At 37.2% G+C, this 57,671-nt stretch carries 59 protein-coding genes (2 of these 59 running past the window's edge); 6 read left to right on the top strand and 53 right to left on the bottom strand.

Annotation, left to right across the window (positions count from 1 at the left end):
- A protein-coding gene (locus NYE61_RS03045) for an NfeD family protein (RefSeq protein ID WP_095307016.1) crosses the window boundary here: on the bottom strand, positions 1-431 show its 5' portion. The gene continues 199 nt to the left of window position 1, outside the view; 431 of the gene's 630 nt are visible here — the first part of the coding sequence; it begins with the start codon at positions 429-431; its stop codon lies off the left edge, out of view.
- A 71-nt stretch (positions 432-502) separates the two neighbouring features.
- On the opposite strand from NYE61_RS03045, the gene NYE61_RS03050 reads away from it, so the two are divergent.
- Positions 503-829: a hypothetical protein gene (locus tag NYE61_RS03050; protein WP_095307017.1), complete on the top strand. Its 327-nt coding sequence runs from the start codon at positions 503-505 to the stop codon at positions 827-829.
- 376 nt (positions 830-1,205) lie between these two features.
- Here the strand turns inward: NYE61_RS03050 and NYE61_RS03055 are convergent, their stop codons facing one another.
- On the bottom strand, positions 1,206-1,580 hold the full coding sequence (locus tag NYE61_RS03055; RefSeq protein WP_095307018.1) for a hypothetical protein: 375 nt from the start codon (positions 1,578-1,580) through the stop codon (positions 1,206-1,208).
- A 277-nt stretch (positions 1,581-1,857) separates the two neighbouring features.
- On the opposite strand from NYE61_RS03055, the gene NYE61_RS03060 reads away from it, so the two are divergent.
- Positions 1,858-2,142, top strand: a complete 285-nt coding sequence (locus NYE61_RS03060; RefSeq protein WP_303447241.1) for a DUF2624 domain-containing protein — start codon at positions 1,858-1,860, stop codon at positions 2,140-2,142.
- Between the two features lie 30 nt (positions 2,143-2,172).
- On the opposite strand, the gene NYE61_RS03065 is transcribed toward NYE61_RS03060, so the two are convergent.
- The 39 genes from NYE61_RS03065 to gpr all read right to left on the bottom strand — a co-directional run bounded on the left by NYE61_RS03065 (position 2,173) and on the right by gpr (position 44,556).
- On the bottom strand, positions 2,173-3,066 hold the full coding sequence (locus NYE61_RS03065) for a deoxyribonuclease IV (RefSeq protein WP_118889135.1): 894 nt from the start codon (positions 3,064-3,066) through the stop codon (positions 2,173-2,175).
- A 30-nt stretch (positions 3,067-3,096) separates the two neighbouring features.
- Positions 3,097-4,410, bottom strand: coding sequence for a DEAD/DEAH box helicase (locus NYE61_RS03070; RefSeq protein ID WP_118889134.1), 1,314 nt, complete (start codon positions 4,408-4,410; stop codon positions 3,097-3,099).
- Between the two features lie 31 nt (positions 4,411-4,441).
- On the bottom strand, positions 4,442-5,557 hold the full coding sequence (locus NYE61_RS03075; RefSeq protein ID WP_095307023.1) for a Nif3-like dinuclear metal center hexameric protein: 1,116 nt from the start codon (positions 5,555-5,557) through the stop codon (positions 4,442-4,444).
- A complete protein-coding gene (locus NYE61_RS03080; RefSeq protein WP_095307024.1) occupies positions 5,538-6,275 on the bottom strand; it encodes a tRNA (adenine(22)-N(1))-methyltransferase TrmK in 738 nt (245 codons plus the stop codon). The genes NYE61_RS03075 and NYE61_RS03080 overlap by 20 nt, the downstream gene beginning before the upstream one ends.
- A gap of 140 nt (positions 6,276-6,415) precedes the next feature.
- Complete coding sequence (gene cccA / locus NYE61_RS03085) at positions 6,416-6,799, bottom strand: cytochrome c550 (RefSeq protein WP_095307025.1); 384 nt, start codon at positions 6,797-6,799, stop codon at positions 6,416-6,418.
- Positions 6,800-6,888: 89 nt separating this feature from the next.
- Positions 6,889-7,440 (bottom strand): hypothetical protein, encoded by a 552-nt coding sequence (locus tag NYE61_RS03090; protein ID WP_095307026.1) that lies wholly within the window; start codon positions 7,438-7,440, stop codon positions 6,889-6,891.
- Between the two features lie 83 nt (positions 7,441-7,523).
- Positions 7,524-8,639: an RNA polymerase sigma factor RpoD gene (gene rpoD, locus NYE61_RS03095; protein WP_095307028.1), complete on the bottom strand. Its 1,116-nt coding sequence runs from the start codon at positions 8,637-8,639 to the stop codon at positions 7,524-7,526.
- Positions 8,640-8,670: 31 nt separating this feature from the next.
- Positions 8,671-10,485: a DNA primase gene (gene dnaG / locus NYE61_RS03100; RefSeq protein ID WP_095307029.1), complete on the bottom strand. Its 1,815-nt coding sequence runs from the start codon at positions 10,483-10,485 to the stop codon at positions 8,671-8,673.
- Positions 10,486-10,933: 448 nt separating this feature from the next.
- Entirely contained in the window at positions 10,934-11,737 is an 804-nt protein-coding gene (locus tag NYE61_RS03105) for a pyruvate, water dikinase regulatory protein (protein WP_095307030.1), read from the bottom strand.
- A gap of 35 nt (positions 11,738-11,772) precedes the next feature.
- Complete coding sequence (locus NYE61_RS03110) at positions 11,773-12,402, bottom strand: helix-turn-helix transcriptional regulator (protein ID WP_095307031.1); 630 nt, start codon at positions 12,400-12,402, stop codon at positions 11,773-11,775.
- 378 nt (positions 12,403-12,780) lie between these two features.
- Positions 12,781-14,865 carry a glycine--tRNA ligase subunit beta gene (gene glyS / locus NYE61_RS03115; protein ID WP_303447242.1) on the bottom strand — a complete coding sequence of 695 codons (2,085 nt, stop codon included), beginning with the start codon at positions 14,863-14,865 and terminating at the stop codon, positions 12,781-12,783.
- Positions 14,866-15,744: a glycine--tRNA ligase subunit alpha gene (gene glyQ, locus NYE61_RS03120; protein WP_095307033.1), complete on the bottom strand. Its 879-nt coding sequence runs from the start codon at positions 15,742-15,744 to the stop codon at positions 14,866-14,868.
- Positions 15,745-16,204: 460 nt separating this feature from the next.
- Positions 16,205-16,948: a DNA repair protein RecO gene (recO, locus tag NYE61_RS03125; RefSeq protein WP_095307034.1), complete on the bottom strand. Its 744-nt coding sequence runs from the start codon at positions 16,946-16,948 to the stop codon at positions 16,205-16,207.
- 184 nt (positions 16,949-17,132) lie between these two features.
- Entirely contained in the window at positions 17,133-17,273 is a 141-nt protein-coding gene (locus NYE61_RS03130) for a YqzL family protein (RefSeq protein WP_095307036.1), read from the bottom strand.
- Between the two features lie 238 nt (positions 17,274-17,511).
- Entirely contained in the window at positions 17,512-18,420 is a 909-nt protein-coding gene (era, locus tag NYE61_RS03135; RefSeq protein ID WP_095307037.1) for a GTPase Era, read from the bottom strand.
- 428 nt (positions 18,421-18,848) lie between these two features.
- Positions 18,849-19,211 carry a diacylglycerol kinase family protein gene (locus tag NYE61_RS03140; protein WP_240033759.1) on the bottom strand — a complete coding sequence of 121 codons (363 nt, stop codon included), beginning with the start codon at positions 19,209-19,211 and terminating at the stop codon, positions 18,849-18,851.
- Positions 19,201-19,665 (bottom strand): rRNA maturation RNase YbeY, encoded by a 465-nt coding sequence (gene ybeY, locus NYE61_RS03145; protein ID WP_095307039.1) that lies wholly within the window; start codon positions 19,663-19,665, stop codon positions 19,201-19,203. The genes NYE61_RS03140 and ybeY overlap by 11 nt, the downstream gene beginning before the upstream one ends.
- Positions 19,665-21,797: an HD family phosphohydrolase gene (locus tag NYE61_RS03150; RefSeq protein ID WP_303447246.1), complete on the bottom strand. Its 2,133-nt coding sequence runs from the start codon at positions 21,795-21,797 to the stop codon at positions 19,665-19,667. The genes ybeY and NYE61_RS03150 overlap by 1 nt, the downstream gene beginning before the upstream one ends.
- 255 nt (positions 21,798-22,052) lie before the next feature.
- Positions 22,053-23,012 (bottom strand): PhoH family protein, encoded by a 960-nt coding sequence (locus tag NYE61_RS03155; protein ID WP_095307041.1) that lies wholly within the window; start codon positions 23,010-23,012, stop codon positions 22,053-22,055.
- A gap of 2 nt (positions 23,013-23,014) precedes the next feature.
- A complete protein-coding gene (gene yqfD / locus NYE61_RS03160) occupies positions 23,015-24,244 on the bottom strand; it encodes a sporulation protein YqfD (protein ID WP_303447250.1) in 1,230 nt (409 codons plus the stop codon).
- Positions 24,245-24,269: 25 nt separating this feature from the next.
- Complete coding sequence (gene yqfC, locus NYE61_RS03165; RefSeq protein ID WP_095307044.1) at positions 24,270-24,551, bottom strand: sporulation protein YqfC; 282 nt, start codon at positions 24,549-24,551, stop codon at positions 24,270-24,272.
- Between the two features lie 412 nt (positions 24,552-24,963).
- Positions 24,964-25,485: a hypothetical protein gene (locus tag NYE61_RS03170; RefSeq protein ID WP_095307045.1), complete on the bottom strand. Its 522-nt coding sequence runs from the start codon at positions 25,483-25,485 to the stop codon at positions 24,964-24,966.
- Between the two features lie 143 nt (positions 25,486-25,628).
- The gene (gene floA, locus NYE61_RS03175) at positions 25,629-26,621 is read right to left on the bottom strand and encodes a flotillin-like protein FloA (protein WP_095307046.1); all 993 of its coding nucleotides are present in this window, start codon (positions 26,619-26,621) and stop codon (positions 25,629-25,631) included.
- 34 nt (positions 26,622-26,655) lie between these two features.
- Positions 26,656-27,999, bottom strand: a complete 1,344-nt coding sequence (locus tag NYE61_RS03180; protein ID WP_118889125.1) for a nodulation protein NfeD — start codon at positions 27,997-27,999, stop codon at positions 26,656-26,658.
- A gap of 436 nt (positions 28,000-28,435) precedes the next feature.
- Positions 28,436-28,882, bottom strand: coding sequence for a GatB/YqeY domain-containing protein (locus NYE61_RS03185; RefSeq protein WP_095307048.1), 447 nt, complete (start codon positions 28,880-28,882; stop codon positions 28,436-28,438).
- A 15-nt stretch (positions 28,883-28,897) separates the two neighbouring features.
- A complete protein-coding gene (gene rpsU, locus NYE61_RS03190) occupies positions 28,898-29,074 on the bottom strand; it encodes a 30S ribosomal protein S21 (protein ID WP_010650937.1) in 177 nt (58 codons plus the stop codon).
- Between the two features lie 155 nt (positions 29,075-29,229).
- Entirely contained in the window at positions 29,230-29,901 is a 672-nt protein-coding gene (gene deoC, locus NYE61_RS03195) for a deoxyribose-phosphate aldolase (protein ID WP_303447262.1), read from the bottom strand.
- Between the two features lie 23 nt (positions 29,902-29,924).
- Positions 29,925-31,280 (bottom strand): tRNA (N(6)-L-threonylcarbamoyladenosine(37)-C(2))-methylthiotransferase MtaB, encoded by a 1,356-nt coding sequence (mtaB, locus tag NYE61_RS03200; protein WP_095307050.1) that lies wholly within the window; start codon positions 31,278-31,280, stop codon positions 29,925-29,927.
- A complete protein-coding gene (locus NYE61_RS03205) occupies positions 31,268-32,038 on the bottom strand; it encodes a 16S rRNA (uracil(1498)-N(3))-methyltransferase (RefSeq protein WP_118889123.1) in 771 nt (256 codons plus the stop codon). The genes mtaB and NYE61_RS03205 overlap by 13 nt, the downstream gene beginning before the upstream one ends.
- A gap of 31 nt (positions 32,039-32,069) precedes the next feature.
- A complete protein-coding gene (gene prmA, locus NYE61_RS03210; RefSeq protein WP_118889122.1) occupies positions 32,070-33,008 on the bottom strand; it encodes a 50S ribosomal protein L11 methyltransferase in 939 nt (312 codons plus the stop codon).
- A gap of 113 nt (positions 33,009-33,121) precedes the next feature.
- Complete coding sequence (gene dnaJ, locus NYE61_RS03215; protein WP_095307054.1) at positions 33,122-34,249, bottom strand: molecular chaperone DnaJ; 1,128 nt, start codon at positions 34,247-34,249, stop codon at positions 33,122-33,124.
- Between the two features lie 148 nt (positions 34,250-34,397).
- Entirely contained in the window at positions 34,398-36,230 is a 1,833-nt protein-coding gene (gene dnaK, locus NYE61_RS03220; RefSeq protein WP_095307055.1) for a molecular chaperone DnaK, read from the bottom strand.
- A gap of 33 nt (positions 36,231-36,263) precedes the next feature.
- Positions 36,264-36,842, bottom strand: a complete 579-nt coding sequence (grpE, locus tag NYE61_RS03225) for a nucleotide exchange factor GrpE (RefSeq protein WP_251659031.1) — start codon at positions 36,840-36,842, stop codon at positions 36,264-36,266.
- A 207-nt stretch (positions 36,843-37,049) separates the two neighbouring features.
- Entirely contained in the window at positions 37,050-38,090 is a 1,041-nt protein-coding gene (gene hrcA, locus NYE61_RS03230; RefSeq protein WP_095307057.1) for a heat-inducible transcriptional repressor HrcA, read from the bottom strand.
- Between the two features lie 435 nt (positions 38,091-38,525).
- The gene (gene hemW, locus NYE61_RS03235) at positions 38,526-39,692 is read right to left on the bottom strand and encodes a radical SAM family heme chaperone HemW (protein ID WP_118889120.1); all 1,167 of its coding nucleotides are present in this window, start codon (positions 39,690-39,692) and stop codon (positions 38,526-38,528) included.
- A 100-nt stretch (positions 39,693-39,792) separates the two neighbouring features.
- Entirely contained in the window at positions 39,793-41,601 is a 1,809-nt protein-coding gene (gene lepA, locus NYE61_RS03240; protein ID WP_303447268.1) for a translation elongation factor 4, read from the bottom strand.
- A gap of 233 nt (positions 41,602-41,834) precedes the next feature.
- Positions 41,835-42,146, bottom strand: a complete 312-nt coding sequence (locus NYE61_RS03245; protein WP_303447269.1) for a hypothetical protein — start codon at positions 42,144-42,146, stop codon at positions 41,835-41,837.
- A gap of 12 nt (positions 42,147-42,158) precedes the next feature.
- Positions 42,159-43,334 (bottom strand): stage II sporulation protein P, encoded by a 1,176-nt coding sequence (locus tag NYE61_RS03250; protein WP_303447270.1) that lies wholly within the window; start codon positions 43,332-43,334, stop codon positions 42,159-42,161.
- Between the two features lie 127 nt (positions 43,335-43,461).
- Positions 43,462-44,556 (bottom strand): GPR endopeptidase, encoded by a 1,095-nt coding sequence (gene gpr / locus NYE61_RS03255; protein ID WP_095307066.1) that lies wholly within the window; start codon positions 44,554-44,556, stop codon positions 43,462-43,464.
- 241 nt (positions 44,557-44,797) lie between these two features.
- On the opposite strand from gpr, the gene rpsT reads away from it, so the two are divergent.
- Positions 44,798-45,058 carry a 30S ribosomal protein S20 gene (gene rpsT / locus NYE61_RS03260; protein ID WP_095307068.1) on the top strand — a complete coding sequence of 87 codons (261 nt, stop codon included), beginning with the start codon at positions 44,798-44,800 and terminating at the stop codon, positions 45,056-45,058.
- A 135-nt stretch (positions 45,059-45,193) separates the two neighbouring features.
- Here rpsT and holA read toward each other — a convergent pair whose 3' ends face one another.
- Positions 45,194-46,216: a DNA polymerase III subunit delta gene (gene holA / locus NYE61_RS03265; RefSeq protein ID WP_251659033.1), complete on the bottom strand. Its 1,023-nt coding sequence runs from the start codon at positions 46,214-46,216 to the stop codon at positions 45,194-45,196.
- Between the two features lie 322 nt (positions 46,217-46,538).
- Here holA and NYE61_RS03270 point away from each other — a divergent pair, with 322 nt between their 5' ends.
- The gene (locus NYE61_RS03270; RefSeq protein WP_095307072.1) at positions 46,539-46,670 is read left to right on the top strand and encodes a YqzM family protein; all 132 of its coding nucleotides are present in this window, start codon (positions 46,539-46,541) and stop codon (positions 46,668-46,670) included.
- Positions 46,671-46,750: 80 nt separating this feature from the next.
- On the opposite strand, the gene NYE61_RS03275 is transcribed toward NYE61_RS03270, so the two are convergent.
- The 11 genes from NYE61_RS03275 to NYE61_RS03325 all read right to left on the bottom strand — a co-directional run bounded on the left by NYE61_RS03275 (position 46,751) and on the right by NYE61_RS03325 (position 55,777).
- The gene (locus NYE61_RS03275; RefSeq protein WP_339316840.1) at positions 46,751-49,063 is read right to left on the bottom strand and encodes a DNA internalization-related competence protein ComEC/Rec2; all 2,313 of its coding nucleotides are present in this window, start codon (positions 49,061-49,063) and stop codon (positions 46,751-46,753) included.
- Between the two features lie 107 nt (positions 49,064-49,170).
- On the bottom strand, positions 49,171-49,734 hold the full coding sequence (locus NYE61_RS03280) for a ComE operon protein 2 (RefSeq protein WP_095307075.1): 564 nt from the start codon (positions 49,732-49,734) through the stop codon (positions 49,171-49,173).
- A 238-nt stretch (positions 49,735-49,972) separates the two neighbouring features.
- Positions 49,973-50,569 carry a helix-hairpin-helix domain-containing protein gene (locus NYE61_RS03285; RefSeq protein ID WP_303447276.1) on the bottom strand — a complete coding sequence of 199 codons (597 nt, stop codon included), beginning with the start codon at positions 50,567-50,569 and terminating at the stop codon, positions 49,973-49,975.
- A 127-nt stretch (positions 50,570-50,696) separates the two neighbouring features.
- The gene (locus tag NYE61_RS03290) at positions 50,697-51,449 is read right to left on the bottom strand and encodes a class I SAM-dependent methyltransferase (RefSeq protein ID WP_303447279.1); all 753 of its coding nucleotides are present in this window, start codon (positions 51,447-51,449) and stop codon (positions 50,697-50,699) included.
- Between the two features lie 2 nt (positions 51,450-51,451).
- Entirely contained in the window at positions 51,452-51,808 is a 357-nt protein-coding gene (rsfS, locus tag NYE61_RS03295; RefSeq protein ID WP_303447281.1) for a ribosome silencing factor, read from the bottom strand.
- Positions 51,798-52,385, bottom strand: coding sequence for a bis(5'-nucleosyl)-tetraphosphatase (symmetrical) YqeK (yqeK, locus tag NYE61_RS03300; protein WP_303447282.1), 588 nt, complete (start codon positions 52,383-52,385; stop codon positions 51,798-51,800). The genes rsfS and yqeK overlap by 11 nt, the downstream gene beginning before the upstream one ends.
- A complete protein-coding gene (locus tag NYE61_RS03305) occupies positions 52,363-52,941 on the bottom strand; it encodes a nicotinate-nucleotide adenylyltransferase (protein ID WP_303447283.1) in 579 nt (192 codons plus the stop codon). Before NYE61_RS03305 ends, yqeK begins: the two co-directional genes overlap by 23 nt.
- A gap of 57 nt (positions 52,942-52,998) precedes the next feature.
- The gene (yhbY, locus tag NYE61_RS03310; protein ID WP_303447284.1) at positions 52,999-53,289 is read right to left on the bottom strand and encodes a ribosome assembly RNA-binding protein YhbY; all 291 of its coding nucleotides are present in this window, start codon (positions 53,287-53,289) and stop codon (positions 52,999-53,001) included.
- 5 nt (positions 53,290-53,294) lie between these two features.
- Positions 53,295-54,140, bottom strand: coding sequence for a shikimate dehydrogenase (aroE, locus tag NYE61_RS03315; protein ID WP_095307083.1), 846 nt, complete (start codon positions 54,138-54,140; stop codon positions 53,295-53,297).
- Between the two features lie 18 nt (positions 54,141-54,158).
- Positions 54,159-55,259 carry a ribosome biogenesis GTPase YqeH gene (gene yqeH / locus NYE61_RS03320; RefSeq protein ID WP_095307084.1) on the bottom strand — a complete coding sequence of 367 codons (1,101 nt, stop codon included), beginning with the start codon at positions 55,257-55,259 and terminating at the stop codon, positions 54,159-54,161.
- A 2-nt stretch (positions 55,260-55,261) separates the two neighbouring features.
- Positions 55,262-55,777, bottom strand: a complete 516-nt coding sequence (locus NYE61_RS03325; RefSeq protein WP_095307085.1) for a YqeG family HAD IIIA-type phosphatase — start codon at positions 55,775-55,777, stop codon at positions 55,262-55,264.
- Positions 55,778-56,222: 445 nt separating this feature from the next.
- Between NYE61_RS03325 and NYE61_RS03330 the strand changes: the two genes are divergently transcribed.
- Both NYE61_RS03330 and NYE61_RS03335 read left to right on the top strand, forming a co-directional pair.
- A complete protein-coding gene (locus NYE61_RS03330) occupies positions 56,223-56,363 on the top strand; it encodes a sporulation histidine kinase inhibitor Sda (RefSeq protein WP_095307086.1) in 141 nt (46 codons plus the stop codon).
- 290 nt (positions 56,364-56,653) lie between these two features.
- Positions 56,654-57,671: the beginning of a Na+/H+ antiporter subunit A gene (locus tag NYE61_RS03335; RefSeq protein WP_303447286.1), read on the top strand. It continues 1,400 nt past the right edge of the window; the window shows 1,018 of its 2,418 coding nt (coding positions 1-1,018); the start codon lies at positions 56,654-56,656; its stop codon lies beyond the right edge, outside the window.

Genomic DNA, 57,671 nt, shown 5'->3' on the forward strand with positions numbered 1-57,671 from the left:
TAGCCCGCTTCTTTTGTTAACTGGTCTTTCAAAGCAAGCTTTGTCCACATCTCTCTACGTTTAAATACTTTTAAGAAGAAGAAGGAAGCACCAGTGCCTAATAATACCCCTAAAACAGCGTATAATCCCGAAGTAAGATTATCTGCAGCCAAAGCAACAGACGTTAGCATACTTGCAAGACCTATAGTTGCAAGTGTTCCATCATTCAGTAGCTTGCCATCAATTATAATAAGTAATAATCCTACAAAATATATAATAAGCATAAGAATAAAAGAACTACTTCCAACGTAAGCTGCAAAGTATACGGTAATAAATCCAATACCTAGCAGTCCAAAAAAACCTCGCATATTAACTAAAACTTCACCAATTAGAAAAAGTGTAGCTAAAAATGTTATAACAAATCCTATCCATTGGAGATCAAAGATATCCATTTTATTTCCCCCTCTCTAATTTAATCATACGTATGGAATTGTAAATGGTTTCACCCAAAAGGAGAATTTTTATGTATACACTAAAAAAGCTTACACTCTATACACTCATTATATTGCTGATTATAAGTATTTTTCAAGACTTAATGGTTAGCAACAGCAGGAATGTTGAACATGACGCTGAACAAATAAAGATTTCCTCCAGTAATGAATATACAATTGCACATGTAAAAGTTCTACCTGGAGATACCATATTTTCAATTGTTGAATCGCTGAATGCAGATAGCATTTCAATGTTTCATTCAGAGGATATAATCAAGCATTTTAAAGAATTAAACCCAACAACAGACCCACACAAACTAAAACCTGATACATTTTACTATTTTCCCTTATACCAATGAATCATTATATGAAGTCCTGTTAAACCATGACCGTTATCAAAAACTAAAACGTTGCTCTAACCATTCCGAGTGAGCGGAGGGCGGTTATTAATCGAAAAAAAACAATTTTATTCGTGCAATATAAAAGCTGACGAAACATTCCTTGTCCTGTGGGAACAGCACGTGTTTCGAAATCTCACCGGCTCTTCTTTCGGTGAGGCTGAATCCGTGCACTGAGGCGCGCATCCGAAGCGAACCGGACGGCAATAGTTGCTCATACTAAGCAATTAGGTTAATTCGCAGTTAAAAGGATTATTTATTGGTAGTAATGTTAATTTCTGTAAATAAGAATCAAGGTAATAAAAAGAGGCTGAAGAAATCAGCCTCATACGTTTTGTTAAAAGAATGGTAATATAAAAAGTGTTATTAAAATGGATATTGCTCCAGCTGCAATTGCTATATTTCCTAGTGTATCTGCGCCACGACTTCTGGATACAAAACCGAAGATTATTCCAGCGACTCCAAGAACCACTGGCCACATAAAGAAGGATATTACAGAAAGTGCTATACCAATCCATCCGTAAACAGTTGTTGCACCTTCATGACTACGGTCATCAGATTGCAGTTCGTAATCATCTGCTGTAAATTCGGCAGCAAATTCCTCATTCCTTAAACTATCTGACTCAATCCCGATAAAATCCTGGTCTTCGGTATGTTCTCCGTGATTTGGAGCTGGTGTCGTTTTATCTGTACGTCTGTTCATTTCGTCCATATCTTCAAGACCTCCTTATCCATTAATGAGGTGCAATTATAGTTTATGGAAAGAATCAATTTATAAAGGTGTTATTTATTGGCAGATAAGAAAATATAACACTTTTTTATCTGTTAAGTGCCATTGTGCTATCCGCCCAAAAGCTTGTACTTTAGAGTATCAAGGACTTCTAAGTAAAGCAAAGACGCGCCTTCTAAGAGGTTAAATGATTAAATTTGAATTCACCAATTGAACAACTGGGCATAGAATAAGGTGTAATTATGAGGAGGATGAATGCATGTCAATATTTATTAAGGAAATGATAAAAAACAAACTAAAGAACCTTTCAGCTGAAGAGCTTCTACACTACAGTAAACAGTATGGTTTCCAATTAACTGAAAAGCAAGCACAGCAAATCGCCATGTACTTACGTAAGAATACACGTGACCCATTTAATCAAAAAGCACGTCAAGAAATGTTTAAACATTTAGCAACAATAACTGATGAACAAACGGCTACTAAAGCAGAGCAATTATTGTATACATTAGTTCAATCCTATGGCTTAGAACATTTATTTCAATAATAAAGGAATAGCGCAGGCGCTATTCCTTTATTATGAATTCATAATTTTCTCTTTTAAATCCTCTACAAACGATCCGTTGCGAATCATATCAATTTCCAGCTTATATGGAGCTTTTTTATCCTTTTTATCTGTTCCTACATACGGTGTTTCAAGAATTTTTGGTAATGCGGTTAACTGTGGATGGTGAACAACATAATGTAATGCTTCGAAACCAATATGTCCAAAACCAATATTTTCATGTCGATCTTTATGAGCGCCGCGTTCATTTTTACTGTCATTTACATGAACAACTTTAATCCGGTCCACTCCAATAATTTTATCAAATTCATTCAGGACACCATCAAAATCGTTAACAACGTCATAACCTGCATCGTGAATATGGCATGTATCCATACAGATAGAAAGATTTTCATTATGTGTGACACCATCAATTATTTTTGCTAGTTCATCAAATGTACGACCTACTTCTGAGCCTTTTCCAGCCATAGTTTCTAATGCAATTTGGACTGTGCTATCTTTTTCAAGCACTTCATTTAGCCCTTCAATAATCTTTTTTATTCCAACTTCCGACCCCTCACCAACATGGGCACCAGGGTGGAGCACAATTTGACTTGCTCCGATAGCTGCAGTGCGGTCAATTTCATTACGCAGGAAATTGACACCAAGTTCAAATGTAGCAGGTTTTATCGCATTTCCAATATTAATAATATATGGTGCGTGTACAACGATATCCGACATACCATGCTGCTCCATATGTTCACGACCCGCCATTATATTTAATTCATCAATTGGCTTTCTTCTCGTGTTTTGTGGTGCACCGGTATAAATCATAAAAGTATTTGCTCCATATGCTAAAGCTTCTTCACTTGAACCTAACAACATTTTTTTTCCGCTCATTGATACATGTGATCCAATTTTTAACACTTGTTGCACCTCTCCCTATTTCTATAAAATCTATTTCTTATATTTAGTACGCTTTGATAATTGACGTTTAATGGACTCTTGCTGTTTTTTCATTTTTTTCTTATAGCCCGGCTTTACCTTTTTCGCTTTACGAACCTGTTTCCAAGCCTCTTTTTCAATATTCGTGGTTGTTTTTGTGCGTAAGTGCCGTTCGTTCCAGGACTTTGCTTCTTTCCATTCTCCATTTTTCACTTCCATATAGGTGAAGGTTAGTCCTTTTTGTTCGAGTTTTTCAACTAATGGCAAATCCGCTTCATCATAGATGCTGATTGCTGTACCTTCCATTCCAGCTCTTGCAGTTCGGCCAACGCGATGAATATAAAACTCCTCTTCCTTTGGTATTTGAGCGTTAATGACGTGACTGACTCCTTTAATATCAATTCCTCTGGCTGCCAAGTCTGTTGCAACGACATATTGATAGCGTAAATTTTGAATATCCTTCAGGACACGTTTTCGCTCTCTGGGTGTTAGCCCACCATGAATTAAGCCAACGTCTAACCCTCTTTCCTGTAATGAATCAGCTAGTTCGTTTGCTTGTTTTTTTCCATTTGTAAAAACAATTGCCAAATATGGCTGGATTGCTTCTGATATATCATAAATAATATCTGCTTCATTACGATGTTTACGCGCAATTAATCGATGCTCCATCGTTTCCGGCGAGAAATGCTCATCTATTTTCACATATAACGGATTTTCCAAATACTTTTTGAAAAAATGCTGTAAACGTTGTGGAATTGTCGCTGAAAATACCATTAATTGAATATCTTTTTGCGACCGGATTAGTAATTGATCCACGTCTTCAATGAAACCAAGGTCCAGCATTAGATCTGCTTCATCAATTACGAAAGAAGTCGCTGAATAAATTGAAATCGCCTCATCCTTAACAAGGTCGAGAATTCTACCTGGTGTGCCGACAATTATATGTGGTGGTGTTTTTAATTTCTCCGCCATTTTTTGTTTATCAGTTCCACCTACTAATAGCTTCGCAACCCATGTGCCTTCTTTTTCCGCAAAGTCAATAATTGTTCTTACTTCGTTGTAAATTTGTGTTGCTAGTTCTCGTGTAGGAGCTGTTATCACAAATTGAACTTCTCGTTTATTCGTATTAATTCGATTAAAAAGTGGAAGTAAATAGGCATGTGTCTTCCCAGATCCAGTGCGCGATTGGCCAATTACACTTTCTCCTTTTAGAATTGCAGGTATTACTTTGCTTTGTATTTCTGTTGGTTGGTTAAATCTCAGCTTCTCAATAGCATGATTTAATGGAGGCTCGAAAGCGAAAGGGTCAAAGTTATTTTTTTTCATAGTTGTAATACTCCTTTTGTCTTTTTCTGTTTTACACAAACTGAAAAGGATCTGTATTCGATTCGGAGACAAGAATGGTTAAATTTTCCTTATCCAAATGTTCCTTCAAATATGCTGCCGTAAATTGCTTCATTATTTTCTCAATATAGTGGCCGGCATCAATAACCCCAAGGCCCATAAGACTGGCTTCCTGCGCCATATGGAAAGTCATGTCTCCAGTAATGTAGACATCTGCTCCTTTTTTCTTTGCATGATGAATATACTTTTCACCACTACCGCCAAGAACAGCTACCTTCTGAATCTTTTTATTCAGGTCACCTGTAACGCGAAGAGCCGGAATATCAAGTGCTTTTTTTACATATTCACAAAAGCTATTTAGATCTGTTTTATTCTTCAAAGAACCAATTCTGCCAATCCCGTAGCGCTTCCCTTCATTTTCCAGCGGGAAAACATCATATGCCACTTCTTCATAGGGATGGGCAGCAACGATAGCATTTATCACCTTATGCAAGATTGCTTTAGGGACAATTGTTTCCATCTTCACTTCATTTACCAATTCTAACTCATTTTTTGCTCCAAGAAATGGCTGACTACCTTCTAACGGTTTAAAAGTTCCCTGTCCTTTTGACTGAAATGTACAATGGCTATAGTTACCAATATGTCCAGCGCCACTTTCACCGAATGCCTCTCTTACCTCATCAATATGTGTTTCTGGAACATATACCGCTACTTTATACAGCTTTTCTCTGTCTGTCTCTACTAGCATATCATTTTCTTCCAATTCTAGTGCGTCAGTTAGCATATCATTCACACCACCAGGAGCAATATCCAAATTGGTGTGTGTTGCATAAACAGAGATATGATTTTCTAGCAATTTCTGAATAACTCTTCCTTGCGGTGTGTCTATATTAACCTGTTTTATGGGTTTAAACAAGAATGGATGATGTGCGATGATCAGATTTGCTCCCTTTTCAATTGCTTCATCTACAACATTTTCCATTACATCAAGTGTGATAAGAACTTTTGTTACAGGATTATGATAGGAACCAATTTGTAATCCAACATTATCCCAGTCATAGGCAAGTTCCTTTGGAGCCCATTGTTCCATAAGCTGAAAAACATCTGAATTAGTTACGTTGTTCTTCATCCTGTAATTCCTCCTTAATCCATAATAATTCTTTTTCAAATCGTTCAATTTTTTCGTTATCGACATTACTCGCTTCTTTCATTTGATTAATAATTCTTGATAGCTTCTTATATTCTGATTGCCATTTCTCATGAAATATATCAGTTTTATTTTTCAACAATATAGGGCCAAACAGTAACTGTCTTTCTAGTTGCTTTTTCGTATAAGGATCTATAAGTTCATCCGTTCCTTTTTTATCTGCTACAATTATTTCATAACGATGTCCATTTTCTTCCATAATAGTTTCATCGATAACAATAAACCCTTCTTTTAAAAGCCATCTGCGTACATTACGCTCATCCACATTCGGTTGGGCAATAATTCGTTGTACACTTGATAATTTGGATTTTCCTTCATCCAAAATTGTCTTAATTAAGGAGCCTCCCATACCCGCTATTACAACCTGCTTAATATCTGTATCGTCATCCAGCACCTCTAACCCATTACCAAGTCTTACATCAATGCGATTGGAAAGTTGATAGGCCTCTACAGTTGATTTTGCGCTATTAAATGGACCTATATTGACTTCACCTGCTACAGCCTTTGCTTTTTGATCACGTAAGCATACATAGCATGGCAGATAAGCATGGTCGGAACCAATATCAGCAAAATGAGCTCCTTCCGGAAGAAATGAGGAAACCTTCTTTAAACGTTCTGATAGTTTTAATGTATTTATCATCGTATTCTCCTTTTAGAGGATGTTTAAACACCTCTAGAATTTGAATCTACCTAAAGTCATATTTCTAAAAGCAAATTCCTATGTAAAAAAGAAAAGCTTTCTGTTTTAGCAGAAAGCTTAGACTTCATCTTACTCATTCATTATTTTTGTTCACTAAGCCATTCAGAAAGGGCTGTTAGCTCTTCACCAGCAACTTGGGATTGTGCTGGCATCGAACCGATACCATTTTGAATGATGTCTGCAATCTCATCAGCAGAATGAGTGGATCCTACAGTTGTTAAAGCAGGTCCCATTCCACCAGATAAGTCACCACCATGGCACGCCGCGCAGTTTGCCTGAAAAACTGCTTCAGGGTCTCCGCCTGTAGTTTCCCCTTCTTGTGATTCTTCTGTTTGTTCAGATCCGCCCTCTTCAGCAACTTGAATATCTGCACGCTGATTCAAGCCGACAAATGAAATAATGACTACTGTTAGTACCCCTAAAATTGCAATAATTGCATACGGTACAACTGGGTTTCTTCTCATTTGTAGTTCCTCCTTATGTACTCCCCATTATATATTTATACATACATTATATAGTTTACTCGAAAATTGGTTTTTTTTAAAGGAATAAGTTATAAATATAGAAAACCAGTATACAGCAAAGTAAATATTATCGCTAAAATACTAATTATTTGTAGATATTTTATTTTTCTTTGCTTACTTACTATAAACCAATAGATAAAATTACTAATTAAAACTGTAATTTGTAGCATATTACTATCCAGGATTAATTTCGAGATAAACGTAGTAAATAATAGCAATACTAATAGTGACGCAATAAGCGGTACGTGTAAATAAGGATGCCCAATTTTACGAAAATAATTCATTATCCATACTAAATAGCTAAAGAATAACAGTAAAATGCCGAGTTGCAAAACGGAAGCAAATTCAGTAAAATATAAGACAAGAAGTGAAAACGGTATCATGAGCAATGATAATATTAAATGTGTTACATCTAATACTGTCCATTGTCTTATTTTAATATTGTTATCCGCCTCTTCTGAGAAGGCTTCACCATTTGTGTATAATGCAAGAAGATAATCACAGTAGGTTTCAGGAAGCAAGCGGTTTTCTTTCCAATACTTAATTTCTTTAACAATAACAGCGATTCGTTCTGCCGCCAAAAGTATCACCCCTATGCAGGATGGATAGGATGGAAGCCAGGATAGTCATCATTCACAGTACTTGCGAATAATGACCACACCTATCAGTCCAAAAAGTCCTTTAATCGTTTGCTACGGCTTGGATGTCTTAATTTTCTAAGTGCTTTTGCTTCGATTTGACGGATGCGTTCTCTTGTTACACCAAAGACTTTACCAACTTCTTCGAGTGTTCTTGTACGCCCATCGTCAAGGCCAAAGCGAAGACGCAAAACATTTTCTTCTCTATCCGTTAAAGTATCCAACACGTCTTCAAGCTGCTCTTTCAATAGCTCATATGCAGCATGATCGGATGGAGATACCGCCTCCTGGTCCTCGATAAAATCTCCTAAGTGTGAGTCGTCCTCTTCCCCAATAGGAGTCTCAAGTGAAACAGGTTCTTGGGCAATCTTTAAAATGTCACGAACCTTATCAGGACTAAGCTCCATCTCTTCACCAATTTCTTCTGGTGTTGGTTCACGGCCTAAATCCTGCAATAAGGAACGCTGCACCCGTATTAATTTATTAATCGTTTCTACCATATGAACAGGAATCCGGATAGTTCTAGCTTGGTCAGCTATTGCTCGTGTGATTGCTTGTCTAATCCACCATGTTGCATACGTACTGAATTTAAAGCCTTTACGATAGTCAAATTTTTCGACAGCCTTAATCAGACCCATGTTACCTTCCTGAATTAAATCAAGGAAAAGCATACCTCGACCTACATAGCGTTTTGCGATACTTACAACTAGACGCAAGTTAGCTTCTGCTAAGCGACGTTTTGCTTCTTCATCGCCTTCTTCAATTCTTGATGCGAGCTCAATTTCTTCAGCAGCCGATAATAGGTTTACTCTTCCGATTTCCTTTAAATACATACGAACAGGATCATTTATTTTAATTCCTAAAGGAACACTTAAGTCGTTTAAATTAAATTCCTCTTCTTTTGCGATCTCCTGCATGTTTGGATCTTCATCAGATTCACCAATCACTTCTACACCTTGTTCTTCCAGGTACTCATAGAATTCATCCATCTGATCGGATTCAATATCAAAGTTGGATAAACGGTCTGCCACCTCTTCATAGGCTAACGTACCGCGTTTTTTACCCATTTCAACAAGCTTTTCCTTTGCTTGGTCAAGCGTCATTTCAGTTTCCTTTGTTTGCGAAGGCTTCTTGTCGGTCATGAGTCCCCCTCCTTCTTGACTAATTAGATAATTAATTTGTATTTTTCAATTGCTTTTGAAGATTAATGATTTGCATTGCTATTTGAGCTGCTTTTAAGGGATCATTTTGCTGCTCAGCAATCTTTTGCTGCTCTTTCAGTGATTTGATATTAACAGAGTCATTCGATTCATGTTGAATAATCCGAATGTAATCATTAATTTCCTTATCACTTATTTCTTCTCTTATCGGTGTCATAGCGATCTCTGCTACAAGCTGTTTCAAACGGTCATCATGAAGCCTTTCAATAAATAAGCTCATATCAGCCGAATGTCCTTCTTCATAATAAGCATATAAATAGGTGGCAATAATTTTATAGTCATCAACATTAAATCTTGCACCTAATTCATTTTGTACCCTCTCTGTAATATGAGAGTTCTGCAACATATATGCTATTAATTTTTTCTCTGCGTTATAAAAAGCTGGAAGAAGTTTCTTACTACGTTGTTTGAATGCTGTGTTATTAGTATATCTGTTCTTTCCCGGCTTATCCTCAAGCTTTTCTTGTTTATGCCTGTAGCCTTGCATTTCCGCTGATAAAGTTTCAATAGAAATCTGATGTGCTTCGCTCAATTCATTTAAATAATATTCCCTTTCAATAGGGCTCTCAATCATGGCAAGCTCTTTCAATATATTTTCTATATAGGATATGCGGTCCCCTTCCAAATTTAGATTATAATCTTTTTGGAGGTAGCGCATATAGAAACTCATATACGTGTCACTTGCTTTTATGACCTGATTCATAAAAGCCTCTGATCCATGCTTTTTAATAAAGCTGTCAGGATCCATATCTTCATCAAGGTTTGCTACTTTTATTGCACAGCCAACACTTCGTAATAAATTCGCAGCCTTATATGTTGCTGCTTGACCCGCTTTGTCACCATCGTAGCAAATAACGACCGTATCAACATAACGATTTAAAAGTTTTGCCTGAGGTTCGGTCAACGATGTTCCAAGTGTGGCCACTACGTTTTTCACCCCAGCTTGATATGCTGAAATGACATCCATATACCCTTCAAATAAAACAACTTCATTTTGCTTGCGAATATGTTTTTTGGCTAAGTCAAAATTATATAGTAGCTTGCCTTTTTGAAATAGCTCGCTCTCGGGACTGTTTAAATATTTCGGCTGCTCATCTGTTATCGAGCGCCCACCGAAAGCTACAGTTTTTCCAATATGATTTCGGATTGGAAAAATTACTCTTCCTCTGAATCGGTCCGTAACCCGATTGTTATCGAGCTCGGAAATAATGCCAGCTTTTACTAATAATTGTTGCTGAAATCCTTTTTTAGCAAGAAATTCCGCAATGAAGTCTTGTGCATTAGGTGCAAACCCTAACTGAAAGGCTTCAATTGTTTCGTCATCCATTCCTCTTTCCTTCAGATAGTGATACCCTTCTTTTCCATCCTTTGTAAAGCGTAAAAGGTGATGATAAAGCTTACGTAGCCAGTCATACGCCGATAAAACATTCTGGCTTTCTAAAGACATTGATGATTCCTTATTCATCCCACTATCTGGAAGCGTAATCCCACTTCTATCGGCGAGGAATTTCAAAGCCTCATAGAAGGAAAAACTCTCGATCTCCATCATGAAAGTTATAGCATTCCCACCTTTACTACATCCAAAACAATGAAAAATCTGTTTTTCCTGAGTTACCGTAAAAGATGGTGTTTTCTCTCCATGAAATGGACATAAACCGACGTAGTTTCTACCTTGCTTCTTTAATTGTACGTACTCGCCAACAACATCTAAAATGTCATTGGACTTTCTAATCTCTTCAATAACCTCTTCTGGTATTTGATTGGCCATATTAACCACCATACTATACTAATATTCGTGACGGATTAAAAAAATCCTTCATGTTTCGACATTTTTTTCTTCAAAACCGAAAAAAATTACCCTCTGTTACGATCGGTAAGTCTAAGAAGGTCATTTCCATCTACTCCATATTTAATTACTATTGTACCTCCTGCAGCTAAAATATAAACTAACGAATAACCAACTATTGAGATTTTAACAATAGTAGAGCTATCTTTAATAAAGTAATTCTACATAATCACCCTAAAATCCTTCTTGTTAATGAATGTTTTATTTTTCAGAATAACAGTAGAGGATAGCTTTTTTACGTATATGTTTACACAAAGATTTATTATAATACATTTTATAAAAGATATCTATTATAATGACTTATTTTCCTAAGAACAGAAAACATTCTGCTCGTGTATAGGAGCAGAACGTTTTGCATAATCCAATTCAATTATTTTTGAATCATACGCATGATAAGATTCGCAGTTTCTTCTACTGCTTTGTGGGAAACATCTATTACTGGACATTTAATCTTGTTAATTACCTTATCAAAATAATCAAGCTCTTGATGAATACGATCCATATTTGCATATGTCGCTTGATCACCTAATCCTAAAGCCTTTAACCTTTCTTTTCGAATGCCATTTAATTTGTCAGCAGTGATACGAAGTCCAATACATTTCGCTGGGTCAACTTCAAATAATTCTTCTGGAGGGTCAACCTCAGGCACAATCGGTACATTAGCCACCTTAATGCGTTTATGTGCTAAATACTGAGATAATGGTGTTTTGGATGTACGAGAGACACCAACTAAAATAATATCTGCACGAGCTATCCCCCGGGGATCTCTTCCATCATCATATTTTACAGCAAACTCAATTGCTTCTATCTTTTTAAAGTAGTCCTCATCAAGCTTATGTATCAGTCCTGCTTCCTGTCGGGGACTTTTATCAAATACACGCTCCATTGCTTCAAGTGTTGGTCCCATTATATCAATAGCTTCTACTTGCATTAACTTTGATCGTTCGTTCAAATAGTTTCTTAACTCAGGATCAACAAGTGTAAACCCAATCATTCCTCTTTTTTCTTTCGCGATTTGCAGGAATTCATCGATTGTTTCTTTATCCTCAACATATGGTACACGCTGTATTTTGTAATCCCCATTCGTAAACTGACTTAGACCTGCCTTTACCACTAATTCAGCAGTTTCCCCCACAGAGTCAGATAATACAAAAACAATTGGTTGAGTATTCATTACGACAACTCTCCTCCATCCCTTTTGAAGTTTTCTTACACATGGTCACCTATTGTTAACTCTACTAATGCTTTTGTCATTGTCGTCTTCGTCACTCTGCCCACGACCTCAAGCCCCGCATCTATTTCTTTAACAACTGGCAATCCATCAATTTGTCTTGTTATCAATTTTTGAGCAGCATCAATTAGCAGGTCATCTTTTCGACATACTGCAATATTTGGCATCCTTGTCATGATTATATGTACAGGGACAGCACTTAAATTCTGTTGCCCAATACTTGCTCGCAACAAGTCTTTGCGGGATAGTACTCCTGTTAAACAGGAGTTATCATCTACAACAAATAATGTTCCGACATCTTCAAGAAACATGGTTGATATGGCGTCATATACAGACACACTATCCTTGACAACGACAGGTACTTGTAAAAATTCATGTACTTTGAATTTTTTTATTTTCTCTGTAAGTAATTCCGAACCAGTTTTCCCCGTATAAAAATAACCGACACGCGGGCGGGCGTCTAAGTACCCGGCCATGGTTAGGATTGCTAAATCCGGTCTCAAGGTAGCTCGTGTCAAATTTAATCGATCTGCAATATGTTCTCCTGTAATTGGACCGTTACCTTTAACTATTTCAATGATTTGTTCCTGTCTTTTGGATAATTCCACCTTTTCACCACCCGAAAACAATATGTCATACTATTTCTTTATATTATATAGCAAAAAGGGAAAATACGTTATACTTTTGATTACGTCCAGCTACAGCGCTAAAGCTGTAGCGAGACTTCCCTTACCTCCGTACGATAAAGAAGACTTGCCGACTGGCTAAGACATGAGGCCTAGTCGCACTTATACCCTTGCGGTGAAAGTCAACATCGCCTCTTGGTAAAGGATGGCCGACTAAAACCAGGCTGCGCCTAACGTCGGCATACCCCTAATGGGGCATGTTTCCTTTATCTTCTACGTAGGAATGTTCGACTCGTCGAACCACCCCAAAGTTCGGGGCGCAGTCCGTACGTCGCTAACCGGGCGCTTCCGCTCTTGTGCTTAAAAGTGCTGTTTCCATTGTATTAATCGTAGATCAGCATATTCTTTAATCAACATAGAAAGTACATTGATAAGCGAAAGACGATTCGTACGTATATCCTCTTCATCTGCCATTACCATATTATTGTCAAAGAATGTATGGATTGGAATAGCTAATTCCTCTAAGCCTGCTAATGCCTTAACCGCATTTTTTTGCTTATTGTACGTATTGAATGTGTCGCGAACCACGTTATATTGCGAAAATAGAGCTACTTCAGATTCTGTTTGAAATAGTTCTGTGCGTACAGTTGTACCCTCTGCTTTATCAGATAAATTAAGGGCTCGAACTAATGCCTCTTGGATATGCTTAAAGTTTTCATCATTACGCTTTTCAGATAAAAGTTTTGCCTTTGCAATTGTATAATCAAAGTTTCCTATTGCGCGATGTACAACCGCATTAATCACATCCTGCTCGACATTTAATTCTTTAAGCAAATAAGATGCGCGAAGTTGGAAAAATTCTTTAAGCTCTATCGCTACCTTTTCTTGGTTTTCCAGCTCGATATCTAATGTTTGATATAAAGAAGTAACAATCTCTAGCAGGGTTTCCAGTGAAATATCCCATTTTCTATCAGCTATGATACGTAATACACCTGTTGCTTGTCTGCGAAGTCCATACGGATCCTGGGAACCCGTTGGAACTAAACCTATAGAGATACAGCCCACAATTGTATCCAGCTTATCGGCAATACTTACTATCGAACCAATTAATGTTTTAGGAAGCTCTCCATTTGCTTGCTTTGGTAAATAATGCTCGCGTATTGTTTCAGCAACAAGTGAATCCTCACCAAAATGAAGTGCGTATTTTTCGCCAATAATTCCCTGTAGTTCAGTAAATTCATTAACCATATTTGTCATAAGATCAAATTTACTTATTGTTGCAGCTCTTACTACTTTTTCCTTTTGATCACCATCGAGTCCAATTAAATCTGTTATCTTTGTACTTATATGAACAACTCGCTCCACTTTATCATGAATCGTTCCTAATTCTTTCTGGAAAACAACACGTTCTAATTTTTTCTGATAAAAATCAATGGATTGTTTAAGGTCTTCTTCCAAGAAAAACTCTGCATCTGCTAATCGTGCACGGAGAACTTTTTCATTTCCTCGAATTACAGTCGCAAGTTCATGTACATCTCCATTGCGAACCCCAACAAAACGTGCTAATAATTGCCCGTCTGTAGCTGTTACAGGAAAATACCGTTGGTGTTCTTTCATAGAAGTAATGAGAACCTCTGATGGTAAATTCAGAAAACCTTCTTCAAATGCCCCTATGAATACTGTTGGATATTCAACAAGGTTCCTTACTTCATTTAGTAAATCAGCGTCAACCGGAATCAACAGATTATTGGCCTCTTCCAGTGTTTTAATACCTTCAATAATCATTTCCTCACGTTTTTTAGGATTTACAATTACATAATTGTCAAGCAAGGAAGACTCGTATTCAGAAGCTGTAGCTAAACGGATCTCTTTCCCTAAGAAACGATGACCATATGTTATATTGCTTGTTTGTACGCTAGTGATTTCAAACGGAATAACTTCGCTCCCGAATAATGCAACAAGCCAACGAATCGGACGGGCATAACGAAGTGTTTCTTTTGCCCAGCGCATATTTTTGCCAAATTGAATCGACTCTAGTATTGCTTTGAAATCAGGAAGCAATTCTTGAACAGGCTTCCCCTCGATATGCTTTTTCACAAAAATATAGGATATACCTTTAATCTCTTTCGTATAAATATCGTCAGGTGTTTTCCCTTGGCCTCTTGTAAAACCAATAGCTGCTTTTGTCCAATCGCCATTTTCATCTTTAGCGATTTTCTCAGCAGGCCCCTTAGCTTCTTCCTCAATTGTTGTTTGGAATTCTTCCATTTCGTGAATATAGACAGCTAAACGTCTCGGTGTTGCAAATGAAGTAATCGAGCCGAAAGGAATTCGAAGTCCTTTTAACCACGCTTCTGTTTTTGATAATAATTGCTGCTCTGCATCATCGATAAATCGTGCAGGTAGCTCTTCTAGTCCGATTTCAAATAATACATCTCTTGCCATTTAATTTTCCTCCTTTTCAAGCATTGGAAATCCTAACTTCTCACGTTCTGCAACATAGGTTTTGGCGATACTGCGGGCTAAGTTGCGGATTCGTGAGATGTAACCAGTCCGTTCAGTCACAGATATAACACCTTTGGCATCAAGTAAGTTAAAGGTATGCGAACATTTTAAAACATAATCATATGCAGGAAATACAAGTCCTTTATTCATCGTGCTCTCTGCTTCTTTCTCATACATAGAAAACAGCTGGAAGAGCATTTCAGTATCAGATTCTTCAAACGTATATTTGGAATGCTCGAACTCCGGCTGATAAAAGATATCACGCACCGTTACACCGTTATTCCATTCTAAATCAAACACATTTTCCTTATCTTGGATGTAGGAAGCAAGACGTTCAATTCCATAAGTTATTTCGACGGTTACTGGATTTGCTTCAAGTCCACCGATTTGCTGGAAATATGTGAATTGGGTTATTTCCATACCATCAAGCCATACTTCCCAACCGAGTCCAGCAGCACCTAATGTGGGATTTTCCCAATTATCCTCGACAAAGCGAATATCATGTTCAAGCGGATTAATTCCAAGCTTTACTAAAGAATCTAAGTAGAGTTGTTGAATATTAGCTGGAGATGGCTTCATAATCACTTGAAATTGATGATGCTGATACAAACGGTTTGGATTTTCACCATATCGTCCATCTGCAGGCCTTCTTGATGGCTCTACATAAGCAACATTCCATGGTTCTGGTCCAAGACTGCGTAATAATGTCATTGGTGACATCGTTCCTGCTCCTTTTTCCGTATCATACGCTTGCATCAAAATACAATTTTGATCTGACCAATGCTTTTGTAATGTTAAAATCATTTCTTGGATATTCATTAAAATTTACCTCCAGATTCATTAATCTTAAAACGTTAAAAAACCGTCCCTATGTCTACATGTTATAGACATAGGGACGGTTTTTACCGCGGTTCCACCCTATTTGCTCCATATAATTGCGTGTTCAAAAAAGGATGAATAGCAAGCCTGCAAGCTTCCACAAGTTGTGATGACTTCGATACTCGACACAGAACGTGTTGATAGTTTCGTCTTAGTCAAAGATCAACACCCTTATGTTGTGTCATTTTCATCTGCCTTTTTGAACAATCTGTATTAGAGCCACTTTATTTTCTTTGCTCAGGAGTTCCTTTCCCAGACATCTAGTTATCCAGCTCACACTATCCTGGACTCGCTTTAAATAGAATTGGAACTGGTACTTATCTCCATCTTCGCAAATCATTATTTAATATTGAAATATGTAAAAATCATACTTTATCCTTTTCATTCTGTCAATCGTTAGCTACATTAATTTGTCAAGCTGTGTTAGAAATTTCCTTGTTTTTAAATAAAATCCACCATATTGATCATAATATGCATTTAATAAATTTCGAAGAAGCTCCTTATTTTCTGGCTTGATGGAGATAGTTCCGATACGTTCTAAACCAACTGATGAAAACATAAAAAGTAATTTAGCGATCGTATCTGGAAGCCCGATTGCCTCCCCATCAATGTACCTGCAGCGGGTACAGAGCATTCCACCTTCAGCAATTGAAAATGCGAATGGCATTTGTCGATTGCCACAATTGGTACAACGGTCAACAGTAGGAGCAAATCCTCCTTTTTCGAATAACTTCAACTCATACATCATTAATGGTATCTCGGCCTCTTCATTTTCAGATATCCAAGTCATGGTTTGAACAAATTGATCAAACAGGTATGGATCTGGACTTTTTTCATCCAGTAATTTATCTGTAAGCTCTGTCATATAAGCTGCATAAGCGGTTTTAACAATATCCTCCCGAATTGGACGAAAGGAATTAACGATTTCTCCTTGCTGAATCGTGCTCAAGCCTTGATTCACATATACAAATAGTTGAGCGCGTATAAACGGCTGTATAACCGCAGCCATCCTACTTTTTGGTTTTTTAGCTCCTCTAGCAAGCGCTGTGAATTTTCCAATGTTTTTACTAAGGATTGTTACAAGCTTATGGGTTTCTCCATAATCCCTTGTTTTAATGATGATTCCATCTATTTTCTCTAGCACACAGCTTCACCCTTTTTCTTGTACAAAAAGAACCACAGATGCAGATTATTTCATCTCCTCCTATGAAGATGAAAGCTTCGGTTAAGATTATTGATTATTGCTTCTCATTGGTGGAATGGTTCTGTCAGCCTATTTACTCACACAACCATTCCTTCAGTTCAAACCTTCATGGTATTCGATAATGTTATATTTTTGCATCTAGTGTTACTTCTGTTTCAGTCTGTCCAAACTCTTGTTGCGATGTTGCATTTTCTATTTCCTTTAATAATAAATAGGTTTCAATGTTTCCTGTCTGACTAAATATTTTCCACGTTAGTTCGATCACAAGAAACCCCACCTTTCTTTAATGTTTAATGAAAATGTAACTTACTATTTAGAGTGGCACTTTAGCTGAAATTCATTAGTATTAAAAATTACCAAGTTTAAAGGTTGTTCAAAATGCCCGGTAAAAATGACACGTCAAGTGCTGAAAATCTGCAACGTCAGATGCATTATTAGTGTTGCTATGGAGATTGCAACCATAACAGACCTCAGTCCTTTTTATCCTCTTTTCGAGTATTTATTTAGTACTCATCACTGCGATAGCCATATTCAAGCAGTTGACTTTGTCTATTCCGCCAATCTTTCTTAACCTTAACCCAAAGCTCTAAGTATACTTTAGAGCCCAGTAAAGCTTCAATATCTTTCCTGGCATTTTTCCCAATATTTTTAAGCATACTTCCTTGCTTACCAATTAAAATACCCTTTTGTGTGCTTCTTTCTGTAATAATTGTTGCTTGAACGAGCAGCTTCTCTTGCTCTCTTTTTTCGATATTTTCAATTGCAACTGCAATCGAATGAGGTACCTCTTCTTTTGTTAAATGCAATACTTTTTCCCGAATTAGTTCAGCAATAATAAAGCGTTCCGGATGGTCGGTTACTTGATCTTCTGGATAGTATTGAGGACCTTCAGGTATGTGACTTTTCAGAACATCGACTAAATGATTTACATTGTTTCCTTCCAAGGCAGAAATTGGAATAATTTCTTCAAATTTACACTTATCTTTATACTGATCAATCAATGCCAGTAATTCATCGGGATGAACCAAATCTATCTTATTAATGATTAAGAAGATTGGGCTATTTACTTTTTGCAAACGATCTAGAATATACTGATCACCTTTTCCATAACCTTCCTTTGCATTAATCATAAACAAAACAGCATCCACTTCATTAAGTGTACTTTCTGCTACGTTTACCATAAAATCGCCCAGTCGATGCTTCGGTTTATGAATCCCCGGGGTATCGATAAATATAAGCTGTGCATCCTCCGTTGTAAGCACACCTTGGATTTTATTTCTGGTTGTCTGTGCCTTATCACTCATAATAGCAATCTTTTGCCCTATAACACGATTCATAAATGTTGACTTACCAACATTGGGTCTTCCAATTATTGTAATAAATCCTGATTTAAACTGATGATTTGTTTCCATGCTGTGTCCTCCGCGACGATTTCTTTGATATGTGATTCTTTACATTATAATACTACAAATAATGCAAGCTTTCATTCAATCGACAAAAGCTTTAAAAAGATTATCTTTTCACCTAAAGTACCACAATAAATTCCAAATGCAAAGATTAACATAAAAATATGTAAACTTAACCTTCTCTTACCCGTATTATATGAAAGTAAAACACGCCAAAAAGAAGAGGCTGGGGCAAAAGTATTTTAACATAGGAAAAATACGAACAACCAACTCTAGAAATACACTTCACACATTTAGAGGTAACTGGTGAGCCCCCTGTGCTATCGCACTTCGGTGTCTCACCTATCACCTTCTCTCTCGCAGAAGTCTATGTCACTAAGTTTGTGCACGGTTCGCCTTTAAAGTTAAACACTTTCGTTATATCCCGGCCTCTTCTAGAAAAAATTATACAATTTTGGCAAAAATATAAGCAATCCAATAACCGCAGCAATAATAGCGGCAATTAATACAGCACCAGCAGCAACATCTTTTATTATTTTAGCTGCAGGATGTATCTCCGGTCTTAAGTAATCAATAAGCTTCTCAATAGCGGTATTCGTTACCTCTGCCATAAGTACCAGTCCAATGGTTAGAACAATAATAGCCCACTCTACCATTGTTAGCTTAAATAGAAACCCGGCAGTTATTGTCAATAACGTTGCTAACAAATGTATTCTAAAATTACGTTCTGTTTGCGCGATCTCCTTGATCCCGTTCCAGGCATAATTAAATCCAATTTTACGTTTCTTATCTTTCAATTCCGAACGCACCTAGTATTTCTTCTTGTCTTTTAAACATTTTCGCTTCATCTGATTTATTCATATGGTCATATCCCAACAAGTGCAAGAAACCGTGTAGCGTCAAAAATGCAAGTTCTCTTTCATAGGAATGCTCATATTCGGTTGCTTGCTCCTTCGCCTTATCTACGGAAATAACTATATCTCCAAGTGCTAACGGCATATCCTCACCAACTATTTCAATCTCCCCTTCAACCGATTCCTGCATCGCAAAAGAAATAACATCGGTAGGTGCATCTTTCCCGCGATAATTACGGTTAAGCGCTTGGATCTCTTTATTATCAACGAAATTAACGGACATTTCCGCTTCTTTAGATATACCCTCTTTGTCAGCTGCGAATTGAAGTAAACGTTCTAATAAATCAACATAGTCACTTGTCACAGTATTTGTTTCATCATGAAAATCAATGTACATTATTTTGCCTCCTTCGATGGATATTGAATTCTGGAATGAAATATTCCTTTTAACGATTCAATAATGGTTCGGTGAATAACATGTAGCTCCTTTAATGTTAAAGGACTTTCATCTAATTGTCCATCAGCGAGTCGACTCTTTACGATGGAGGCTACGATATCTTCAATTTTTTCGGTTGTAGGCTCTTCTAAGGATCGGACTGCTGCTTCAACCGAGTCACAAATACAAATAATAGCTGCTTCTTTTGTTTGCGGCTTAGGTCCCGGATACCTAAAAACGGATTCTTCCACATCCGGATTCTTTTCCTTCTCCTTATAATAGAAGAATTTCAATAAGGATGTGCCATGGTGTTGTTTGGCAATATCAATAATTTCTTTAGGCATTTTATGCTTATTTAACAATTCAGCTCCGTCATATGGGTGTCGTATAATAATCTCGGCACTTTTTTTCGGATCGATAAAATCATGGGGATTCCGAACAGATAATTGATTCTCTATAAAATAATGTGGTCGGGCCGTTTTACCTAAGTCATGATAATAGGCACCAACTCTAGCCAGCAATCCGTTTGCACCAATCGCTTCACAAGCTGTTTCGCTTATGTTTGCAACCATAACTGAATGATGGTAAGTTCCAGGTGATTCTGTTAATAATTTTTTCAAAAGTGGTTGATTTGGATTAGAAAGCTGTAATAATTTTATATCTGAAAGAATTCCAAGTATCGTTTCGAAAAATGGAAGTAAACCAATAGCTAATACTGTTGCTAGAATTGCTGACGTTAGTCCGAAGCTTGTATGTACAAAAAGGTCAAACCAGGAATATTTTTCAAAGGAAAGAAATAAAAATAGTAATACAGTAACAATATTGACAAGAGCTACCCCAAGCCCAGTCTTTAAAATGGTTAGTCTATCCTTCACATTCATTAAAAAGATAATCCCAGCTAATTGACTGACAAGGAAGTAAATCCCAGCTTCCACATTTAAAGAACCTGCTATTTGCCCATTAAATATAACACTTCCTAAAATAGCATAAAGTATAGACATCACAATAGCTAATCTTTCATTGATTAACATTTTAATTAGTATAACCCCCGTGGCAATTGGGGTAACGAAAAAAAGCTGGTTGGACTGTGTTGTATAAACACTAATTATCTTCATTAAAGAAACGACAATCATGCTAATAAAAAAGATTGCAAGCATTTTTTCCAAGCTCCATTTATTTTGCTTGGATAGGTGATGCATCTCTATAGTTATAAAGCTGCAAATCATGATAATAAGCAATGCAAGCCCGATTACTGGATAAATATTACTCTGCTCGTCCAGCAATCCAACAAGATCCAGCTTTTCATAAATTTCATTCGTTATCGTTTGTCCTTCTCTAACAATTACCTCACCAGCACGAATCATAGCTGGATCAACACTGCTTGCAGCCTCTTTTCTTGCCTCTGAGGTTTTTTCCACATCAAAAAAAGAATTTTCAACCACAGCAAAATTTGTGAGCTCCATTAATGGTTCCTTCAACGTTTCTTCTATATCCGCGTATTCAATATACTGATTGACATTTGCCTTTGCAGTTTCCAAATTCTCTGTACGTACACCATTGTTTAATGTTTCCTCAAGTGCTTCTGCCAGTATCTCTTTTCCCGCATCCAATTCGTCTTCACTGAATTGTAAAAGGTGGATTAATGTACCGTCTTTTACAGAGTTGCTTATTTCATCAGATAAAATTTGCTTTAATTGGATTACTTTTTCTTGATCTGTAAGAGGTGCAGGTGTTTCCTCTTCATCACGCCTACCTTCACTTTCTTCTTCTAGTTTGAAAATACCGTCAAATATTTCCTCCACAAAACTTACTTGCTCCATCGTAACTTCATTGGATATGCTATATCTATCTTGCACAGATTGGACGGTCTCCCTTGTTTTCCGTTCCGTTTCTTGTTCATTCTCAATTGTGATAGGAGAACGAATCGTTTCACTTGCATTACTGAATCGTTCAATATCGTAGATTTCTGTTTGAACATTATTTAGCGTTATAAAAAAGAAAAAGACACCTAATAAAACTACTGGTAATAATATGAATAGCCAACTATGTTTTTTCCCTAACGACTCGAGCTTTTTACTTATCCGCTCTTTCATTCGTATCACCCCAATTTATCACGCATCAACGTACTGTATCTCCGCTCTAATTTTAGAAACCAAATATGTAAAGGCCGGGGGAAACAGTCCAGTGAATTCCTTATTCTGTTTAATGGTCTTTAGCTCATTCCCTTGTATTTCTAACAAGCAATGGGGAGGAAAGTGAAACGCTACTTTACGGGGTTTCACTTTATGAAGCATCTATACAGAAATAAGACCCGTATAGCCTAGGGTCTTTCCTGTTTTATTCTATTTCTAGTTTTCAGTTTCATATGCTGCAATGATACGTTGAACTAGTGGATGCCTTACAACATCCGTTTGATTCAAATGTATCAATGAGATTCCCTCTATAGAAGCTAATAGCTGCTGTGCAATATGCAAACCCGATTTAACCCCTTTAGGCAAATCAATTTGGGTAATATCACCAGTGATAACCATTTTTGAGCCAAAGCCCAATCTGGTTAAAAACATCTTCATTTGGGCTGGTGTTGTATTTTGCGCTTCATCTAAAATAACGAATGCATCATCCAGCGTCCGTCCACGCATGTAAGCAAGTGGCGCAATTTCAATTGTCTCTCTCTCGATCAAACGCTGTGTATGTTCCGCCCCTAACACATCATGAAGGGCATCATATAGAGGACGTAAATAAGGATCTACTTTTTCCTTTAAGTCCCCAGGTAAAAATCCGAGGCTCTCACCAGCTTCTACAGCCGGGCGTGTTAGAATAATTCGTTTAACAAGTCCATTTTTTAATGCATGCACTGCCATTACTACAGCGAGATATGTTTTACCGGTTCCGGCTGGACCGATTCCAAAGACAAGGTCATTCGCCTTAATCGCAGCGATATAGTTTTTTTGACCAAGCGTTTTTACACGAATTGATTTGCCTTTTACATTTTTCGTAATTTCGTCTTCGAAAAGCGCTTCTAGTTGTTTAATTTCACCTTTTTTTGCTAAGTCAACAGCGTAAACGACATCTCGTTCAGAAATGGTTTGCCCTTTTCTAATAACCGATAAAAGAGTGAGAAGAATTTCTTGGACAAGCGCAATCGCTTCCTCCGAACCAGAAACTCGAACAGCTTCTCCACGAGATACGATGGACACGTTTAAAAGATTTTCTAGCTGCTTCAGATGCTTATCGTTTATGCCGAATAATGCGAGCGCTTCATTCGTACCTGTTAAATGCAATTCAATTTCAATTAAGTTACCTGGCATAATCAGTCTCCTTGATTTAATGGTTCTACTCTTACAATATTTTCTTCAACTGAAACAAATAGGGTTAAGTTTACTTTACCATGCTCGATACTTTCATGCAAAACTTTTTCAGACAATATTGTTGCCTCAGCACCTAGTTCATTTTGTAGTTGAATAATAGCTTGATCAATTCCTGCTTCAATAGCTTCTTCTTTTGTTCGGCTCACTTTATTATACGTCTTCTCACTTAAAATGGTTTCAACAATTTCTATCGGGAGCTCCCATTTAAAAAAACGTAGGTTATTACCATTTGATTCTCGATGAATTTCTTTATAATCAGGCTCTCCAAATCCCCAAATTGGTAACTGAAATTCTCCTGTTTTAAGATAATATTTCTTTTTTTGGTTTCCTGTTATCTCTTCATAATTAAATTCAAGCGGTACCGTAACGGAAACCTCATACCAGGTATTTGCTGTAATTTCAGCTTCAGCAGCCACTAGCTCTTTAGCTTGTTCCTGTCGTTCTTCCGATTCATTTTCTTCGTCTTCTACCACTTGTCCTTTCAATATTCCAGAAACCAAGAGATCACCAGGTTCCACATAATCATTCACTTGTACATGAGAGGTTCCTTTTGATACATATAAATTTGTAATAACGCCTTTTTTCGCAGCAACTAAATTTCGGGGTTGTTTTGGATCCGATTCTTCAACGACAACCTTTTCTACTCCCTCTAAATAGAAGGTTGTCCCTTTTTGATCCACGCCAGCCCAAAGAAGTTCAGGCACATCCTTCATTAGTTTTTGTTGAATCGCTGTTGGAGGATCCAGGGAGAAAAGCCAAGCCCCTGGATGAATTCCGTAACTAACTAACTGCTTGTCTATCTTTTCTTCAATATCTTTTGGAACACCACTAATTTTAACTTCCCAAATAATATTCGATAAAAAAAAGAAGAGAAGTACACTGAAAAATAACCCAAGTACCAATGGCTTCTTTTTTAAAAATCGTCTAATTAAAAATGGATAACCGTTCTTACCAGTAAACGTAATTTTATAAATTGTTTTCCTTCTGATATGTTTCATTTGTTTGATATCGGAGAGCTTTATATTACCTTCACATAAATCGGTGTCTCTTTTTTTTACATCCCAAACTGAAATTCCAGCATTCGCACATTTTTGAAAAAACATCTCAGGAGCTGTACCTTTTACTAGAATTGTTACATAGCCAGTTACTACTTTACTATTTAAATGCTTCAATTGTATCCTCCTCTTGTTCAAGGCTTTAGTTTCCTAAGAATTTCACTTCAGAAATAGTTCCTTCGAGTAATATTTCTTTAGGAAGCATCATTTTTAGCACAAAGGAAGTACCCCTAATTTGAACATAGCCATTATTGGTTTTTAACTTTAGTTCATTTTCGGAATATACAGCCAAGCCTTGATGGTTTTCAATGTATATGTGTATGTTTCCAATTACCGTAATTCTAGGCATTTCAAGGATTATATCAGAAGGAAGAGAGAATTGTTCTGTTAACAAGGTGCGTAATCTTTGTTGCCATTTAGCCAATGATGATCCCCCCTCACATACATATGTATGAAGGTGCTTAATACATAAGAACAAAATGCTTGATAAAAAAGTGGGTTTTATGTGGTCTGATGATTTATATAAAATATAAACTTCACACTAATGTGCATTGAGGAATTGTGGATTTATCCGCTGTGGAAACACTACGCCAGAATGGGCTCACTGATTTTCACTAACATAGTTGATTGAAACAGAAACAGTACTTTTCACTAACTAGTCCGGATGAGGCTTCAGACACCTGCCCACGGAAAGCATTCGCCCGTAGCAATCTCGGAGGGGTATTATTGCACATATTTGTAAGTTTCGTCGCAGTTTCCTTGCAAATGAGATAAAATCATAAAAAACCACTGCTATATAAGCAATTAAGCTTATGTAGCAGTGGTTAAGATTCAACTTATTTGATTCGATCGTCTAAAACATTTTTATATGACTTTTTAGCTCTCGGTGGTCCTAGTATTTCAGACATGATAATGCCATTAACTAATCCTTTTGCACCAAGATTGCCAACTACTTGTTTCTTCAGTCTTTCTTGTTTTTTACTTGTTTCCTTCTCAGGCTCAAGTAAAATACTTCCACTATCCGCCTGTGACTTCAAATCCTCAATTTTTGAATTTGAAATAGTGCTATACTTACTAGCCAGCTTCTCCATTTGCTGCTTTTGCTGCTCTGCAATTGAGGCAGTTGAAACCGTATCTCGTGATCTTTCTTCACGATATACTCTTTGCTCTGCTACAGGCTGCGGCTTGCGTTCTGGAGTTCGAGTTCCTTCTGACACTGTTCTTCCCGGCCTTTGTGGAGGTGCTTTTTTCTTCTCTTTTTCTTGTTGTTTCTGCTTCTCATTCGAGTTGTTAAAAAAGCCGATAATCCCTGAAATAATAATGATAATTATGAAGAGGTTATCGAAAATCCAGCCCATCAGACCCCTCCTTCAATTTCATGATCCAGCTCCAGTGCCCAGCGACTAGCCTTCGTAGGAATGTTCGACTCGTCGAACCACCCCAAGTTCGGGGCGCAGTCCGTACGTCGCTAACCGGGCACTTCCGCTTTTATTGATGAACATTATTTTTGATCATCTTCACTGCTATCTTTAGTTAATTTACCAATTGTATCACGCATACCAGTATCAGCATCAATGTTTTTATAATTCATATAATCCATAACACCCATTTTTCCTGTGCGTAATGCTTCGGCAAGTGCTTTTGGAACCTCTGCTTCAGCTTCCACAACATGCGCACGCATCTCTTGAACTCTTGCAACCATTTCTTGCTCTTGAGCAACCGCCATTGCACGGCGTTCTTCGGCTTTTGCCTGTGCGATATTTTTATCAGCTTCAGCTTGGTCTGTCTGTAGGATAGCTCCAATGTTTTTACCGATATCCACGTCGGCAATATCAATCGACAGAATTTCAAAAGCTGTTCCTGAATCAAGGCCTTTACTTAATACTGTCTGTGAAATCGAATCTGGATTTTCTAATACTTTTGCATGTGTGTCTGAACTACCAATTGTACTTACAACACCTTCACCAACACGAGCGATAACTGTTTCTTCCCCGGCTCCTCCGACAAGTCGATCAATGTTTGCACGTACAGTAATTCTAGCAAGTGCTTTTACTTCGATACCATCCATCGCGATACCAGCAATAAATGGAGTTTCAATTACTTTCGGATTTACACTCATTTGAACAGCTTCTAATACGTCACGCCCTGCTAAGTCGATAGCAGCCCCGCGTTCAAATGGAAGCTCAATATTTGCACGATGCGCAGCTATTAAAGCATTTACTACTCTATCTACGTTACCACCCGCTAGGTAGTGACTTTCCAATTGGTTTGTTTTGACGTTTAAACCTGCTTTATGTGCTTTGATTAAAGGATTAATTACACGGTTTGGAACAACTCGACGTAATCGCATTCCAATTAGTGTAAAAATACTAACCTTTACTCCAGCAGCTAAAGCACTAATCCATAGCGCCACTGGTACAAACGTGAATAAAATTGCAACTGCAATTAAGATTACCGCAATAATAATAAGCGGCATTAATTCTGTTAATGACATTAAAAATTCCTCCTTATGATTTTCATGTACAGCATTATACTTCTCTAACTACGACACGAACTCCTTCAACTCTTACCACTTTAACAGACTTATTACGATCAATAAAGCTTCCTTCTGAGACAATATCAATTCGTTCACCGTCAAATTCTCCAATGCCCGATGGTCGTAAAGGGGTGGCAGTAATACCTTCCATACCGATTAACTCCAACCGATTTGTGGATGATACATATCCTTGCTCTGTTGCAGTACTATCCCTAAGAATAATATGTCGAAAAACCCCTTTATCCATGCCAATTCGTTTAAAAAGAATAATTGCAACAATTAGCGTAACAAGAAATGCAATTCCGATACTCATCGACATATGACCTAAATCGTATCCTGACATAAATAATGAACCGATGATGGCACCAATTCCAAGGAGTCCTAAAATCCCACCTGGGACAAAAAATTCAGCTACAATCAAAATAATACCTAGTACTAGTAGTATGACAGCTTCCATACCTGCTAGTCCTGCAACGATATGACCGTAGAAAAATAATAATAAAGAAACAATCCCCATTATTCCTGGTACTCCAAATCCAGGAGAATACAATTCCACGATTAAGCCAAGACTTGCCACAGATAGAAGAATTGGGATTACAATTGGGTTTGTTAGAAATCGTGCTACTTCCTCTGCGACAGTCGGTTCTGTCTCAATTATGGAAGCATTCGACAAACCAAGTTCATGCAGCAATTCCACTCGATCATCCACAATTCCATTCGCATAACCGACTTCTACAGCATCTGCTGGGCCAAGTGTTAAAAACCTTCCTTCAGGTGCCCCGTATTCAGGCAGGTCAATACTACTATCGGCCATAGCTAATGCATAAAGTGGATCTCTCCCAGTAGATTCAGCAGCACTTTTCATTGCCGCAAACCAAGCTGATTGCGCTTTTTCATCTGCTGCTGTACCATCAGAATTAATCACACCGCTTGCACCCATTGTTGCATGTGGCTTGAAGTAAATGGTTTCAGAAAATAACGCGATATAAGAACCAGCTGATAATGCCTCATTAACGATAAATGCTGTTGTCGGGATTGGTAGACCCTGGATAATTTGACCGATTTGACCTGCTGCATCGACCCTCCCGCCTGGAGTATCAATTTCAAAAATAATATGATCGGCACCAGCTTCAACCGCTTCCGAAGTTGTGCGCTCTAAAAAAGCCTCTAGCCCACGCTCTACTTCTCGTTCAATCGGTATAACATAAACTGACTTTCCACCACCTTGTTCCTCGGCACTAGCAATTGAAATATTATCCAAAACAAGGTAAATAAGTGCTATGGAGATGGCTGCAATTATGAGTATGTATTGTTTGAGTCGTTTCCTCGACATCATTATTCACCTCCCTCAGCCTGTTATCAATTAATACGGAAGTGGTATGGGATTGGTTTCAATTTTTAGCAAATAGAAAAGTATACATCATTTCAATTTGCACAAATGCACCAACGTATCGACCAAAGACCTAGCGACTAGTAGTTCTCTAACAGGAGTTATGTCATAATTAGATACTATCATAATCTTATCCATTGAGAAACTTTGATGGTGCTTATCTTCCACATTTCTAAAAGGCTTATAATTTTCATATTGAATAAAAGTGCAAGCGCCCGGTTAGCGACGTACGGAGGTGAGGCAAGTCTCGCTCTAGTCGTTGGGCGCTGGAGCTGGACGTAACTGTTTAGATAACTAAGTTATCCACAGCATTCAAATTTTTTCGTTTACTTACGAACAAGAAAAGAATCCCAAGCCTAATGACTTGAGATTCTTTAACTTATTATTGTAATTCTTGTTGTACAAGTTTTTTTATTTGAGAGCCATCTGCTTTGCCCTTAACCTTAGGCATTACAGCGCCCATCACTTTACCCATATCTTTCATTGATGTAGCATTTACTTCCTGAATCGTTACTTGGATAATTGAAAGTAGTTCTTCATCCGAAAGTTGCTTCGGTAAATACTTTTGTAAAATTACCAATTCATTTTCAAGTTTTTCAACTAAATCTTCACGTCCAGCAGATTTAAATTCTTGGAGGGAATCTTTCCGTTGTTTAACTTCTCTGGATAAAATTGTTAGATCTTCGTCCTCAGATAGTGTATCTTTACTAAGTTTAATCGATTCATTCTGGATAGAAGCTTTCACCATGCGAATAACGCTTAGCGTTTCTTTATCCTTGTTCTTCATAGCTTGCTTCATGTCTTGGTTCAATCGATCAAGTAACGTCATACGCTTGCACCCTCTTTAGAATTTACGCTTTCTAGCAGCTTCAGATTTCTTCTTACGTTTAACACTAGGTTTCTCATAGTGTTCACGTTTACGATATTCCTGTAGTGTACCACTTTTTGACACACTGCGTTTGAAGCGACGAAGAGCATCCTCAAGAGACTCGTTTTTACGAACGCGAGTTGTATTTGACATGCTAATTTCCCTCCCTCCGAAGCACAAAACCAATTTATACCGACATGACTACCTTCTCATGCCTTTTTAAAGTATAATATATTCCTACAATCTGGTCAACGATTATTTAACTAATTATACTAGTAAATACTTCTTTTATTACTAATTTTGCTGAATTAATAATCGTCAGTGCCTGTAATTCCATTGATAATATCGACTCCAGCACTAGCACCAATGCGGGTTGCACCTGCTTCAATCATTGCGTTCATTCCTTCTAAATCACGAACACCGCCAGATGCTTTAACCCCCATTTCGGCACCAACTGTCTCGCGCATCAGTTGAACATCTTCAACCGTTGCACCGCCACTTGCAAAGCCTGTAGAAGTTTTAACAAAATCAGCACCTGCTTCTTTTGCTAATTGACAAGCACGAACTTTCTCATCATCAGTTAACAAAACTGTTTCAATGATTACTTTTGTTAAAGCTTTCCCTTTAGCCGCATTCACAACAGCTTGAATATCAGCTTTTACAAGATCGTCATTCCCAGACTTTAATTCTCCAACATTAATGACCATATCCACTTCTGTTGCACCGTCTTTGATTGCTTGTTCTGTTTCAAAAGCTTTAACAGTCGTTGAATTAGCTCCCAGTGGAAAACCAATTACAGTACAAACCTTTACTGTTGTTTCTTTTAAGTTCTCAAAGCAATAAGCAACCCAATGCGGATTGACACATACAGATGCAAAATCGTACTCCTTCGCTTCTTCAACCAATTTCTTTATTTGTTCCTTCGTTGTATCCGGCTTTAATTGTGTATGATCAATATATTTAGCTAATTTATTACTCACCTTAAACTTCCTTTCTAAATACGTTATTGATTAACTATCTTTTCACCAGCATGTGTTGCATGTTCCATAACCCTAACAAATGTACCTTCATTATATGGATATCCAGATTTCGTGATTTTCACACGAACAATCTTGCCAATCATGTCTGCAGTACCTTCAAATTGCACTTTCATATAATTATCTGTATAACCTACAAGCAATTCAGGGTGGTTCTCGTCCAGGATACGCTCTTCCGGAATAACTTCGAGAACTTCATTCTCATACCCGGAAGCATATTCTTTCGCTAATTGGTCAGACAATGAAATAAGGCGGTGAACACGCTCTTCTTTCACTTCATCATCTACTTGATTATCCATACGTGCAGCTGGGGTACCAGTTCTTCTTGAAAACGGGAATACATGAAGCTCTGAATAACCAATCTCTTTTATAAAATTGTACGTTTCCATAAATTCTTCTTCCGTTTCGCCTGGGAATCCAACAATAACATCTGATGTAATTGCCAAGCCAGGTAACGCTTTTCGAATTTTACTTACCTTCTCTTTATAGAAAGCTGTTGAGTATTTTCTGCGCATTCTTGCTAAAACAGAATCAGAGCCAGCTTGTAATGGAATGTGTAAATGCCTGACAATTTTCTCTGATTTATCCAATACATCAATCACTTCGTCTGTAATTTGACTTGCCTCAATGGAAGAAATACGAATCCGTTTCAATCCTTCTACTTGTTCCAATTCCCTAAGAAGCATTGCAAAGTTATAATCCTTCATATCTTCACCATAACCTGCCGTATGGATACCAGTGAGGACAAGCTCTTTATAACCAGCTTCCACTAATTTCTCTGCTTGTCTGATTACATTCTCAGGTTCTCTTGAACGGAGTAATCCACGTGACCATGGGATAATGCAAAATGTACAGAAATTATTACAGCCTTCTTGAATTTTCAAGGATGCTCGGGTACGGTCTGTAAAAACAGGTACATCCATTTCTTCAAACACACGGTTTTTCATAATGTTAGAAACACCATTAACCGGTTCTTTCGTTTCTTGATGTTCTTCAATATACGTAAAGATATTTTTTCTTTCCTGTGTTCCTACTACAACGTCGACACCAGGAATTTCCATAATCTCACCTGGTGAAGTTTGAGCATAGCAGCCCGTTACACAAACAACTGCATTCGGGTTTTTCCGAATTGCTCTTCGTATTACTTGTCTGCTCTTTTTATCTCCGGAATTGGTAACTGTACAGGTATTAATAACATAGACATCTGAATCGTGATCAAAATCAACACGTTCATAGCCCTTTTCCATAAACATCCGCCAAATTCCTTCTGTTTCATAATGGTTCACTTTACAGCCTAATGTATGAAATGCTACTGTTGGCATTCCGAACACCTCATTTCTTCAAAATGATACGATATGCTTGCGAGCGCATAAAGCGCGGCAGTCTCTGTTCTTAAAATCCTAGGACCTAGCCGAACGGGAAGAAAATCGTTTTCTTTTAGTATGTTTACCTCTTTCTCAGAAAACCCACCTTCTGGACCGATACAAACTAGAATGTTTTGTCCAGCTTCAAATCTATTAACTATATTACCAAAAGTATTAGGGTTCGAAACCCTTGCCTCTTCCTCATATGCAAAAAGTTTCACATGATAGTTTTTGCTTTCTTCAATCAACATCTCAATCGACATTGGTTTTTTCATATGAGGAACTATATTACGATGACTTTGCTCACTTGCCTCTTTAATGATTTTTTCAAATCGTTGTTGCTTTTTTTCTGCCTTCTTTTGATCCCAAATTGCTATCGAGCGTTTAGCTTGAAATGGAATAAATGCATACGCACCAAGCTCCGTTCCTTTTTGCAGGACTAAATCAAATTTATCGCCTTTAGGGATACCTTGAGCAATTGTAACATTAATTGGTAATTCTGCATTTTCGTCAAGCCAAGTTTCAATTGTAGCTTGAATTTCATCACTTGTTACTTGTGAAATCTGACAGAGGGCAGCCTTACCATATTCGCTATTACAAATAATTTTATCCCCAATATTATATCGCATGACACGGGTAATATGATGAACATCATCACCTGTAATTCGAATTAGCTTGTCTTGAAAATGAGAAGATGGAACGAAATATCTTTGCATTTGCACACCCACTTCATGTATGTCACTTTTTTTATTTTTTTCTAGCTACAATGGAAATCCAATCTTCCATCTCATTTACAGCTATAATTTCGAAACCTTGTTCCGTAAGTTTATCTTTGACGAGTTGCTTCTTATTCTGAATAATTCCTGATGTTATAAATAATCCATCACTTACAAGATTATCCCATGCATCGTCCACAAAACGAACGATAATTTCTGCCAGTATATTGGAAACAATGACATTTACTTGTTTGTTTACGTGGTCAAGTAAATTATTCTGAGCAACAACAATCTGGTTATCAAGCCCATTTAGCTTTGCATTTTGCTGTGTACTTTTTACAGCTATTTCATCCAGGTCATATGCATAGACTTCTTTTGCGCCAAGCTTTGCAGCAGCAATACTAAGTACACCCGAGCCACAACCAACATCGATAACTGCATCATCACTTGTTAAATAGGTTTCTAACGCCTGCATGCTTAGCACTGTTGTAGGATGTGTGCCCGTACCGAAAGCCATGCCAGGATCTAGTTCAATAATGATTTCATCACTGGAAACTGGTGTATACTCTTCCCACGTTGGTGTTATGGTTATTTTTTGGGAAACCTTCACAGGTTTATAATATTTCTTCCACGCAGTTGCCCACTCTTCCTCATTAACCTCGCTTAAGGAAACATGGTTTTTGCCTAGATCGATATCATAAATCAATAAATTATTGATGGCTTGTTTTATTTGTTCCACCGTTTCACCGAGAAAGCTATTCATCGGTAAATAAGCCTTGATTCGCACACCTTCTTCAGGATATGCATTTGGATCTAAATCATAAATTTCTCCATAAACATTATCACGTACTTTTATTAAATCCTGCGGGTCTTCAATGACTAATCCACTTGCACCCGTTTCATGTAAAATATTAGAAATCGGCTCAATTGCTTCATTTGTCGTATGAATACAAACTTCAGACCATTTCATTATATTATTCACCCATTTCATTGGATAGTGACTCTCTTGGATATATACTGTGCTTCTTACCCTTCAAGATGCTCACCTGAAAATTATGTAGACGATGCTGCTGAACAGCATCGTTAATCACCTTTAAACGCTTTTTTAAAACGTTGGAAAATATTTTCGTCCTGTTCATCAGTAGATTCATTTCCACCAATTTCATTGAACTCACGAAGCAGTTCTTTTTGTCTATCAGTCAATTGTGTAGGAGTCATTACCTTCACTTTAATATGCTGATCTCCCTGACCACGTCCACGTACATTCGGTGCACCTTTCCCTTTAAGACGGAAGGTTTTCCCGGTTTGAGTTCCAGCAGGCACTTTCAGTTTTACTTTTCCGTGTACAGTAGGAACTTCGACTTCATCACCTAATGCTGCTTGGGTAATAGTTAATGGCAATTCACAGAAAATATGATCTCCTTCACGTATAAAGAAGTCATGTGGTCTAATCTGAACGACAACATACAAATCACCAGCAGGTCCACCGTTTTTACCTGGCTCACCTTTTCCAGTTACGCGAATTTGTTGACCTTCATCAATACCAGCAGGAATGTTGATATGAATTTTTTTGTTCTTTTTTACGCTTCCAGTTCCACCGCATGTATTACATTTATCTGGAATGATACTACCAGTTCCATTACAGTAATGACATACTCTACGGTTAACAACACGACCGAATGGCGTGTTCTGTTCTTGATTCAATTGACCAGATCCATTACAGTGTGAACATGTTTTCTTGCTTGTGCCTGGCTTAGCACCAGAACCGTTACATGTATCACATTCTTCTTCACTAGGGATTGTAATATCTGTTTCTTTCCCAAAAATTGCTTCTTCAAAATCTAATACCATCGTATATTGCAAATCTGCTCCTTGTTGTGGTGCATTTGGATCACGTGTACGACCACCGCCACCGAAGAACATATCAAATATATCGCCAAAGCCACCGAAGTCTTGTGCTCCACCGCCAAAACCACCAAAGCCCTGACCACTAGCTCCAGCATGACCAAATTGATCATATTGTGCACGTTTCTGATCGTCACCTAATACTTCATATGCTTCTTTAGCTTCTTTAAATTTATCGGCAGCATCGTCTGCTTTATTCACATCTGGGTGATATTTCCTTGCCAATTTCCGATACGATTTTTTAATTTCTTCTTTTGAAGCGCCTTTTTCGACTCCAAGTACATCATAATAATCTCGCTTGCTCAACCTTCTTCACTCTCCCGACACACTATAGCATAGGTTTTATCATATCATCAATGATTGCTTTATAGCAAATCATGATTTTCTTTAAAAAAGTCAAAGTCAAGAGAATCCTGACTTTGACTTTTGGTTAGGTCTATCCTTTATTCATTACTTACTTTTTTTCGTTGTCATCTTCAACTTCAGAGTAGTCTGCATCAACAACATCATCACTTGAATCATTTGCTTCCTGACCTTGCTGAGCTTGTGAATCTTGTTGCATTTGCTCATACAATTTTACGGATAGCTGTTGTACATGTTCTTGTAATGCTTCTTTCTTCTCTTTAATTTGATCGATATCATTCGCTTCAATTGCAGCTTTTAGTTCTTCTTTTGCTGACTCTGCTTTTTGCTTATCCTCTTCAGAAACTTTATCTCCAAGATCTTTAATTGTTTTATCTGTAGTAAAGATTAATTGGTCTGCTTCATTGCGTAATTCTACTTCTTCACGACGCTTTTTATCAGCTTCTGCATTTTCTTCAGCGTCCTGTACCATTTTTTCTACTTCTTCATCTGAAAGACCTGAAGATGATTTAATTGTAATAGATTGTTCTTTATTCGTACCCATATCTTTTGCACGAACATTAACGATACCATTTGCATCAATATCAAAGGAAACTTCAATTTGCGGAATTCCTCTTGGTGCTGGCGGGATATCCGTTAATTGGAAACGTCCTAATGTTTTATTATCTGCAGCCATTTCTCGTTCCCCTTGAAGAACGTGGATATCAACAGCTGTTTGATTATCAGCAGCAGTTGAGAACACTTGAGAATGACTTGTAGGAATTGTTGTATTACGCTCAATTAATTTTGTAAATACAGATCCCATTGTTTCAATACCTAATGAAAGTGGTGTAACGTCTAGTAGGACAACGTCTTTTACGTCACCTTGCAATACTCCACCTTGAATTGCAGCACCTAATGCTACAACCTCATCTGGGTTAACTCCTTTAGATGGATCTTTACCAATTTCCTTTTTAATAGCTTCTTGAACAGCTGGGATACGAGTTGAACCGCCAACAAGGATTACTTTATGAATTTCATTTGTTGATAACCCTGCATCTGATAGTGCTTTACGAGTTGGAATCATTGTGCGTTCAACGAGATCAGAAGATAATTCTTCAAACTTCGCACGTGTTAAATTCATTTCCAAGTGCAACGGTCCTGCTTCACCAGCTGTGATAAATGGTAATGAAATTTGTGTTTGAGATACACCAGAAAGATCTTTTTTCGCTTTCTCTGCAGCATCTTTCAAACGTTGCGTAGCCATTTTATCCTTCGACAAGTCAATTCCGTTTTCTTTTCTAAATTCTTCTACCATATAGTTAATGATAACATCATCAAAGTCATCTCCACCTAGGCGGTTATCCCCTGCAGTTGAAATTACTTCAAATGTACCGTCACCAATATCTAGAATGGATACGTCAAATGTACCACCACCAAGGTCATACACTAAAATTGTTTGGTCTTGATCATCTTTATCAATACCATATGCTAAGGCTGCTGCAGTCGGTTCGTTAATAATACGCTCAACTTCTAATCCAGCAATTTTACCTGCGTCTTTAGTTGCTTGACGCTCAGCATCATTAAAATAAGCTGGAACAGTAATTACCGCTTTATCAACCTTTTCACCAATATAATCCTCTGCATAAGATTTAATATATTGTAGAATAATAGCTGAAATTTCTTGAGGTGTATATTCTTTATCTTCAATTTTAACTTTGTAATCTGTTCCCATATGACGTTTAATGGACTGAATTGTATTTGGGTTTGTAATTGCTTGACGTTTTGCAACTTCCCCCACTTGTCTTTCACCATTTTTAAATGCAACAACAGATGGAGCTGTACGGTTCCCCTCCGGATTCGGAATAACTACCGCTTCGCCGCCTTCCATCACTGCTACACATGAATTCGTTGTTCCTAAGTCAATACCAATAATTTTACTCATAATTACAATATCCTCCTTAAACTACCTATCCGATTATTTATTCACTTTAACCATTGCTGGACGGATTACGCGATCTTTGAGCAGATATCCTTTTTGTAATTCTTCTACAACAGTATTCGATTCGATTTCTTCATCTTCGATTTGCATTACTGCGTGATGTAAAGTAGGATCAAAAGCTTTTCCTTCTGTTTCAATCACTTCAACACCTTGTGACTTTAATGCATCTTGAAATTGACGATATACCATCGTAATTCCATCAAAAAGACTTGCGTTTGCTTCCGTAACTTCTACTTGTAGAGCTCTTTCAAAATTATCTAGAGCAGGAAGCAGTTCATTGATTAAATCTTGTGATTTATACTTACGTTCTGCTTCTTTCTCTTTTTGCGAGCGTTTTTTGAAATTATCATATTCAGCCTGTAAGCGAAGCAATCGGTTGAATACTTCATCCTTTTCCGCTTTCAGTGCTTCATTCTCTGTTTTTAGCTCTTCCGTGCTAGCTGAATCAGTTTCGGTTGATTCCGTTGTCTCTTGATCGGCAGAATCAATCACTTCAACTTCATCATTGGTGATGGATCTCTCATCTGTTATTGTATCTTTATTTTGATCTTCCACCAATGCCACCTCCATATTAAAAAATTCTTAGAAAAATTACATTCGCCAAGGCTTTCAGCAAATGACTTCACCTGTGCATTGTCAATAGAAAAGTATTACTTTCCTATTTACCAAGTAAGACTATATCATGAATAGCATTTTAATGAAACTATATTGGTTACTGAACTAGCATAGATGCTAAGACCTAAGGTTAATTAATTGATTCATTTATGCATCATCATTTTTGTACCACATGTACAATGCGTCTGTCATTTCATTTGATAAGCCTCTTAGTAGAGTGATGACTTTTCTATACTCCATTCTCGTAGGACCAAGTAATGCAATAGTTCCCATATGGTCCCCTTCCATGTGATAAGAAGCAGTTATCAAACTTAAGTCCTTAATTGCTTCTACTTCGTTCTCATTACCAATCGTTACTTCAATACCACTTTTCGTGTTTTTGAGTAAATTAGCTATCTCGTCTTCTTTTTCCATCATGTTAAAGAATGAGCGAATTTTATCAACATCGTTGAATTCAGGTTGCATCAATATATTGGATTTACCTCCAATATATAGTTTGACAGGATGTTCACTCAAGAAAACAGATTTCAAATAGTCAAACGATGTATCAAAATCATCAATATACATCTTCATCAGTTGAGCAACCTCTGTTGCTAATTTCTCTTGCAATTGAACAATCGGCACTCCCTTAAGGCTATCATTCATTATATTTACCATTTTCTCTAGATCCGAAGCACGGACCTTTTCAGGTATTGAAAATGAACGGTGCTCCACATGTCCTGTATTTGTAACCAGAATAGCTACAGCGGTATGCGCTGAAAGCGGAAGAATTTGGATTTGTTTCAGTTTCGTTTCAAACATTTCTGGACCGAGAATAATCGATGTATAGCTCGTAAGCTTCGATAGAACCTCTGCAGACATTTGCACGATTTGTTCAAATTCAAAAAAGCCATCGTCGATAATATTTTTAATAATCGTTACTTCATTTGGGCTCGGACTTATAATCGGACCAATCAAATGGTCTACATAATAACGGTAGCCTTTCTCTGATGGAACTCTCCCGGAAGATGTATGAGTTTTTTCCAAGAAACCCAGTTCTTCTAAATCAGCCATCTCATTTCTAATCGTTGCTGCACTATATGGAAGGTTTTCTTTTTTAGAAAGTGCTCGTGACCCGATTGGATGCGCTGAATCAATGAAATCATCAATTATGACTTGTAAAATTGTAAGTTGCCTCTCTGTTAGCATGATGATCACTCCTGTTAGCACTCTATGTACCCGAGTGCTAATACTACTATAAAATTATCAAATGACTATTTTTTTGTCAATTAGAACGTCTTAATGCGTGTTCAAAAAGTAGGATGAAAAAGACCGAGGTCGTCTAAAGTCGCAATGTCATGGGGCTGCGATTACTCGCCCCTAGAAAAGCCTTGTTGCGATGCCGACACTAGCACGTCCTGTGCGTCGCAGTTCGAGGCAGTGTAGCTTTGAGCAGACGATCTTGCACGCAGGAAAAAGTGATTTTCTTTTCCAAAGAGCAGAACGTATGCAGTTAATACGTGCGGAACGGACTTGCACAGGATGTGTGACTTCGACATTCGACAAAGGGCGTGTCGATACTCAGTCGAAGGTCTACTGATTTCGATTTTTGTCATTTTCACCGTTTTTTTTGAAAAACCTCTCTTAGGAGATTGTTTCTATTGTAGGATCTCTGTCCAGCAGGAATTTTTCAAAGACGCGATTGCCAAGAAGCATCCCTTGTTCTGTTAACCGAATCGATTGAACATCCTCGTAAATCAAACCATTATTCAGTAGATTTTCAAGCTCTTTTTTATATAACCGTTCTATTTCGATTCCAAACCGCTCTTGAAAATGTTTCTTGTCAATTCCGTTTATTTTTCGAAGTCCTAGAAACATTTCTTCTTCAATTCTTTCTTTTATGCTAACCTTATCTACTTGCAATATTGGTTTTCCATCTGCAAATGCTTTTTTTACATAAGCTGGCAGTGGGCGAATGTTTGTAACTCGTTTTCCAGGTAAATAACCATGTGCCCCAGCACCAAAACCGTAATAATAATCGTTATTCCAGTAGGTTAGATTATGTTTGCTTTCAAATCCCGGCAAAGAAAAGTTGCTTACCTCATATTGATGAATACCCTTCGATTTCATCGTACGCTTTAATATTTCATACATCATTACCTCATCGTCTTCCGGCGGACGATGGAGCTGTCCTTTTTTATGCTTTTGATAAAAAATAGTTTTTGGTTCAATTTGCAAAGCATACGTGGAATAATGTGGCAGCCCAAAAGAAAGGGCTTCATCCAACGAAGCTTGGAATTGCTCAACCGTTTGATTTGGTAGAGCATATATCAAATCAAGGCTCACATTTGCAAAATCACGCTGCTTCAGTAGATGCACTGTATCATAAACATCCTTCACACGATGCACACGACCAAGCTGTTCAAGCATCCTATCATCCATTACTTGTACACCAAATGATATTCGAGTGATACCATAGTCCTTTAATAATTTGGTTTTATCCGCATCAATATCGCCTGGATTTATTTCAATCGAAACCTCTTCAAAACTTGAAAAATCAAATTTTTTATTTAAAAATCGAAATAAAGTGTGTAATTGTTTCATCGTCAAGGCTGTTGGTGTACCACCACCGATGTACATTGTTCTCATCTTGTGCTTGTCGCCTGGCAAAACAGTATCTATTTCTTGAAATAAAGCCTCTAGGTATTCTGTAGCTAGTTCCTCATTATAGAAAAACTTTACAAAATCACAGTAATGACAAATTTGTCTGCAAAATGGAATATGAATATAAACCGATTGTATGGATTCCATAAATTGTTCAACTCCCGTAAACGAAAAAGTCAAAAAGGAAAACCATCCCACAGAAAAGCTGTGTTCAAGTTCTCCCATAAGACACAATTCTATTAATTAATTAATCGTCGCCCATTTGAAGTACAGCCATGAATGCTTCTTGCGGCACTTCCACAGATCCAACCATCTTCATTCGTTTCTTACCTTCTTTTTGTTTCTCAAGTAATTTACGTTTACGTGAAATATCTCCACCATATAACTTGGCTGTTACATCCTTACGTACCGCTTTAATCGTCGAACGTGCAACAATTTTATTTCCAATTGCTGCTTGGACAGGAACCTCAAACTGCTGCCTCGGTATTAGCTCTTTCATTTTATCGACGATTTGTTTTCCACGATCATAAGAGAAATCACGATGGACGATAAATGATAATGCATCAATTGTATCACCGTTAAGCAGAATATCCATTTTCACAAGCTGGGAAGGCTGATAGCCAATTAGTTCATAATCAAATGAAGCATATCCCTTTGTATGCGATTTTAACTGATCGAAGAAATCATAAACGATTTCAGAAAGCGGGATATGATAAATAACATTCACACGAATATCGTCTAAATACTGCATATCAATAAACTGCCCACGTTTCTTCTGAGCAATTTCCATTACTGCACCAACATAATCATTCGGTACCATTATGGTCGCTTTTACATACGGTTCCCGAATTTCCTGGATCACTTGTGGATCAGGCATTTTGGATGGGTTATCGACCGTTGTAACTTCACCATTCGTCTTTTCTACTTCAAAAATAACACTTGGTGCAGTTGTTATGAGATTAATATTAAATTCTCTTTCAATTCGTTCCTGAATAATTTCCATATGCAACAAGCCAAGGAAACCGCAACGGAAACCAAATCCTAGTGCCTGAGAGGTTTCCGGTTCATATTGCAAGGAAGAATCATTCAATTCCAATCTCTCTAATGCTTCTCGTAAATCGTTATAGTCATTTGAGTCAACTGGATATAGCCCACAGAACACCATAGGATTTAACTTTCGATAACCCGGTAGTGCTTCATCAGCTGGTCTATTCGCAAGTGTTATTGTATCTCCTACCTGTGTATCTCCAACGTTTTTTATCGATGCTGTTATATAGCCTACATCTCCGACAGTTAGTTCATTCTTAGCAAGTGCTTTTGGGGTAAATACACCAACTTCGTTTACTTCAAACTGTTTTTCAGATGACATCATTTGAATTTTATCTCCGACTTTAATCGTTCCTTCTTTAACACATACATAGGAAATAGCCCCACGATAGGAATCATATAAAGAATCGAATATCAATGCTTTTAATGGTGCTTCTGAGTCACCAGCGGGCTCTGGTACAACTTCTGTAATTCTTTCTAATATATCTTCAATTCCAATATTTGCTTTTGCTGAAGCAAGAATTACTTCATCGCCATCAATACCAAGCACATCTTCTAATTCCTTTTTAACACGTTCTGGATCTGCACTTGGCAAATCAATCTTATTAATGACAGGAATTATCTCTAATTCATTTTCCAATGCCAAATAAACATTAGCTAAGGTCTGAGCCTCGATCCCCTGCGCGGCGTCCACGATAAGGATAGCTCCCTCACAAGCAGCGAGACTTCTGGAAACCTCATATGTAAAATCGACATGTCCAGGCGTATCAATTAAATGAAAGATAAATTCCTCTCCACTTTTGCTCGTATATGACAATTGAACAGCATTAAGCTTAATAGTAATCCCACGTTCACGTTCTAAATCCATTCCATCCAGTAGCTGTTCCTTCATTTCACGTTTTGTAACAGTTTGTGTATTTTCTAAAATTCGATCTGCTAAAGTTGATTTCCCATGGTCAATATGAGCTATAATCGAAAAATTACGTACTTTTCGTTGTTTTTTCACCATTCGTGTTGCTCACTCCTACAATACTTTCAATCCACTATCCGGGTGAAAGTTTCAAAATAAAAGCCAATAAATACTAGGTTGATTATAGCAATAGAGGCTGTTATATTCAAGAACAAACGCATAAACGGCCAGATTTATATTAATCTGAATGAGATGCAGTACGATTACATCCCTTTGGATGATTTCCAATACGTTTTGATAAACCACCGATATCATCACTTAATCTTTATAACCTAGAAAAATAATTGAGCAGTTTGATATAACACTTGCATTAATAGTTCAAAAAAGCCTTTAACCCCAGCCCCTAATATAGATGCGGCATTTTGAGTATATTGCACAGCAGTGTCCTTGCCCGCATCAGCCATCGGTTGACTTACTGGTATCGTAACTGTTTCAGCAGTAGATCCTTGCTCCTCTGTATCTTCTATTACTTCAACAACAGCGTCGTCTTCCTCTGCTGTTTGGGGTGCTTCTTTGTTCATCCCATATACTATCCCTGATAGAAAGAAAACTGCGAGTAAAAGTAGAATTAAAATAAATCGCATTGATCGTACCTCCTATGGATTTGCTTGTACTGCTTCTGCATCCCAATAATAATCACTAAATACATCTGCAACTGCATCTGCCGCTCGGTATAATTCATCTAAATTATTGTCAACACCGCCAAATTCAATTAGAACCGCATTATCTGAGAGATCTTGATTATAAATGCCGTCAACACCTGAACCTTCTTTCTGGACAACACCCCTGCTTATGCCTGGATACTTTTCTTCAATCAAGTCATGTAACTCAGAAGCTATTTTTATGTTTTTCTCATGTTCAGGGTGCTCCATTCCAACAACAAACATAATTCTGGCATACGATTCACCATTTATCACTTTTGTTGTCACATCTTTACGAGCTGAGTCCCGGTGCAAATCAAATACAAATTGGATTTCATCATTCATTGCTATTGCCTCTTCTACAAATTCTCGAGAGGCATCATAAGCTTGCGAGCGCTTCATACCTTTATCATTAAGTACTTTGTCAATATCCGTATCTTCTACCTCAGCCCCAATTCCTTTTGCCTCAAGAGCTATGGCGAGGTGGTCACTTACCTTTGTAATATTCACCTCACCATGGAAAGCGAGATCTGGATCTGTAACGTCTGGTAAATGTGGTAAGAATGATTCACGTGTATGTGTGTTATAAATATAAACCACTTTTCTACCATCTGTTGTTGGGGTTTTATTTTCACTACCTTCTTTATCCTCTTCTTTTTGATCCTTCTCCTCATTCGGTTCATCGATTAAAGCCTCACGGTCTCTCAAAACTTCTTCAAGAGGCGGTGACGATTCAAAAGGCAGGTTTGTATAGTTTGTTCCTTCACCAGCAATTAATATTTGCCTATCATAGATAGAAAATCCAGGAATTTCATTTCCCAATAAACTTCTTGGATCATCTGGCTTTAAATTCGTTGCAACTTGAAAGAGCACACTTGAAAGCTTAGGTAGTTGGCGATCCTCCGGAAACGCTTTTTTAAAAGCTCGATTTTCCATACTTAGCAAGTTATAAAATACAAAACCATCAATATCTCTTGTCCATTCTGTTAATAGACTGGATGAGAAACGGTATGCCGGCTGTACAGTTGTTAAAATTCCTATACTGATAAATAGGATAAGGATACTAATAAGATAAAGACCACTTTTCCTATATATACTATGCCCATTTCGATTTAGGTGATTGTTTTTCATAAAAATACATGATCCCACCTTCCTGACAGTTAACTCTTGTTTTAAATCTATGAGTTAAATGTGGAAGGTAGAACCATGTTTCTAAAAAATAGAGCCAATTAATAGAGTAATCGGCCTCCTTTTTAATTCATCGACTGTATGAAGCAAAATTATCGACGTTCACATTTTCATGAAGGGCAGCATTTAAACCATTAGCAATGACATTCGCCATGTCAATCATAAACCCATCAACTTCTTTTGGCGTAACCATCAAATTATGCCCTATAGGTGTTAATACCTCTGAAATAAGCTTTCGTTTCTCATCTTCAGAAAGTCCACCAACCATCCCCAAAACGGTTTGACGCTGCTCATCATTCGGCAAATCAGCTTCTGTTAACTTCTTCCCGCCGAATGCCATTCCCGCCGGTGCTAGAGATTTAGACGGATTATCTTTCTCATTCCATTCACGTCCAAAGTGTTTTAATAGAAAATCGATTGTATCACTAGTAATTGTTACAGCATCAACAACCGTTGGTACACCAATTGCTAAAACCGGTACACCCAATGTTTCCTTGCTTATTTCCTTTCTTTTATTTCCAACACCTGATCCAGGATGAATTCCAGTATCGGAAAGCTGTATGGTTTCATTCACCCGCTCAATTGATCTGGAAGCAAGCGCATCAATTGCAATAACAAAATCAGGTTGATACTTATCCGTAATCCCAAAAATAATATCACTTGTTTCAATACCTGTAACTCCCATTACTCCGGGGGTTACAGCTGCGACTTCACGATACCCTTCAGCTACTGTCTCCTGCTGAAGTTTAAATAAATGACTTGTAACAAGTATTTTTTCAACAGCCATTGGTCCTAAAGCATCTGGTGTAACATTCCAATTTCCAAGACCAACAATTAATCCAGTGGCATCTGTCGGTATATTATTGCGAACAAGCAGTTGCTCAATTTCCTTCGCAAGTACTTTGGCAGCAGCTTCTTGTCTAGCTGTATCCTGTTTTTTAACACCATCAGCATAAATCGTTACATAATTTCCTGGTTTTTTCCCAAGCAATTTTGCTCCTGTTTCATCAATATCAACGTAAGAAATTTTTATATCGGCCTCGTGTCTTTCTTTAAACGTAACACCTTTTAACTCACTTTCTTTTTCCACTGTCTCTGTATACATATCCCTAGCTTCAACCGCTAAATCTGTCCGTACCTGGAACACCTTATTTTCATCAGCCATTAGCTTGTCTTCCCTTCATTCAATACTTACAATACTTATCAGTAATAGAATGAACCATTGACAAAAAAACATACGAAATGTTCCATGTTCTAACAATTTTATTGAAAACATCCTGTTCCTTTGGTAAAATACTCTTTGTCCACATTGAAAGTTAAACGAATGTAATGATTGACTTTGATAGGATTATTGAACATTATTACGAAACGCTTAGAATTTCGTTCATTTTTAGGAGGTGAATTAAATGGCTAATATTAAATCTGCAATCAAACGTGTAACGGTTAACAATAAAAAACGTGCGAATAACGGACCACAAAAAACAGAAATGCGTTCTGAAATCCGTCGTGTAGAAAATTTAGTTGAGGCAAATGACGTGGAAAACGCAAAAGCTGCATTAAAAAATACTGTAAAACGTATTGACAAAGCTGTTCAAAAAGGACTTATCCACAAAAATGCTGGAGATCGTCAAAAATCCCGTCTTACTAAAAAAGTAAACAGCCTATAAAACGTAAAAAACGATCCTTCATGGATCGTTTTTTTAGTGGCTCAGAAAGATTAAATATGAATGCTGTTGATTTTGCTGCCGAAACAGCCACGTCCACCTCTACACACTGCTATTCAAGAACTTTCCTTTTTTGCACTACGAAGCCGTTTGAATTAGATCATAAAGCAGAAGTTCAAAAGCGAGGTCCTTTTCCATTTTACCTTGCTTCATTACTGCATCTGTATCTGCCAATTTCCGGATAACATCCTGAAGTTTTTGAGTAGAAAATTGTCTTTCTCTGCTTAAAGCAATTTTTACGACGTATGGATGGGCACCGATGCTTTTTTGTATTTGGGATTGTCCATAACCTTTCTGCTTCAATAGCTTGACGCGCAGTATAGTTCGAAATTGAAAAGCAAGCAGACCAATCAAGGCAATTGGTTCTTCTTTCATTTTTTCTAAATCCTTAAATATAGCAATTGCCTTATGTAAATTCCGCTCCATAACAGCATCTACCAGTCGTAATGATGAGCTGCTTGAGGTGTGTGAGACTAGGTTCTCAGCGACTTCTTTGGTAATTACACCACCCTCTCCAACATATAGAGCTAACTTCGATAATTCATTTTCCAGCAAATGAAGATTTGTAGACAATTCAGTTTCGAAAATTTCGTATGCATCTCGATCAATTGTTATTTGTAGTTGGTTTGCTAAAGTATTAATCCACTGTGTTAACTCTTGCTCTTTCACTTCGTTGCAAACTGCGATCGTTGCATGCTTTTTCAATTGCTTACTGATTTTTTTCCGTTCGTCGATTTTCTCATACGGCGCCATAAGCACAAGCACAGAATACGATGCTGGTTCACTTAGATAACGCTCTAGAGATTCCAGTCTATGCTCAAATGGTAATTTACCGGGCTTGGCCTTTAAAAATTCAGGGTTGGTGGCAATGACTAGTTTTTTTTCTCCAAAAAACGGGTAGGTTTCTGCATCGGCAACAACTTCTTGAATCGGCGTTTCTTCAAGATCGTATAACGACAGATTCTCCTCTTCTCCATTCAAGACACGTTTAGTTAATTCCTGTTTTAAATTTTGCAAGAAAAACGACTCTACACCATACGCAAGATAAACAGAGGAAATTTGGTTTTTCTTTAATTGCTTGACTACTTCTATATAAGACATCTATAATCCACTCCAACTTAATATAGTTATAATGGTAAATCGGAACAGATGGAATGGCAAGAACTTTTGTTTGAATAGAGATGCCTTCATATCGAAAGCACCTCTAAATGCATCTATATAAACGCCTGATATTCAGCTCTAGAAACTGTACAGCAGACGATATTTTCACTTGTCATTAGCTTATACTGACACAGCAAAAGTATAGATGTTAAGTCTTACTAAATATGGTGATGAATAATTTTAAAAACACCTTTTTAGCATTAAGTAGATTTTTTTTATCATTTAATTTATACTAATGTTGATGACATAGGAGGGGTATATTGTGAATGAATTTGAGAAAGATGTGCAGTATAAAGGAAATGATGTAGTTGACTCCGCTCTAGGATTTGTTTTTTCATTCGTTTTCTTTTTCTTAATCTTTGCGGTCGGAGCGGCAATTAGTTTCTTCGGATAATAGCAGGCTGTACATGTAATCGTTACCTTTTACCTAAAATTTGTTGAAAGAGACTGTATCCCACAGTCTCTTTGTTCATTTCATTTGTCTTCTCCACGTAGTTTATGTAAAAACGGGAAAAATGTTCCTCCATCATCGTACTTAAATTGTACCGCGCCATGTTGATCGGTTCGTAATATTTCCACATCAAACTTTTCAAGTGTTTCTAAAACCTCTGGTGTCGGATGCCCGTAGGAATTATCTACCCCAACAGGAATGAGAGCAAATCTTGGATCAGTCGTTTCAATAAAGTCTTGATCTGTAGATGTACTGCTCCCATGATGTGCAACCTTTAATACATCCACCGACAAATTAGGATAGTTTTGTATTAACACGCTTTCTTCCGTTTTTGTAATATCACCTGTAAATAACCAGCGTACTCCACCAAATTCGGTAAATACTACAATGGAATTTTCATTTGATGATGCACGATCTTGTTCTGGGGCAAGCACATGTAATTGTTGATCGGAAACCGTAATTATATCTCCACCCTTCACTAGAACCAATTCCGGTTTCTTTCGTATCTGCGACCATTTTTGCAACACAGATAAATCAAAATATCTACTTACAATTAATTGTTCAACTTCCATTTCTTTGAAAATAAATTCAGCGCTCCCTATATGGTCCGTATCCTCGTGTGTAAGTATAAGTGAATCGAGCTCTCTAATACCGCGAGAATAAAAGTAGGGTCGTAATATCTGCTGATAAACACTATCTGTAGGATTCATATCTTCAAAAGAAAATCGAGAACCAGCATCAATCATGATGACGCCTTTCCGATATGGCAGTTCAATTAAAAACGCGTCTCCTTGGCCTATATCGAACATTGTTACGGTTCCCTCCGAGGAAAAGTACGGTCTAGCAACGATACCCATTATCAACAACGTCATTAACAAGCCTGAACGAAAGGCTTTAATCAACATCCCTCGTTCCAAATCATGCATAAACAAAAGGAACAACCCAAAATAAATAATTATCGCGATAAACGGAAATCCTGAGGTTAAAAATGGATAGTAAAGAACAGAATCGATTAAATCAATAAAAGCAATAATCATTTGATGAATAAGAAAAAATAATGAATCCAATAAATTGATAAATACATTCGGCAAAAAGCTTAACGGAACAAGTATATACATCAACGGAATAACAAAAACGGTAAAATAAGGAATCACAATTAAATTAAGTATAATGGATAAAGGTTGGAAAATAGAAAAGTAATTAAATTGAATTGGAATAATAACCATTTGGGAGACGAAGCTAATTTGTAGTAATTGCCAGAAGGGAGATTTCGTTCCACCAACCCAATTCTTCGATAAAAGAATGGCAAACGTTACGAGGAAAGATAATTGAAATCCTACATGATACATAATGGTATTATCAAGAAATATGAGTAAAATAAACACAATGCTCAATATATCTGTATAACTAAAACGAAAGCTAAATTTATTTAGCAGAATGAACAGCACCACCATGATCGATGCCCTCCATACAGAAGGATCACCACCTGCTAACAGAGCATAAACAGGTAAAAAGAAAACCATAAGCCATTGCGCTTTTTCTTGTGTAAGCAGATTTAGCTTTACAAGTAAAAAATAAAACAACGCAACAATTAAACCGATATTGGAGCCAGAAATAGCGATAATATGCGATAGACTCCAACGTTGAAAAATATCCTCTGTTTCCGAATCCATCTTTGAATCATCACCAAACACAATAGCAGTTAACCATGAAGCAGTATATGCACTAAACCGACTTTCTACATGAGTTAGCAGCTGTTCGCGCAGCATATAAAAACGTTCAAGAAACTTAGAGCCGCCACATTCTACGTGTGTTAAATCTTCTAGTATAAGCTGGTAGGTTATGCCGCTTTTCAATAAATATTCTCGATAGTCAAACTGGGCGGGGTTTCTGCTTTTATTCGGAAGTTCCACACTGCCACTTACCACACAACTTGCGCCATACTTGAAGCTATCTAGGACGGGTTCAATCTCGGCCGTTTGTTTATTATTATCAGGAAAATAAAGAATGAGGATGTTTTGTTTTGAATGTTGCTCTTCTAGGACAAATTCCAGCTTGTCTTGTGTTAACTGGACAGGGGATACAATTTCACCAATATAATGCGCAGTCTCACTTGATAATGCTGTGGAGGATTGACTAGTCGGTGGAGGGATATAAAGTGAAAAAAAGAAGAACATGATTAATGAAATGAAAATCGGAACTTTCTTTAATCTTCCATAAAAGTATAAGTACGATATCCAAAGTAAGAAAACAATAATTATCCAATCATTAGCGAAATAAATTCTAACAATCGCTGCACCTACTGCGAGCGCAGCAAAATGCCAATATCCTTTCAATTGAAAATTCACCTATTTCCGTTTATGAAATTGTTCTTTAGGCAGAGAGCTTCTCACCTATCTAACCTGAATAGGTGAGTTAAGCTTTTTTTCTGCATTTGATTAAGCTATTTTAAAAACAGTTTTTCAGCTTGTTCTCGAAGTACATGTGCTTCCTTATCATTTCCTGCTACTGTATCTAGTTTATCCAGCACATTTTTCATCAGCTCTGCTTTTTCCTGATAGTTTGTATCTACAGCAAGATAATCAAGTTCTACTTTTTTCGTTTGAACGCCTGCCTCTTTAAATAATTGAATGGCATATTCATGATTGTGATAGTCCTCCGCATAATAAACCGTTCGGATACCACTTTGAATTAACTGCTTTGTACATTGTAGACATGGAAAATGCGTTACATAAATGTCTGCATTATCTGTTGCAACACCAAATTTTGCACATTGCAAGAGTGCATTTGCCTCTGCATGAACAGTTCGTACACAATGACCATCAATAACATAACAACCATCATCAATACAATGAACACCGCCAGATACACTTCCATTATAGCCACCTGCTATTATCCGCTTGTCGCGGACAATTGTTGCTCCCACCATTAGTCTTGTACAAGTACTACGAAGCGCAAGCAAGTGACTTTGTGCCATAAAATATTGATCCCATGAAATTCTTTCCATATGTATTCCCCTTTGCGTATTCTCCCCCTAGTGTACATTCCAAAGTGAATTTTCGTCAATTATCAAAATCATAGATTAACCGGCTATAAACCCCATATCTGTAGAATAAGTAAACCAAAAGACAAAAAGGTGAGGGGAAACTCCCATGAATTTCGGATTCTGAACAAAGCCTGCTGGTTTCCCTTGTAGTGCTGGCAATCAGCTGGAAAGAAAAAACAACTTTATTTAAAGTTTCATTTTACGGAATTTGTATGGTGTCCTGCATGTTCTCCAATGTTTTTTGACCAATTCCTGAAACGTTTAGCAAATCTTCAATCGAATTGAATAAACCATGCTCCTCTCGGTGTTGAATAATTGCTTGTGCCTTGGCTGGACCAATTCCTGGAAGCTGTTCGATTTCCTCCTGCGTGGCCATATTTACTTTAATCTTTCCATTACTTTCAACAGAACCTGCTCCACTCTCAATCTCATCCCCAATTTTAGGCACAATAATAATCATTTCATCCTGCACTTTTTGCGCGAGGTTAATTTGACTTTGGTCAGCATCAGAAGTAAAACCTCCTGCTGTTAAAATAACATCATTCACCCTTGCATCTGGTGATACTTCATAAACCCCTGGTTTTGCAATTGCACCTTTAATATCAACAACTGCAGCTGTATTTGAGTCTTGAATTGCTTCTGCTTGTTTATCAAATGGATCTTCTGTGGATGAAACAGCTTGTAAATCTAGAATCGTTTCTTGTTCTTCGGTCGCATCACGAGTGAAAATGAGGAATAAAACAACTAAAATCGTTAAGGCAATGAAAAACGAGGATTTTTTAAGAAGGTTTAACAACCCTTTTCACATCCATTCTATAATAGTTAGTAGGAGGCGTTTCTACAGAAGATAATTCCTGTAGTTATAGATATATTCTTCATCATTTTATAAAATCCTGCTAATAAAAAAAGATCAGGAATCTCAATTATCCTGACCTTTTTTCAGCTAAAAAGAAAATTCGCTCTGAATTTTCATCCACATTATTCACTTTTGTTGAAAAATCAGCAAACAATTTAATGTTTTCAAAGCCTGACTCTTTTAATATTTTTTTATAAAATGTTACCGGATACGTTTTTTGATGATGAAATTCATCAAAACGTTTATATGTTTCTTCTTCTAAAGCAAAGAATGTCAAATCATGAAACATCTCACCAGGATCATCTCCAGCTGAACAAAACCAAATATAAGAAGCCTCATCAGTTACCTCAGCAAATGTTTGATTCATATAATTTTTCTCTACATGAGACAAGGAGTGAACATCAAAAATGAAAAGCCCACCTTCCTTTAAGCACTTCGCTATATTATGGAAGGATTTCTGCAAATCCATTGGTTCTGTTATATAATTCATAACATCACAATAACTGATAGCTACATCATACTCGAATAAACCAGTAAGTTTCGTTAAATCCTGATGTATCCATTGTATAGAAAGATTTTTTTCCTCTGCTTTATGTGCTGCATGCGTAAGCATTTCTGTCGAATAATCTACACCAGTTATATGATAGCCACGTTCTGCTAATCTTGTTGCAATTTCTCCAGTACCACATCCAAGGTCAGCTATCCTTTCAGCTTCTTTTCCAGTTTGCTTTATCATTTCTTCTGTGAAAGAAACCCACGCATCATAAGGAGCGTTTACCATTAATTGATCATACAAGGAAGCCATTTGCTGATATGCCATGATTAGCCTTCCTGACCAAGTTGTAAGGCTACGCGAGAAGCATCTCCCCATAGACGTTCTAAATTATAATAATTCCGTTCATCCTTGTGAAAAATATGACAAACAATGTCTCCAACATCGACAAGAATCCAGCGTGCGGATTCAAATCCTTCAATTCGCTTAACATGAATTCCATTTTCATCCATCACATCTTTGATTCCACGTGCTATTGCCTGCACCTGTCTTTCATTGTTACCATGACAGATTAAGAAATAATCCGCGACTAATGATACTTGATTCATATCTAAAGCAATAATATCTTCAGCTCGTTTATCATCGCAAGCTTCAGCAATTAAATCGATAATTTCTTTATTTTTCATATAAGGAACTACCTCCAGTAATTTGTCTTGTTAAATCATTATACGCATGAAAACTATCTGGATAAACGGTTACGTTTTTAGACATTAAATAGGTTATTGTATTTTTGGATGCCATCCAACACGCCTGTGTTAAATCCTGCTCAGCAATACCTCTAACTTTGTCTATTCCCGGAAAAGATCTGCCCGGCTCGATATAATCCGCAAGAAAAATAATCTTGTCAAGTTTGCTCATCCCAGCCTTACCCGTCGTATGGTACTGAACAGCACTTTGAATTTCCTTATCCACAATACCGAATTCCCTCTCTATCAAAATAGCCCCAACTGGTCCATGCCATAGTTCATGATGATAATCGAGAAGATCTTTTGGAAGAGTGGATTTCCTTATCCAGCGCTCCATCTCGTCAAGTGAACGGTATTTTGCATAATCATGAAGAATAGCAGCAAGCTCTGCCTTCTTTGGTGACGCTTCATAGAGATGAGCAAGCTTAACAGCAGTCTCTGCAACACGCTGCGTATGCTCAAACCTTTTCACTGTTAAATGGGGTTTTACTTTTTCAGTTGCTTCTGTTATATTCATACAAATCTTTCTCCTTAATGTAGGAAATGACAGGTTCTGGTACAATGTAATGAACCGACCGCTTCCTACGCAACCAATTTCTCAACATCGATGATGAGATATCAATCATTGGAATATCGATTTCCGTAATCGGATATTCTGTAACAAGCTGATATCCCGATCGCTTCACCCCCACAAAGCGTACAAGTGAAAATAATTCATCTACTTTATGCCAATTCGGTAAGTATTCAACCATATCTGCGCCAATAATAAAGTAAAACTCTTTTTCAGGGTGCAACTTTTGCAATTCTTTCATTGTATCTACAGTATATGATTTACCTGTACGTTCTATTTCAATTGTATTCACTTTAAAGTGAGGATTGCTCTTCGTCGCTAAGTGCAGCATTTGAATACGATCCTGTGCACTTGTCTTGGATGCTGTTTTATGCGGAGGTGTATAAGTAGGGATAAACCAGATTTCCTGAAGGTCCATCGCTAACCTTACTTCCTCAGCAATCAATAAATGACCTAAATGCGGGGGGTCGAATGTTCCACCCAATATTCCAATCCGTTCCATGTCAAACTCCTCTACCGTTCATTCTTGACAAATGTTAGTAAACCGAACACTTGGATCTTATGGTAATCTTAGTTGTTTATTTTCCTTTGACTCTTTATAAAGCACAATTTGATTTCCGATGATTTGAACAATATGAGCATCCGTCCCATCAGCAATCTGCTCAGCAACAGCGTCCTTATCTTCCATACAATTTTGTAGCACACTTACTTTAAGCAATTCTCTTTTTTCTAATGCTTCTCCTATTTGTTCAATCATATTATCATTAACACCAATTTTTCCAACCTGAAATATTGGCTTCAGATGGTGCGCTTCAGCTCGTAAAAAACGTTTTTGTTTACCTGTTAACATAAAAATTATCTTCCTTCCAAAATAGTTTGTAGTTGTAAATCCAAATCATCCATAGGTACCTTTTGGTTTGTCCAAATTTCGAAAGCATATTGTGCTTGGTACAATAGCATAGTATGCCCATAGTGTATAGCAGCGCCATTCTTTTCTGCTTCTTTGAGAAATTTTGTTTGTAGCGGCTGATAAACAATATCACTGGCAATTGCATTTTCTTTCACCTGGCTAAATGAAAGAATGGAAGTATCAACATTCGGTTTCATTCCTACGGACGTTGTTTGGATAATTAAATCATAATTTCCTATTCCCTCTTCAGCCTCTTTTAAAGATACAACTTTCGTATTACTTGATAGGGTGGCGAGCTTTGCTATTTCTTCTGCACTTGCCTTCGTTCGGTTTGCGATATCAATACAATCAAACCCAGCTCTATCCAGTGCATAGTATATTCCTCTTGCTGCTCCACCAGCACCAATCAACAAAATACGTTTTGATTTGTTCTGAAAAAAGGTAGGATATTTGCTTTCTAATGATCGCAGATATCCGATTCCATCTGTATTATAGCCAATCCATTTTCCCTCTCGATATACAACCGTATTTACAGCCCCCATTTGCTTCGCTGTATCATCAAGCATATTCAAATATGGAATGATCTCTTCTTTATATGGCACTGTAACATTAAAACCATCTACTTTTTCTTTTTTTAAGGTTAGTACATTTTCGTCAAATGATGCATCAGGACTAATCTCATGCAACGTATAAGTTCCTTTTAGATGTGTCCGCTCCAGGAATTTATTATGTATCCATGGAGACAAGGAATGCTGTATCGGATAACCAATCAGCTTTAAGCGATAATCCATCATTCTCCCTCCCCTTGATTACAACAATGACTTGCGAATTGTAACGGAAACGCCTTTCGGACTATGCGCAGCTACTGTCGTGTCACTACCTGAAATACTTACCCAGCCAAGCCCTGGAAAAACAATATCCGTTTTCTCCCCGTTCAATTTAAACGTACTCTCGGTAAGTTTTGGTAACTGCTCTAACGTGGTCTGATTCGGCGGTGATAATAATTCTCCTACATGGTTTTTATACAATTCATCTGCATTTTCTAGTTTGGTCCGGTGAATCGGAAGCTCGTTTGAGAAATAGCAAACAAAAGACTGCCGATCTCCTTTAATAAAATCAATTCGAGCCAACCCTCCAAAATAGAGTGTTTGTCCATGATTAAGCTGATATATTCTGGCTTTTATTTCTTTTTTTGGCGTAACGATTTTCAAATCTTCATCCGATAAATAGTGAGTTAATTGCTGTTTGTTGACAATCCCTGGTGTATCAATCAATGCGCTGCTATCATCCAGCGGTATTTCGATAAAACCTAATGTGGTTCCCGGGAAATAGGAAGTTGTAATGACGTCAGTATATCCGCTTGATTGTTTAATTAAACGATTAATAAAAGTAGACTTCCCAACATTGGTAGTTCCAACAATATAAACATTCTTATTTTCACGATAGGCATCGATTTGCTGCGAGAGCTCTTCAATTCCTGATCCTTTTGCAGAAGAGATTAAGAAAACATCTTTCACTTTTATTCCTATTTCTTTCGCTTCTGAACGCAGCCACTGAGTAAGCTTGTTCTGGTTCGTTGATTTGGGCAACAGATCCACTTTATTCCCTACCAATATAATTGGATTATCGCCTGTTATTCTTGGGAGGCTTTTAATTAAGCTTCCATTAACATCGAAAATATCGATCATATGAACAACAAGACCATTTGCATCTCTAATCGTGCTGACCATTTTTAGAAAATCATCATCCGTGATTGCAACATCCTGTATTTCATTGTAATGCTTTAAACGAAAGCATCTCTTACATAATACCATTTCTTTATTTAATGAGGATGCTGGTGTATAACCAATCTTTTCTGGATCAGTTGTCTGAATTTCAGCTCCGCATCCTTGACAATAAATAATTTCCAAATCTATTCCTCCCAGCTAATCTTTCCTTTTCTGCGCATGTAATTTAGAATTCTCCGCTCGATTTTTCGGTTAATCCTTGTAATTTTTCCATCTGTTTGAACGATAGGAACAACAAGAATCGTATAGAATCCAGCGAAATTTCCTCCGAGCACATCTGTCAGGATTTGATCCCCGACTACTACAATTTCCTCTCTTTTCAGACCCATCTCTTTCGCTACTGTTTTAAATGCACGACCTAATGGTTTTCTTGCACTATACACAAAGGGCGTCTCAAGTGGCTCCGAGAAAACCTGTACCCGTTCTTGATTATTATTTGAAATAATAGTCACTTTAATATCATGATCTTTCATCAGTTTAAACCACTGAATAATTTCAGGAGTAGCATTTTTTACATCCCAAGCTACAAGTGTATTATCTAAGTCCGTAATAATCCCTTTGATACCTTTTCGCTTCAGAATTTCTGGTTGTATGTCGAACACGCTTTTTACATGTTCGTTAGGCAAAAAATTCGATAACATCCATTACACCTCAATATAACTGCAAATCAGTTCATTTTTTATCCAATACCACATTATACCCTAATCGTATAATAACTTACTAGAGATTTAAAGCAGTTGTTCAAAAAATCTCCCCCTTTTGAACAGACATTCAAAGCGCAAGCAGTTTAGTTTGCACATTTAAGTGTAACTATTATTTATATGAAGTTTTCCTGCTTTGCATTCGTTGTTTATCGCTAAAATCCGAAAGAATCGTTCGACAAATTCATACAATTTTCTAATTGTGGATAACTTTATCAACAATATTTGTTGTTCTCATATTAGCAACATCAAGCATTCACAAATCCTTATACACAAGTTATCTACAGGTTGATGTAGATAACTTGCGCCTTGTTCTTACTGTATAATCATGTTAAATTATTAATAGATTCAGCAAGCAAATTCTAAATTTTAGGAGGGCTGTATTATGGAAAATTTATCAGATGATTTACTATTAGAATCCTATTATACAGCATGTGAATTAAATTTAAGCCCTGACTTTTTATCGCTATTTGAAGAAGAAATTCACAAAAGATGTCTAACACAAAAAATTAAACGTTCAGGTTAACAAAGCATAATATAAGAAATAAAAGGCCACAACCCTATTCATGTAAGGGTTCTGGCCATTTTTTATTTTCCAAACTATTAACCCTCTGTTAAAATCTCTTCCTATTTAAAAGGAACTGTAAGATGCTGAAAATTGACGCATTGTAAGACATGCAACTCACTTAAAATTAGGTTATACTGTAAAAAGGGTCAAAATTCATCCGACATTTGTTAAGTAAATATAAAAATCTGGACCTTATTTCATTCTACTTAGAACGGTTGTTCAATTTCTAAATAAAGGAGGAATTTTATTTGACAGCTTTACATTGGGCTACGATTTCCCCATTTTTATTAGCCATTCTCATCCCGTTCATGTACAAATATGTACGCAGGATACATACGGGCTGGTTTGTATTAATATTACCGCTCGTTTTATTTATTTACTTTCTATCCTTTTTACCTGTAACAGCGAATGGGGACGTTGTTCTACGCTCTGTACCTTGGGTTCCTTCACTTGGAATCAGCTTTGATTTATACATAGACGGGCTTAGCTTATTATTTGCATTACTAATATCAGGAATAGGTACACTTGTAGTTTTATATTCTATCTATTACTTATCTAAACATAAAGAAAAACTCAATAACTTCTATGTTTACCTATTGTTATTCATGGGCGCAATGCTAGGAGTCGTTTTATCAGATAACTTGATCGTCCTTTATGTATTTTGGGAAATTACAAGTATTTCATCGGCTCTCCTTATTAGCTATTGGTTCCATCGTGAGAAATCTACATATGGAGCACAGAAATCTATGTATATTACCGTTTTTGGCGGGCTTTCCATGCTAGGTGGATTCTCACTGCTTTATGTCATGACAGGAACGTTTAGTGTTCGGGAAATTATTGCAAATGTTGACCTTGTTGCAACTAGCTCACTATTCTTACCTGCAATGATTTTAATACTACTCGGCGCATTTACCAAGTCGGCACAATTTCCATTTCATATTTGGCTACCTGATGCAATGGAAGCCCCAACCCCTGTTAGTGCTTATCTGCATTCGGCAACGATGGTTAAAGCTGGGATATATTTAGTTGCCAGAATGACACCTATTTTTGGCGGTGCTGCCGAATGGTTCTGGATTATTTCACTTGTCGGATTAACAACACTCATATGGGGTTCAATTTCAGCGGTAAGACAAAAGGATTTAAAATCTATTTTGGCTTTCTCTACGGTAAGTCAACTAGGGATGATTATGAGTCTGCTTGGAGTCGGCTCTGTTGCCTATTATTTTAATGATGGAGATAATGCACTCTATACAACTGCAATCTTAG

This window comes from Oceanobacillus sp. FSL W7-1304, from assembly GCF_037969805.1.
Taxonomy (GTDB): domain Bacteria; phylum Bacillota; class Bacilli; order Bacillales; family Amphibacillaceae; genus Oceanobacillus; species Oceanobacillus profundus.

Excerpts from the sequence above, each read along its gene's own strand:
- rpoD (WP_095307028.1), bottom strand. The coding sequence starts at position 8,639 with ATGACCGACAAGAAGCCTTCGCAAACAAAGGAAACTGAAATGACGCTT.
- prmA (WP_118889122.1), bottom strand. The coding sequence starts at position 33,008 with ATGAAATGGTCTGAAGTTTGTATTCATACGACAAATGAAGCAATTGAG.
- lepA (WP_303447268.1), bottom strand. The coding sequence starts at position 41,601 with ATGGTGAAAAAACAACGAAAAGTACGTAATTTTTCGATTATAGCTCAT.
- hemW (WP_118889120.1), bottom strand. The coding sequence starts at position 39,692 with ATGGAATCCATACAATCGGTTTATATTCATATTCCATTTTGCAGACAA.
- mtaB (WP_095307050.1), bottom strand. The coding sequence starts at position 31,280 with ATGCCAACAGTAGCATTTCATACATTAGGCTGTAAAGTGAACCATTAT.
- NYE61_RS03330 (WP_095307086.1), top strand. The coding sequence starts at position 56,223 with ATGGAAAATTTATCAGATGATTTACTATTAGAATCCTATTATACAGCA.
- NYE61_RS03105 (WP_095307030.1), bottom strand. The coding sequence starts at position 11,737 with ATGAATACTCAACCAATTGTTTTTGTATTATCTGACTCTGTGGGGGAA.
- NYE61_RS03245 (WP_303447269.1), bottom strand. The coding sequence starts at position 42,146 with ATGCGATTTATTTTAATTCTACTTTTACTCGCAGTTTTCTTTCTATCA.
- NYE61_RS03180 (WP_118889125.1), bottom strand. The coding sequence starts at position 27,999 with ATGATGTCGAGGAAACGACTCAAACAATACATACTCATAATTGCAGCC.
- NYE61_RS03060 (WP_303447241.1), top strand. The coding sequence starts at position 1,858 with ATGTCAATATTTATTAAGGAAATGATAAAAAACAAACTAAAGAACCTT.
- NYE61_RS03080 (WP_095307024.1), bottom strand. The coding sequence starts at position 6,275 with ATGATAAATACATTAAAACTATCAGAACGTTTAAAGAAGGTTTCCTCA.
- NYE61_RS03185 (WP_095307048.1), bottom strand. The coding sequence starts at position 28,882 with ATGACGTTACTTGATCGATTGAACCAAGACATGAAGCAAGCTATGAAG.
- cccA (WP_095307025.1), bottom strand. The coding sequence starts at position 6,799 with ATGAGAAGAAACCCAGTTGTACCGTATGCAATTATTGCAATTTTAGGG.
- NYE61_RS03250 (WP_303447270.1), bottom strand. The coding sequence starts at position 43,334 with ATGAAAAACAATCACCTAAATCGAAATGGGCATAGTATATATAGGAAA.
- NYE61_RS03055 (WP_095307018.1), bottom strand. The coding sequence starts at position 1,580 with ATGGACGAAATGAACAGACGTACAGATAAAACGACACCAGCTCCAAAT.
- NYE61_RS03205 (WP_118889123.1), bottom strand. The coding sequence starts at position 32,038 with ATGCAAAGATATTTCGTTCCATCTTCTCATTTTCAAGACAAGCTAATT.
- dnaG (WP_095307029.1), bottom strand. The coding sequence starts at position 10,485 with ATGGCCAATCAAATACCAGAAGAGGTTATTGAAGAGATTAGAAAGTCC.
- NYE61_RS03280 (WP_095307075.1), bottom strand. The coding sequence starts at position 49,734 with ATGGAAAGAATTTCATGGGATCAATATTTTATGGCACAAAGTCACTTG.
- era (WP_095307037.1), bottom strand. The coding sequence starts at position 18,420 with ATGGAAACAAATCATCAGTTTAAATCAGGATTTATTACAATAATTGGA.
- glyS (WP_303447242.1), bottom strand. The coding sequence starts at position 14,865 with ATGGCAAGAGATGTATTATTTGAAATCGGACTAGAAGAGCTACCTGCA.
- NYE61_RS03050 (WP_095307017.1), top strand. The coding sequence starts at position 503 with ATGTATACACTAAAAAAGCTTACACTCTATACACTCATTATATTGCTG.
- gpr (WP_095307066.1), bottom strand. The coding sequence starts at position 44,556 with ATGGCTGATGAAAATAAGGTGTTCCAGGTACGGACAGATTTAGCGGTT.
- NYE61_RS03155 (WP_095307041.1), bottom strand. The coding sequence starts at position 23,012 with ATGCCAGGTAACTTAATTGAAATTGAATTGCATTTAACAGGTACGAAT.
- NYE61_RS03150 (WP_303447246.1), bottom strand. The coding sequence starts at position 21,797 with ATGAAAGAGCGGATAAGTAAAAAGCTCGAGTCGTTAGGGAAAAAACAT.
- rpsU (WP_010650937.1), bottom strand. The coding sequence starts at position 29,074 with ATGTCAAATACAACTCGCGTTCGTAAAAACGAGTCTCTTGAGGATGCT.
- NYE61_RS03070 (WP_118889134.1), bottom strand. The coding sequence starts at position 4,410 with ATGAAAAAAAATAACTTTGACCCTTTCGCTTTCGAGCCTCCATTAAAT.
- aroE (WP_095307083.1), bottom strand. The coding sequence starts at position 54,140 with ATGGATTATCGCTTAAAGCTGATTGGTTATCCGATACAGCATTCCTTG.
- NYE61_RS03170 (WP_095307045.1), bottom strand. The coding sequence starts at position 25,485 with ATGGGCTGGATTTTCGATAACCTCTTCATAATTATCATTATTATTTCA.
- NYE61_RS03325 (WP_095307085.1), bottom strand. The coding sequence starts at position 55,777 with ATGTTATCGAATTTTTTGCCTAACGAACATGTAAAAAGCGTGTTCGAC.
- hrcA (WP_095307057.1), bottom strand. The coding sequence starts at position 38,090 with ATGCTAACAGAGAGGCAACTTACAATTTTACAAGTCATAATTGATGAT.
- ybeY (WP_095307039.1), bottom strand. The coding sequence starts at position 19,665 with ATGTACATTGATTTTCATGATGAAACAAATACTGTGACAAGTGACTAT.
- dnaK (WP_095307055.1), bottom strand. The coding sequence starts at position 36,230 with ATGAGTAAAATTATTGGTATTGACTTAGGAACAACGAATTCATGTGTA.
- yqeK (WP_303447282.1), bottom strand. The coding sequence starts at position 52,385 with ATGAATATAACAGAAGCAACTGAAAAAGTAAAACCCCATTTAACAGTG.
- glyQ (WP_095307033.1), bottom strand. The coding sequence starts at position 15,744 with ATGAATATCCAAGAAATGATTTTAACATTACAAAAGCATTGGTCAGAT.
- floA (WP_095307046.1), bottom strand. The coding sequence starts at position 26,621 with ATGTCATTAACAGAATTAATGCCGCTTATTATTATTGCGGTAATCTTA.
- NYE61_RS03290 (WP_303447279.1), bottom strand. The coding sequence starts at position 51,449 with ATGGCATATCAGCAAATGGCTTCCTTGTATGATCAATTAATGGTAAAC.
- rpsT (WP_095307068.1), top strand. The coding sequence starts at position 44,798 with ATGGCTAATATTAAATCTGCAATCAAACGTGTAACGGTTAACAATAAA.
- NYE61_RS03305 (WP_303447283.1), bottom strand. The coding sequence starts at position 52,941 with ATGGAACGGATTGGAATATTGGGTGGAACATTCGACCCCCCGCATTTA.
- rsfS (WP_303447281.1), bottom strand. The coding sequence starts at position 51,808 with ATGAAAAATAAAGAAATTATCGATTTAATTGCTGAAGCTTGCGATGAT.
- NYE61_RS03075 (WP_095307023.1), bottom strand. The coding sequence starts at position 5,557 with ATGAAGAACAACGTAACTAATTCAGATGTTTTTCAGCTTATGGAACAA.
- yhbY (WP_303447284.1), bottom strand. The coding sequence starts at position 53,289 with ATGTTAACAGGTAAACAAAAACGTTTTTTACGAGCTGAAGCGCACCAT.
- holA (WP_251659033.1), bottom strand. The coding sequence starts at position 46,216 with ATGTCTTATATAGAAGTAGTCAAGCAATTAAAGAAAAACCAAATTTCC.